Annotated in this window: 51 protein-coding genes, 1 tRNA gene and 1 pseudogene (1 of these 53 running past the window's edge); 36 read left to right on the top strand and 17 right to left on the bottom strand. The window is 55.0% G+C overall.

All coding sequences use genetic code 11. The features are described from left to right. Positions 1–516: the start of an ISNCY family transposase gene (locus AC812_RS02610; RefSeq protein ID WP_061914313.1), read on the bottom strand. Its footprint begins 813 nt before the window's first position; the window shows 516 of its 1,329 coding nt (coding positions 1–516); its start codon is at positions 514–516; its stop codon lies beyond the left edge, outside the window. 292 nt (positions 517–808) lie between these two features. Between AC812_RS02610 and AC812_RS02615 the strand changes: the two genes are divergently transcribed. The 17 genes from AC812_RS02615 (at position 809) to AC812_RS02685 (ending at position 16,409) form a co-directional block, all read left to right on the top strand. Continuing rightward, entirely contained in the window at positions 809–1,405 is a 597-nt protein-coding gene (locus tag AC812_RS02615) for a hypothetical protein (RefSeq protein ID WP_114676088.1), read from the top strand. After that, complete coding sequence (locus tag AC812_RS02620; RefSeq protein ID WP_061914317.1) at positions 1,402–2,760, top strand: hypothetical protein; 1,359 nt, start codon at positions 1,402–1,404, stop codon at positions 2,758–2,760. The genes AC812_RS02615 and AC812_RS02620 overlap by 4 nt, the downstream gene beginning before the upstream one ends. Further along, entirely contained in the window at positions 2,757–3,455 is a 699-nt protein-coding gene (locus AC812_RS02625) for a hypothetical protein (protein ID WP_061914319.1), read from the top strand. The genes AC812_RS02620 and AC812_RS02625 overlap by 4 nt, the downstream gene beginning before the upstream one ends. 244 nt (positions 3,456–3,699) lie before the next feature. Next, positions 3,700–3,924 (top strand): hypothetical protein, encoded by a 225-nt coding sequence (locus AC812_RS02630; protein ID WP_061914321.1) that lies wholly within the window; start codon positions 3,700–3,702, stop codon positions 3,922–3,924. Between the two features lie 130 nt (positions 3,925–4,054). Then, complete coding sequence (locus AC812_RS02635) at positions 4,055–7,507, top strand: serine-rich protein (RefSeq protein ID WP_061914323.1); 3,453 nt, start codon at positions 4,055–4,057, stop codon at positions 7,505–7,507. A 27-nt stretch (positions 7,508–7,534) separates the two neighbouring features. Next, entirely contained in the window at positions 7,535–8,440 is a 906-nt protein-coding gene (gene cpaB, locus AC812_RS02640; RefSeq protein WP_061914325.1) for a Flp pilus assembly protein CpaB, read from the top strand. After that, the gene (locus AC812_RS02645; protein WP_145962519.1) at positions 8,418–9,755 is read left to right on the top strand and encodes a CpaE/TadZ family protein; all 1,338 of its coding nucleotides are present in this window, start codon (positions 8,418–8,420) and stop codon (positions 9,753–9,755) included. Before cpaB ends, AC812_RS02645 begins: the two co-directional genes overlap by 23 nt. A gap of 20 nt (positions 9,756–9,775) precedes the next feature. After that, positions 9,776–11,116, top strand: a complete 1,341-nt coding sequence (locus AC812_RS02650) for an ATPase, T2SS/T4P/T4SS family (protein ID WP_061914329.1) — start codon at positions 9,776–9,778, stop codon at positions 11,114–11,116. A 14-nt stretch (positions 11,117–11,130) separates the two neighbouring features. Continuing rightward, the gene (locus AC812_RS02655) at positions 11,131–12,015 is read left to right on the top strand and encodes a type II secretion system F family protein (protein WP_061914331.1); all 885 of its coding nucleotides are present in this window, start codon (positions 11,131–11,133) and stop codon (positions 12,013–12,015) included. Between the two features lie 62 nt (positions 12,016–12,077). After that, a complete protein-coding gene (locus AC812_RS02660; protein WP_145962520.1) occupies positions 12,078–12,869 on the top strand; it encodes a hypothetical protein in 792 nt (263 codons plus the stop codon). A gap of 14 nt (positions 12,870–12,883) precedes the next feature. Continuing rightward, the gene (locus AC812_RS17425; protein WP_157235386.1) at positions 12,884–13,039 is read left to right on the top strand and encodes a hypothetical protein; all 156 of its coding nucleotides are present in this window, start codon (positions 12,884–12,886) and stop codon (positions 13,037–13,039) included. 4 nt (positions 13,040–13,043) lie between these two features. Continuing rightward, positions 13,044–13,604, top strand: a complete 561-nt coding sequence (locus tag AC812_RS02665; RefSeq protein WP_061914335.1) for a methyltransferase family protein — start codon at positions 13,044–13,046, stop codon at positions 13,602–13,604. After that, positions 13,604–14,809, top strand: coding sequence for a hypothetical protein (locus tag AC812_RS02670; protein ID WP_061914337.1), 1,206 nt, complete (start codon positions 13,604–13,606; stop codon positions 14,807–14,809). The genes AC812_RS02665 and AC812_RS02670 overlap by 1 nt, the downstream gene beginning before the upstream one ends. Next, a complete protein-coding gene (locus AC812_RS02675) occupies positions 14,782–15,318 on the top strand; it encodes a hypothetical protein (RefSeq protein ID WP_061914339.1) in 537 nt (178 codons plus the stop codon). Before AC812_RS02670 ends, AC812_RS02675 begins: the two co-directional genes overlap by 28 nt. A gap of 30 nt (positions 15,319–15,348) precedes the next feature. After that, on the top strand, positions 15,349–15,495 hold the full coding sequence (locus AC812_RS17430; protein ID WP_157235391.1) for a hypothetical protein: 147 nt from the start codon (positions 15,349–15,351) through the stop codon (positions 15,493–15,495). 72 nt (positions 15,496–15,567) lie between these two features. Next, complete coding sequence (locus AC812_RS02680; protein WP_061914341.1) at positions 15,568–15,966, top strand: TadE/TadG family type IV pilus assembly protein; 399 nt, start codon at positions 15,568–15,570, stop codon at positions 15,964–15,966. Further along, the gene (locus tag AC812_RS02685) at positions 15,966–16,409 is read left to right on the top strand and encodes a pilus assembly protein TadG-related protein (protein WP_061914343.1); all 444 of its coding nucleotides are present in this window, start codon (positions 15,966–15,968) and stop codon (positions 16,407–16,409) included. Before AC812_RS02680 ends, AC812_RS02685 begins: the two co-directional genes overlap by 1 nt. Before the next feature lie 147 nt (positions 16,410–16,556). Here AC812_RS02685 and AC812_RS02690 read toward each other — a convergent pair whose 3' ends face one another. The 3 genes from AC812_RS02690 to AC812_RS02700 all read right to left on the bottom strand — a co-directional run bounded on the left by AC812_RS02690 (position 16,557) and on the right by AC812_RS02700 (position 19,273). Beyond that, a complete protein-coding gene (locus AC812_RS02690; protein WP_061914345.1) occupies positions 16,557–17,276 on the bottom strand; it encodes a hypothetical protein in 720 nt (239 codons plus the stop codon). Between the two features lie 84 nt (positions 17,277–17,360). Further along, a complete protein-coding gene (locus tag AC812_RS02695) occupies positions 17,361–18,587 on the bottom strand; it encodes a sensor histidine kinase (RefSeq protein ID WP_082148969.1) in 1,227 nt (408 codons plus the stop codon). After that, on the bottom strand, positions 18,584–19,273 hold the full coding sequence (locus tag AC812_RS02700; RefSeq protein ID WP_061914349.1) for a response regulator transcription factor: 690 nt from the start codon (positions 19,271–19,273) through the stop codon (positions 18,584–18,586). Before AC812_RS02700 ends, AC812_RS02695 begins: the two co-directional genes overlap by 4 nt. Positions 19,274–19,508: 235 nt before the next feature. On the opposite strand from AC812_RS02700, the gene AC812_RS17435 reads away from it, so the two are divergent. The 11 genes and pseudogenes from AC812_RS17435 (at position 19,509) to AC812_RS02745 (ending at position 26,458) form a co-directional block, all read left to right on the top strand. After that, a complete protein-coding gene (locus tag AC812_RS17435; RefSeq protein WP_145962521.1) occupies positions 19,509–19,694 on the top strand; it encodes a hypothetical protein in 186 nt (61 codons plus the stop codon). 173 nt (positions 19,695–19,867) lie between these two features. Continuing rightward, positions 19,868–20,260 carry a hypothetical protein gene (locus AC812_RS02705; RefSeq protein ID WP_061914351.1) on the top strand — a complete coding sequence of 131 codons (393 nt, stop codon included), beginning with the start codon at positions 19,868–19,870 and terminating at the stop codon, positions 20,258–20,260. Positions 20,261–20,837: 577 nt separating this feature from the next. Next, positions 20,838–21,983 carry a Rad52/Rad22 family DNA repair protein gene (locus AC812_RS02710; RefSeq protein WP_061914353.1) on the top strand — a complete coding sequence of 382 codons (1,146 nt, stop codon included), beginning with the start codon at positions 20,838–20,840 and terminating at the stop codon, positions 21,981–21,983. Positions 21,984–22,013: 30 nt separating this feature from the next. Then, entirely contained in the window at positions 22,014–22,433 is a 420-nt protein-coding gene (locus tag AC812_RS02715; RefSeq protein WP_061914356.1) for a single-stranded DNA-binding protein, read from the top strand. 64 nt (positions 22,434–22,497) lie between these two features. Further along, on the top strand, positions 22,498–22,845 hold the full coding sequence (locus AC812_RS02720; RefSeq protein WP_061914358.1) for a DUF6166 domain-containing protein: 348 nt from the start codon (positions 22,498–22,500) through the stop codon (positions 22,843–22,845). After that, positions 22,842–23,135, top strand: a complete 294-nt coding sequence (locus AC812_RS02725) for a DnaJ-like cysteine-rich domain-containing protein (RefSeq protein WP_061914359.1) — start codon at positions 22,842–22,844, stop codon at positions 23,133–23,135. Before AC812_RS02720 ends, AC812_RS02725 begins: the two co-directional genes overlap by 4 nt. A gap of 52 nt (positions 23,136–23,187) precedes the next feature. Beyond that, a complete protein-coding gene (locus AC812_RS02730) occupies positions 23,188–23,613 on the top strand; it encodes a hypothetical protein (RefSeq protein ID WP_061914361.1) in 426 nt (141 codons plus the stop codon). 17 nt (positions 23,614–23,630) lie between these two features. Next, on the top strand, positions 23,631–24,095 hold the full coding sequence (locus tag AC812_RS02735; protein ID WP_157235393.1) for a hypothetical protein: 465 nt from the start codon (positions 23,631–23,633) through the stop codon (positions 24,093–24,095). A 76-nt stretch (positions 24,096–24,171) separates the two neighbouring features. Next, positions 24,172–24,888, top strand: a pseudogene (gene radC, locus AC812_RS18335) (RadC family protein); the annotation flags it as partial. Between the two features lie 72 nt (positions 24,889–24,960). Further along, positions 24,961–25,338 (top strand): DUF6573 family protein, encoded by a 378-nt coding sequence (locus AC812_RS18340; RefSeq protein WP_346265123.1) that lies wholly within the window; start codon positions 24,961–24,963, stop codon positions 25,336–25,338. A 10-nt stretch (positions 25,339–25,348) separates the two neighbouring features. After that, complete coding sequence (locus AC812_RS02745) at positions 25,349–26,458, top strand: hypothetical protein (RefSeq protein ID WP_061914365.1); 1,110 nt, start codon at positions 25,349–25,351, stop codon at positions 26,456–26,458. Between the two features lie 172 nt (positions 26,459–26,630). Here the strand turns inward: AC812_RS02745 and AC812_RS02755 are convergent, their stop codons facing one another. The 8 genes from AC812_RS02755 to AC812_RS02790 all read right to left on the bottom strand — a co-directional run bounded on the left by AC812_RS02755 (position 26,631) and on the right by AC812_RS02790 (position 32,452). Beyond that, positions 26,631–27,326 carry an ABC transporter ATP-binding protein gene (locus tag AC812_RS02755; protein WP_061914369.1) on the bottom strand — a complete coding sequence of 232 codons (696 nt, stop codon included), beginning with the start codon at positions 27,324–27,326 and terminating at the stop codon, positions 26,631–26,633. Between the two features lie 32 nt (positions 27,327–27,358). Next, on the bottom strand, positions 27,359–28,216 hold the full coding sequence (locus AC812_RS02760; protein WP_061914371.1) for a hypothetical protein: 858 nt from the start codon (positions 28,214–28,216) through the stop codon (positions 27,359–27,361). Continuing rightward, entirely contained in the window at positions 28,216–29,034 is an 819-nt protein-coding gene (locus AC812_RS02765) for a hypothetical protein (RefSeq protein WP_145962523.1), read from the bottom strand. The genes AC812_RS02760 and AC812_RS02765 overlap by 1 nt, the downstream gene beginning before the upstream one ends. A 38-nt stretch (positions 29,035–29,072) precedes the next feature. Further along, a complete protein-coding gene (locus AC812_RS02770) occupies positions 29,073–29,876 on the bottom strand; it encodes a hypothetical protein (protein WP_061914375.1) in 804 nt (267 codons plus the stop codon). 118 nt (positions 29,877–29,994) lie between these two features. Then, positions 29,995–30,411: a hypothetical protein gene (locus AC812_RS02775; protein WP_061914377.1), complete on the bottom strand. Its 417-nt coding sequence runs from the start codon at positions 30,409–30,411 to the stop codon at positions 29,995–29,997. A 141-nt stretch (positions 30,412–30,552) separates the two neighbouring features. Continuing rightward, complete coding sequence (locus AC812_RS17440) at positions 30,553–30,813, bottom strand: hypothetical protein (protein ID WP_145962524.1); 261 nt, start codon at positions 30,811–30,813, stop codon at positions 30,553–30,555. A gap of 493 nt (positions 30,814–31,306) precedes the next feature. Continuing rightward, entirely contained in the window at positions 31,307–31,693 is a 387-nt protein-coding gene (locus AC812_RS02785; protein ID WP_061914381.1) for a hypothetical protein, read from the bottom strand. 144 nt (positions 31,694–31,837) lie between these two features. Further along, positions 31,838–32,452, bottom strand: coding sequence for a response regulator transcription factor (locus AC812_RS02790; RefSeq protein ID WP_061914383.1), 615 nt, complete (start codon positions 32,450–32,452; stop codon positions 31,838–31,840). A gap of 523 nt (positions 32,453–32,975) precedes the next feature. On the opposite strand from AC812_RS02790, the gene AC812_RS02795 reads away from it, so the two are divergent. The 6 genes from AC812_RS02795 (at position 32,976) to AC812_RS02820 (ending at position 41,118) form a co-directional block, all read left to right on the top strand. Further along, entirely contained in the window at positions 32,976–34,919 is a 1,944-nt protein-coding gene (locus AC812_RS02795) for a DUF6094 domain-containing protein (protein WP_061914385.1), read from the top strand. Between the two features lie 623 nt (positions 34,920–35,542). After that, positions 35,543–36,055 carry a reverse transcriptase family protein gene (locus AC812_RS02800; RefSeq protein WP_061914387.1) on the top strand — a complete coding sequence of 171 codons (513 nt, stop codon included), beginning with the start codon at positions 35,543–35,545 and terminating at the stop codon, positions 36,053–36,055. After that, the gene (locus AC812_RS02805) at positions 36,043–37,317 is read left to right on the top strand and encodes a group II intron reverse transcriptase (RefSeq protein ID WP_236839287.1); all 1,275 of its coding nucleotides are present in this window, start codon (positions 36,043–36,045) and stop codon (positions 37,315–37,317) included. Before AC812_RS02800 ends, AC812_RS02805 begins: the two co-directional genes overlap by 13 nt. A gap of 355 nt (positions 37,318–37,672) precedes the next feature. After that, on the top strand, positions 37,673–39,001 hold the full coding sequence (locus AC812_RS02810) for a C-terminal helicase domain-containing protein (RefSeq protein ID WP_061914390.1): 1,329 nt from the start codon (positions 37,673–37,675) through the stop codon (positions 38,999–39,001). 128 nt (positions 39,002–39,129) lie between these two features. Continuing rightward, positions 39,130–39,348, top strand: a complete 219-nt coding sequence (locus AC812_RS02815) for a hypothetical protein (RefSeq protein ID WP_061914392.1) — start codon at positions 39,130–39,132, stop codon at positions 39,346–39,348. 108 nt (positions 39,349–39,456) lie between these two features. Further along, entirely contained in the window at positions 39,457–41,118 is a 1,662-nt protein-coding gene (locus AC812_RS02820) for a recombinase family protein (protein ID WP_062158775.1), read from the top strand. A gap of 164 nt (positions 41,119–41,282) precedes the next feature. Here AC812_RS02820 and AC812_RS02825 read toward each other — a convergent pair. The 4 genes from AC812_RS02825 to AC812_RS02840 form a co-directional block, all read right to left on the bottom strand. After that, positions 41,283–41,370: transfer RNA gene (locus AC812_RS02825), tRNA-Ser, on the bottom strand. 60 nt (positions 41,371–41,430) lie between these two features. Further along, positions 41,431–42,870, bottom strand: coding sequence for a DUF389 domain-containing protein (locus tag AC812_RS02830; RefSeq protein ID WP_061914396.1), 1,440 nt, complete (start codon positions 42,868–42,870; stop codon positions 41,431–41,433). A 6-nt stretch (positions 42,871–42,876) separates the two neighbouring features. Continuing rightward, a complete protein-coding gene (locus AC812_RS02835; RefSeq protein WP_061914398.1) occupies positions 42,877–44,271 on the bottom strand; it encodes an MBL fold metallo-hydrolase RNA specificity domain-containing protein in 1,395 nt (464 codons plus the stop codon). 3 nt (positions 44,272–44,274) lie between these two features. Further along, on the bottom strand, positions 44,275–45,411 hold the full coding sequence (locus AC812_RS02840; protein ID WP_061914401.1) for a ribonuclease D: 1,137 nt from the start codon (positions 45,409–45,411) through the stop codon (positions 44,275–44,277). Positions 45,412–45,574: 163 nt separating this feature from the next. On the opposite strand from AC812_RS02840, the gene AC812_RS02845 reads away from it, so the two are divergent. Both AC812_RS02845 and AC812_RS02850 read left to right on the top strand, forming a co-directional pair. Further along, positions 45,575–46,252, top strand: coding sequence for a response regulator transcription factor (locus tag AC812_RS02845; protein WP_061914403.1), 678 nt, complete (start codon positions 45,575–45,577; stop codon positions 46,250–46,252). Positions 46,253–46,255: 3 nt separating this feature from the next. Then, a complete protein-coding gene (locus AC812_RS02850; protein ID WP_061914405.1) occupies positions 46,256–47,617 on the top strand; it encodes a sensor histidine kinase in 1,362 nt (453 codons plus the stop codon). 68 nt (positions 47,618–47,685) lie between these two features. Here the strand turns inward: AC812_RS02850 and AC812_RS02855 are convergent, their stop codons facing one another. Further along, positions 47,686–48,462, bottom strand: a complete 777-nt coding sequence (locus AC812_RS02855; protein ID WP_061914407.1) for a hypothetical protein — start codon at positions 48,460–48,462, stop codon at positions 47,686–47,688. Positions 48,463–48,679: the final 217 nt, after the last annotated feature.

The raw sequence follows: 48,679 nt of genomic DNA on the forward strand, positions 1-48,679 counted from the left end.
GGCATCATCGATCATGGCCACCAGGGTTAACCACGGACCACGCCCTTCCAACCAATCGTGGCGACTGCCGTCAGTTTGCAGCATCATCCCCGCCTGCGGGTAGCGCTCTCGGCGACTGCGATACTCGGGAGCTCGCCGCTTCCGGGGGCTGCCTTGCCCAGCTGCCCGTCGGATGCGCCGCAACGTTGAGCGCGATACCACGATCGGCTCGGCCTGTTCAGCCAGCTCTTCGGTGAAGTGGCAGTCGTTGTAGTCCCGGTAGGTCTCCTTTGCCAACCGGAGGATCTCCTGCCTCATCACCTCTGAGATGCGGTTGGCAGGGCTTCTGCCACGGTTCCCGTGCTCCAGGGCAGCTATCCCTCGCTGACGATATGCTGCCACTAACCGGCGAAACTGCCGCTTTGAGATGCCAAGCACTTCGGCTGCCTGTTGGGCTCGTATTTTTCCGGCTTCATAGTCGATCACCATCTTCAATTTGTGCTGTTCTTTCATCGTCAATGTCACCTTGTTTTCCATGGGGTGACATTTTCCCTGAACAGTCAAGGAGTGTCAATATCGCTGAACAACAACACTTAACCAAAACAAGGGTTGACAAAATCGCGAAATCGTGTAAACTAATAATCACAACCAAATAGGCCAGTTTTCGAAACGTTTGCCCTTCTGCCCTCGTGCGGGATGGCAAAGCCAGAACGACTGAAGCAGTTCGTCTGGTCATCGTTGGTCGACCAATGCGCCACACGTGGCATTCGCTTGGGAGCGGATGCAGCGGTGGCGTTTTTTGTTTCCTGGTAAAACTGGAGGTGTCATCGTGAGCGAAATCGTCATTCCAAAGCGCTATATTATCCTCAGCCTGGTTTTGATCGGTCTGGTCGCAGCGGCGATCTGGTTCGCGCCGCAGCTCTACGGCGGCTCACTGGCGCAGGCTGGCGAGTCTGTCACAACTGTTTCTCCATCGGTTGATCCATCGGAAGCCGAGGATGCCGCTGCCAGAGATGCTGCCCTTGCCGGCACCAAAGCCTTTTACACCGTGGACTACACAACCGGTCAACAGCACTGGCTGGACCAACTCTGCTCGGTGAGCACCCAAACCGGTTGTATCGTCTACCAGAACGTCATCGTCCCCAACTTGTGGAGCCAGCTGGAAGAGGGAAAGACCGTCACCACCGTGGAAGTCTCCGCCCAGCAGAAAGTCCAGGAGCAGGTTGCCAGCACCCGCGATCATGCCCCCATGCAGGTCTGGCGCTTGAATATTCAACTCTCGTCCCCCTGGCCGATGCAGAAAGAACCGATCACGGATTTTCCCGCCCTGGTTCTGGTGATCAAAGAAAATGGATCCTGGAAGTTCGAGCGCTTCCTGACCGATGAAGAGCTCCAGGCATTTTCGACAGACGGAGGCCAGCCGTGAAGACCATCCGTTTTCTCCTCCTGATTTCTTTCCTTGCCGCTCTGGTTGTGCCTACTCAGGCTGCCCAGGCGGATGAAGGCGACTCACCCTGGGGTGATTTCCTCAACCCGGATGGCTCGATTGCCTGGGACCAATTGACCGACCTCGGGACGGTATCCGAGCCGGCGGATTGGATGGATATCACGCTGCCAGGCGGTCTGGTGATCGATCTGGACGCCACTTATCATCGCTACCAGACCCCCACTGGCAATATCGTCGTGCTGCCCTCGCCTGCCACGCTCTTCTTCATGGCTTTGCATCCGGTGGAGAGCGGCTTGACGGACGCCGAAAGCATGCTGGGTAATGGCGCTTCGATCCTGGCGATGCTGGTTGGGCCATCCATGACATCGGATCAGCTCGCCCAACTGGTCTCGCAGGGTTATACCGATCCGGCGGAATTCTTCCAGGCGGTGATCGACGGTCGGGAGGACATCTGGTCGATTATCAACCGCAATTTCTTTTTCGAAATCATGATCATGTCCTTCGATAGCGGTTTTCTCGTCAACGCCTTATTGCTCTACCTGAACGGCGTTGCCGATTGCGAAAGCATTCCCGGCGGCTGCGCCGGTTTGCTGGCAGATTGCTCGGATGGCAATTGCCTGCCCGAGACGCCCATCTGCCCCGCGCCAACCATCACCCAGGCGCCTGTCACCCTGACGATCCACAAGGTTGCTCCGGAAAACCCATTGGTGGTCGGCCAGGATCCAGAAAAACGCGGCGCAGACATCCAGGCTCAGGCGAGTATTCCTCCTGTCATCTTCACCTGGTACGAGCAAATCCATGATCCACCCACCTGTGAGTCCACCAGTTCCGGCAACGGCGGGGGTTGCCCCGGTCCTGGGAGCCGCTATGAGGACAACTGGGACCCGTCGATGGAGAACAATCCCGGTTATGAGGTTGTCGATGGCGAGATCCACTGCATCGAGCACGTGGAAATCTTGCCCGAGGCAATAACCGAGGTTCAGGCCAATGCCCAGCTCAGCCCAGAAAGCCGCTACTGGATTTTGAACGACCTGACCAGCAAGTATTACGAAGCCTACATCCACCAGCCGCGCTTCAACCTGGTTCCGGAGATGGCTCAGATGAGCAGCAGCTGCGGCGGGGATGGCGTCTGCACAGCCGAAACCCAGGTGCTCAATGTGCCCTTTGCCGATCCAGGCACTTTCAACCTGAGAATGTGGGTGTACACCGCTGGAACGTTCTTCAACTGGAACGGTGTGTCCATTCCCATCACACAGCCCAGGGTGCTCTTTACTGAGGACGCCATGCAGGTTTACGTCACCCTGGTCACGTTGCTTCCGGCAGGCGCTCCATGAACGAGCTGGACCGCATTAGTTTATTGCTGACCGATCTGCCGGTGTATTTGGCTAACGGCGTACTGGTCATCCTGTATTGGCTGGCTGCCCATATGCCTGCCCTGACCAGCCTGCTATGCGCCTTGCTGATGGCATGGCTGCCTGATGCTGAAATCCAGCAGCGCGCCGGTTTTCGCCCGCGTCGCAGCGAGCGCGGTTCCTCCGGTGACTCGGGTGGGAAGATGCCGCGCACTGCCCAGGTGATGACGGGCATGGTGCTGGCAGCCTGGATCATCGCCCAGTGGGATATGGGAGCGCCGGTGCCCTGGATTGGCGCAGCCATGTGGGTGGCAGGATTGGCAGCCATTTTAGCCTTATCCGCCCAGCGTTTCAACCTGTTGTGGTACGTCAAGGCTGGCATCGCCATGTATGCTCTGGCGGTCATCGGCAGCCGCATTTACCTGGGATACACCGCCGGCCTGACCCCGGAGCAGTGGGCGGCACTGATCGGTTCTTCCGAGAGCGCCGCGGTGGTGATTGCCAACACTCGCAGCAACGTGACCACCATTCTGCTTTGGGCATTATGGCTTATCGTGCCTCTCGGTTATTTTTCGATGTTGGTTCAACAGATCTTTATCAATCCAATGTCCATGGTCAACCCACTGGCCGGCGCGCAGGATATGCTGCGCGCCTTGCGAGTACGGGATTCGCGTTGACAGTAGGGGCGGGTCTGCTCATGGCAATCTCGTCACCACATCTACAGGTAGACCCGCCCTTACCTGCAGAGCGCCACATGCCAGGAACGGAGATCCTAATCCCTCATAAACCATTTCCGCTCCCAGGATGTGTTGCTCTGCGCGGCCTTCGGGCTGTCAAAGGCAACACCAACGTCGGCCAGGAAGTCGAACGTTGGAAACCAATCCCCACACGTTGGCTTTTTGTACTTACATGGAGGATTTTATGGACCCTTACACGATTGGAAGACTGGCTCTACCGGTGGTGATCGGCATCATGGCTGTGGCTGCTATTCTGGCACTGGCGATGGGCATTTTCACGGCTGTGAAGACCATGACCAGCGTTCAGCGTTTCTTCCAGCATATGGAAGAGACACGGCGGCCTGCGGTCACGATCAACTTCTTCGGCGGCAGACGAACTTCCAAACCTCCCATGCGGGCAAAGGAATGAGCAATAACTGGACACGATCAGGCGTGGCATGGGTACGCCTGAACTTCCTCCAGATTGGATTGTGGCTTGATATCTGTGGGTGTTCACCCCCAGATGTGAACCCATAATCCAAAGATTGCCAGCTAAGGACATGAACGATCGATCATTTCTCCACTCTATCAAGAAAGTCAGCGACTGGCTGCCAAACTGGTCCAGTTGGCTTCATCCGCCTCGCAACGGTACGCCAGCAATTCCCGCTGACCTGCAGGTGGAAAAATCCGGTGTGTGCTTTATCGATGGGCAAGACGAGTTGGACTATCTCTGGTACCGGCTGCGAGAGATCGAGGGTGGGCGAGAGTATGCCGGTTTTCGGGTTGTTCGCCTGTTGCAGTTGAGTTTCTTGCCCCTGGAAGCCCGCTCTGACCCTGGGCTGCTGCAGAAGATGCGCACCGTCTTGCGCGGATTGTACGGGTCACAGGTTAGTTTTCTTTATCTGGCAGCCGGCATCTTCAACCACCAACAGGCTCCGGTTGGGATTATCCAGTGCTACGGCGTCTCGGCTTTTGCCGAAACCCTGGATGAAGCTTGCGCCCGGTCAAAGCGCAGCCTGGCGGCGCTGAAAGCCGCTATGAGCGGTACTTATCGCCAGATCCGCCTCGACCCCTTGAATGTCCGCCTGGCTGAATGGATTTTCCTGAGTTTCAACGATATGAAACACGTGCTGGTCACCGTCGGCCACACAGATCCGCGTGAGAACGCTCGCGGTGGAGGAAGCGGGTTGCTGCATAACCCCCTTACCGATGCCGGTCCGACCGCCCAGCAATATACCCTGCAGCAAAACGAAATCCTGTTTCGCGGCATGAGCGATCTGAAAGAAGAATTCCTGTTCCTGGTGCTCACCTCGCCGGTGCAGCTGGCGGATATCACCGAGATGCTCACCGGCCTGGCAGAGAACACATCCACATGGGCTGCCTGGCAAAGCGGCGTGCGCGGCGTTTCATTTGGCGTCAGCCTGCCAGCGTTGCTCTCTGGATTGATGGCGCAGTCAGCCACCCAGGGATACAGCACCAGCCAGGGCGAAGCTCACAGTGAGGGCCAGGCGCACACCGACAGCCAGGCGCATACCGAAGGTCAGGCTCACACCCAGGGTTTTGCCGAGACGCAAGGCTGGTCGCATGTCGAAACAGACGCAGAGTCGCATTCATTTGGTATCGCCCATTCTCAGGGACAATCGCACACCGAAGGCCGGGCCGTCACCGAAGGGACGGCAGTTACGGAGAGCAGCGGTCACGTCAGCAGCCGCGGTTCCGGCAGCAGCCATGTGGACAGCTTCAACTGGGGGTTGCGCGGCGGCATCCAACCAGCCGGGGTAGGCATCGGCGGCAATGTCGGCTGGGGGTCGGCGGATGGCGTCTCCAGTATGGTTTCAGAGAGCGACATGCAAGGCCATTCTGAGACAGAGAGCCATGCTGAAACGGAAAGCCAGGCGGATACCGTCAGCCAGGGTACCGTGGTCAGTGAAGTCTTGACGATCACCCATGCAGAGTCGAACGGTGTCTTTGGCAGCCACACACGTTCCCAGTCGGACACGGTCAGCCAGGCGGATACCGCCGGGCAAGCCGATACCAAAAGCTCAGCCGACAGCCAGATGCAATCCCAAACTGCAGGTCAAGCGCTGGGCAGAGGGGTATCGGCTGGACTGACGGTGGGTATTGCCCCGTCTCTCTCTGCCTCGAACAGCTATCAATGGCAGTTCGATCCGGCTATCCTGGTGACCCAGATCTTGCGCCAGCAGCAAAATTTACTGAATCTGGCCAGCAAAGAAGGGGCGTACTACACCGATGTCTACGCCATGGCGCGCACCGAGCAGGGTAAGCAGGCTTTGATGGGCTTGATTCCTGAATCATTTCACGGGACGGAAGATGTGATTACCGGTGTGCAGACACGGGATTTAACCCTCGAAGAGAGCGATTACATCAGTCTGCATGCTCGTGCATTTACCCCATCGACCCGGGTTGAGACGATCCCGGAAGTGCTCAGTGGTTACATGGACTCCACCCTGCTGACCATGTTGCAATTGGCGGCCTACACCGCTCCCGGGATGTTCGAGCAGGGCACTGCGCTGACGGTCCAAGAATCCACGCCTGATTTTGCCTTCCGCCCGGGTATGGCTGGCGATGTGATCATCGGCTGGCAGTGGAGCAGCGAGACCGGGCAGTTGACCCACACGCCGCTGCGCCTGAGTTTTGACCGCCACTTCCATACCGCTTTCTGCGGGGATACCGGCTTTGGCAAGAGCGTCGCCGCTGAAAGGCTCGCCTATGAAACCACGCGTCAATGGCACTTCCGCAGCGTGGTGCTGGATTTTGGTCAGGGCTGGCGGCGGGCTTTGAACTGGTCCGGGCTGGATGGACGCGTAGATATCCGCCAGCTCTATCCTGGCGCGCCGCGTCCACTGCGCTGGAACATATTGAAAGTCCCGCGGCGCCTGTACCCAGGGCGCTACCGCACGCTGGTCAGCGAGCTTTTCGCCAACGCCGGGCGTATGGGACCCCGTCAGCTAGGCTTCCTGCGCCGCGCTCTCACCCAGGTCTACACCAATTTGGGCATCCTGACCACCGACCCAGAAGTGATCAACCACCAGACCTGGGGGCATTTACAGGACAGCGTGGAAGTGGCTGTCATCCAGGAGTGGCGTGACCACAACCGAATCTCAGGATCGGTTTCTGTCGGGCACTCCATCTCTGATTTGCACCCAGGGGAGTTGCAGAACCTGGCAGTCTGGCGCAGCCAGCGAGCCGACGTGCGCATGTGGGTGGAACGACTGAAGAACTTCTACGCTATGCTGCCCAAGGGTGACCAGGCCAGCCGAGCCAGTTTGGAAGGCGTCTTGCTGCGTGTGGAGCAGTTCGCCGAAGGGCAGATGGCCTGGCAGTACGGTGCCGGTGCAGAAAGCGTTCCGGTAGAAGATTTGGGATTGCTGGGACCGGCAGAGGATCCCTGGGGATTGTTGATCGTTGAGGGCGGCGCGGAGATGGATGAATACCCCAAGGCTGCGTTGTTGGCGTTGCTCTCCAGCGTACTGTATTTCGATAGTGTCGTCCGCCGGCGAGAAAGCCTGGCTGGAGCGAAATTTCCACCCATGCAGATCTTCTTCGAGGAAGCCAACAAAGTCCTGACCGGCGTGAGCGGTGCAGCCGCAGATCAGAACGTTTCCGCCGGCAGTGCTGAGCAAGTCAGCGAAGTATTCCAGACTTTCTGGAGAGATGGCCGTAAATACCAGATCTTCCTGCATTTAATCGCCCAGACGGTCAGCGCCTTGCCTGCAGGTATTTTATCTTCCTGCAACAATGGCTTTTTCTTCCAGACCAAATTTCCCCACGACCGAGACTTGATCATGGCGCACATCGGGCGCAGCGAGAAGGGCGTGGTCAACACTGAATACAAGCGCTACCTGGCGCGCATCCCAAAGCGCATGTCCATCGCAAAGCTGGGTTACAGCGAGGATGTGGCCGAGTTGGAGCCGATGCTGGTGAGTCCGTTGATGGTGCCTGGCAGCGAGCCATCCGACCAGGAAATCCTGGCGAGGCTCGGGCCTTATTAGACAAATATCCACAAGGAGGTTTCTCAAATGGAAAAACGACGTTCCCCCTGGATTGCAATCATTTTAGCCGTGGTCATCGGCTTGATGGTGATCGTGCTTCTCAACGGCGTGATCCGGCCGACTACTGTCGTGGTGGCCAGGGTAGCCATTGCCCCCGGAACCCGCCTGACGGCAGATCTGCTCGAGCTGCGCACCATCCCGGCGCAAGCCCGGCCGAGAGACGCCTTCGAGAGAATCGAAGACCTGCAGGATAAGGTGCTTGCAGTGGGTCGTGCACCAGGTGACTACATCGTCGCCTCCGCCCTGGGCGAAACCGCCCAGGCTGGCATCCCGGCTAACTTGCCAGCCGATCACCTGGCTGTGGCGGTAAAGGTGGATCTGGCTACCGGGATCGCCGGTCTGCTGCGGGAAGGTCAGACGGTTACCTTGATTGGAATGCTCTCCCCGGATGTACTGCAGAGCGTCGTATCTGCCCCGATACCGGTTAACTCATCTTTCCTGGCGCAGCCAACTTCAGAAGCAGTCGTTGCCGGGTTGCCCACCCCAACCCCCACGCCTACCCCGACTCCTGCCCCACCCATGGCTCCGTTGGCGCGCATTGCGATCAGCGGCTTGAAAGTGCTGATGGTGCCGCAATCGTTCCGCTATGAGGAGTTGCCTGGCGGTTCCACCCAGGAGCAGCTATTCGCCAGCGCCCGCACCGTATCAGCAGCCCAGGAAGGCAACGTGATCGTCCTGGATGTCCCCGCTACCCCAATCGAGATCGTACCCGGATTGCCGGTCAACCCCACCACGCTGATCGTCGCCTTGAGCAAGTACGGCAGCCTGTACCTGACCCTGGAGTCAGCCGAAGGTTTTCAGGCGCCCGACATCCTGACCCTCAACCTGGCAGATCTGTACGATGCCATGAATGAAGATCGTGGAGGCAAGTAAAGTCATGGACAAAATGCCGATTGCCGAGCAAAAGGTGACCGTGATGCTGGCTGGACCGGGACATGAGACGGTCTTTTACCAGATGCAGCCGCCATTTCTCTCGGACACACGTTTCGTGATCAGCACACACGCCACGCAGTGGAGCAACTTTGAGCAAAGCCTGAGCCAGATGCGCCCCGACCTGGTTGTGGTGCAGGTAGAAGTTGCACCGGGTCCCGATGCGCTGATCCAGGTGCTGGCGGAAATACAGGTGTGGCGCGGCGTTGCCATTCTGATCTTGCCGCCCGCAATCCGAGAGTTGCGAGCGCAGTTCGAGAATGCTGCCATTGTTCGTGGGGTCTACATTGCCCCTGTAAATTGGGGTGAGATCGCCCAAGCCGGTTACGCAGCTGTGATCACCGAGCGCGCCAAAGCCGCCGCCACCGCGCCGATGCAGCAGGCCTATCTGTCGCGCTCAGCTGGTGCAATCATTGGCACGCGTGTTGTCGCGTTTGTCTCAGCTACCGGCGGAACGGGTCGTTCAACCATCGCCGAAAGCCTGGCTTATGAATTGAGCGTGCGCATGAATGTACGTTCTTTGCTGATGTCTTTTGATTTACCCCCAACCGCTGCCCCGCACTTCAAAATGCGCTACGTCCCCAGCGCCATGGAGTATTTTGCCCGCCCAGGAGATGGCTTTGGGGCGTCGATCCAATCTCGCGAGGGGATGGACGTGCTCCTGGCTCCTGAGAACTCGGTCGATTATCAGAAGGCGGCTGAATACTCGATCTCTCACAAGTCAGAAGCCGACAGCATCTACTCCCTGGTGATGGCCTCCTGGACGCGTAATTATGCCGCGGTGCTGCTCGACCTTCCAGCAGGCGAACAACCCTGGAGCATGCAGGGGATAGCAGCTGCCAACACCGCCGTAATTGTCACCCGCTGCACTTTAGCGGATATGGTCGCTGCCCGCCACACACTGATCTTGCTTCTGGAGCGCCTGATTGGCGAGCACCGCATCCCACGCGAATCAATCTGCCTGGTGCTCAACCAGGTTACGGATAACTCGATGATCTCGGTACGAGGTTTTTATGATGAGTTGGTGAATGGTTACGGCTGGGCGCCTCCGGTGGTGGCTGTGATTCCCTACACCCCGGCGATCATCCACGCGCAGGACCAGCAAGTGCCGGCGGTCACACGCGTCGAGGAACTGGCTAAAGGCATCCATAACCTGGCAGATTTCCTTTTCCCCGGCGCAGTCACATCGATCCTGGATAACCGCAATGGGCGTGGTCATAAAAGCAAGCTGCGCATCCCTCGTTTCCGGTTCACATAATCCACTGAGGAGTAGCTGGCATGTTCAACGATGGTAACGGCAATGGAAAGGGATTGGCAGGTCTGTATGACCTCAGCCAGAGCGCCAGTCGCCCGGTCGATGAAGCCTTGAGAGAAGTGGTTGCTAACGAAGTGATTGACCAGATCAACCGGGAGTTCCCGGTGGAAACCTTGCGATCGCCCTCCGACGCTGACCGGCAGCGTATTCAAGAACGTATCAATGCCCTGGTAGGGGTGTCTTTCCGACGCAACAACACTTATTCCGGCTACCAGACCGACAGCGCCCTGGCGGCTGAATTAGGCCGGCGCCTGATGGGTCTGGGTTTTCTGGATCTGCTGTTACCGCCAGCCCGAACCGACCTGTCAGAAATCTGCATCTACTCCAGCGGGCTGGTGCAAGTGATGAAGAAGAACTCCGTCCGTTGGGAGACGCTGCCCGAGTTGAAACCTGATCCCGGCGAGATCAACCGGGTACTGGATCGCATCCTGGGTCCGCAAAACAAGAGCCTGAATGAAGCCAATCCCACGGTCAACGCCAAGCTTCCCGCCACACCGCACAATCCCGGCGGCGGGCGAGTCAAGGCGCTGCATCCGGTCATCGCCCCACCTGGGCGCAATCCGAGCATCAACATCCGTCTGTTCGAGCAGAAGCCGGTTTTACCGGGGTGGATTCTGGACCGCCAGATGATGAGCGCCGAAATGATGGATCTGCTGCGAAGGGCTATCGAACAGGGCTACCGCATCCTGATCACCGGTGGGACGCGCACTGGCAAGACCACCCTCCTCTCGGCGCTATGCAATTTTCTGCCCTCTGCCTGGCGCATCGTCAAGATCGAAGACCCGGAGGAGATCTGGATTGACCGTTCAACAGTGCAGACCATCGAAGCCCGCCCGGCTGCGCTCGGCACGGAAATCCAGCCCTATACGCTGGCGAATGGTGTGGATGACGCCCTGCGCATGTCACCGGACTACCTCATCCTGGGCGAAGTGCGGGATGGTCACGCCGGATTGAGCCTGTTTCGGGCGATGATGACCGGGCACTCGGGTGCCTGCACCTTCCATGCCGATAACCCGCGCGAAGCCGTGCGACGCCTGACAACGGTTTTGGGGGCTGATGCCGGTGTTAGCCCATCGGACGCCTTGCAGTTGATCGCCGAGGCGATTGACCTGCTGGTGCAGATAGGCATTCGAGATGAGGTGCGTCGGGTGACGGTGATCGCCAATGTCGCCAAGGAACTCGTAAATGGCGATATCAGATTCGAGCCAATCTATCGCCTGGACGACCCATCGCCAGAAAGCCAGCCGCATTGGACAAAAGTTGGCAATCTTCGCCCGCGTATCCTGGCGGAGACGAGCCTGTAGGAGGTGAGAACACGATGATAACCCTGGTAGGTATTCTGGCAGGACTTTTGGTTTATGTTCTCTTTGCGCCGCGTCGTGTCCGGCGTGGCGAAGCCAGCCAGCGCATTGCTGAGCTGTATTCACTCGAAACAGCGCGTTCCTTGAGTGAGTTGAAGCCGGGATCGTTGGATTATAAGCTGCTCGCTGCCGGCGTGCGCATGCAGCCAGTCACCTTCCGGCTACTCACTATCGCCGTGGCGGTGGCTGCAGGGGTCATCACTTGGCCCTTTCTGCCAGGTTTGCCCGCCTTGATCATCGGCGTCGTCGCAGGGTATTTACCATACGCCTGGCTGGATGACCGGGTCAAAAGCCGCGGCAGGGAAATCGATCGCTTGCTGCCAGTTGCCGTAGGTCGGATCACAGCCGGTTTGCTGGCGGGGAGTTCGGTGCCCGAGGTTCTGCAGAAGACCGGCGAGTCATTGGAAGTAGAAGGTCCCAACCCGTTGACTGCGGAGCTCATGCTGACCGCGGCAGAATTGCGCAGCAAAGAACGCCAGCAAGCCCTGCGCGGTCTGGCTGCTCGTTCGCCTTCTACCTCGCTCTCCAATCTGGCTTACCTGCTGGATGGTTACAGCGAAGCCGGCGGTAGTAAGTATGCTGAAGTCCTGCAGCAGATTTCTCAGCGCATCCAGCAAATCCTGGTGGCGCGCAACCGCGCCGTCGCTAAGGCTGGCGATGCATTGCTCTCCGCCCGCATCATTCCGGTTGTCCTGCTGATCGTCTTCCTGTTTCTCACCCGTGATCCGCTGATCCAGGAATCGCTCCTCTCCCTGCCCGTTCAGATAGTGATCTCGGCTGGAATCGGGATGATGGTGTTGGGTTATCTGCTGATTCGTTCCATTGTATCGGAGGCGGTATGACGATTATTTACCTGCTTGGACTTGCGACCGCAACCTTGCTGATCGTCTTATGGGTCGAGTTTGTGCCTAGCCTTCCCTCGGGTAGAGCGGCGCGCTATCTTCGCGAGAGCGACCAGCCAGCAAATCCCGAGCTGCCCGGTTGGCGGAAGTGGCTGGCCTGGCTGGATCGCCCCACAGCGCGCTGGGCTCCCGGTTCGATTCTCAGGCGGACGAAAGCAGACCTCTATTTTGCCCAGCTTGCCGGTAAGTGGCAGGGCTGGGACGAAGTTCAGTTTACCTCCCTCAGGGTTGCCCTGGCTTTAGGCGCGCTCGTGTTTGGGTTGCTGGTCTATGACGACCTGATTCCGAGTGTAATCGCTGCCTTGTTGGGTTGGCAGGTGCCTGTGGTGCTATTGGGCGGCGTCGCTCGCCGGGTGCGCCGGCGTTTCCAGGCGCAGCTCCCTGAATTCATCCAGCTCGTGGCGGCCCAGATGGCTGTTGGCGTCTCTTTGGAAGAAGCTCTACGGCGAACCGCCCAGATGGACAGCCTGGCTGCGCAGTGGATGCGCCACGTGCTGAAGATGTCTCAGGGCCGCGTCATCTTCACCCAGTTGCAGAAGGAAGCCCAGGCTTCGAATATGCCTGACTTGATCGGGCTGGCAGTGCAGTTGGAATTCGTGCGCTTGGGAACCGCCCAGCAAGAGCTGATGGCGCAGATGGCCAATCGCATCGCTGCAGAATATACCGGCGGAGCGGAACAGCGCGCCGAGCGTGTCGGCGCGGAGCTGGTCATTCCCATGGTGGTTTTCTATTTCTTGCCCTTCATTGCCGTCATCCTGGCTTTGATCGGCTGGCCGATATTGGCAACGTTGTAAAGGATTGTGAGGGTATGCCAATGACGATTACAGAATACTTCGCGGCGCGTGCCGTAGCGATTGCGGGTTCCACCTTTGCCTTGGGACTTACCCTGGGGTGGTTTCTCGCCATCCTGCACTTCGGCGGCTCATCCAGCTCATCAAACAAGCGAGATCGAGACGAGGATTGAGCGGATGAAAGACCGATTGGGGCTGGCTTTCTTCACCTTTGCGGCGGTTGTTTCGGCTTTGGCTGCCTGGGAACAGCCGACCATCCTGGCCTGGCTGGCAGCTATGCATAACGCCATCCTGGCAGCGCTCTACGCCCGGCGTAAACCGGCGAAGAGTTACGATCAGCGTGGCTTGTGGTTGGGGATACTGGCTGCTGTACTGCCGCTGGCAACCCTCTATCCGGCTCAGATGCCTGTGCCAATCTTAATCGTCGGTCTACTTGGGTACGGTTTGGTGCTCTGGTCTTTGCTTGCCTTGGGGGGCAGCTTTGGCATTGGGCCCGCTGACCGCGGTCTGGTCATTCAAGGACCTTATCGTTATATCCGCCACCCTATGTACCTGGGAGAGCTGATCTTACGGGCTGCCCTAGTAGTCTCTTCGCCTCAACTGCTGCTTGCTGCAACACTACTGTTTGCGCTGATGATTATTCAGGGTGCACGCGCCCTTCGGGAAGAGCGCATCATCAATGCCTATAACACTTATGCCAGCCAGGTGCGATACCGGCTGATCCCGGGAGTATGGTAATGGAGCTGCAACTGCTGCCCCTGATCAGCTACTTCATAGCCGCGGCGTACTTAGCCGCCTGGTTATTCCACCAGTCGTGGGCGCTTGTGGGGCAGCTACGCGCCTGGATATTCCACCATAAGGCGGCCGGCAGAGTCCTGTCGTTGAGCGCACTGCGGGAAACCAACGATCGGTTTGGAATATTGCTCAAGATCCTTGCTGCAGCCATCGGTATTTTCATCGCGAACCGGGCAGTGATCTGGATATCCAGAGAGTGGCTTATCCTGGTATTGGTGGCTGCTGCGGTTTTGAGTGAGGAATTTCGACCTTCGAGGATTGCAATAAATCTGCTGGCGGTTACAGTTTTGATGGACCGAATCCACGTTTATACCGAATCGGGTAATGATCTATTCGAGGTGCTATCAAGGGCTGTTCAGGATCTGCCAGAGGGAGAAGTACAACAGGCGCTGCGAGAAGCCTTACACAGGCGGCGCAGTGGTCTTGCTGCCCAGGAATGTCTGGCATTATTGAGCGGGATCGATCCTCATCTGGATGAGTTTGTGCTCACATTGAAACATATCAACTTGCAAACAGGACCTGTTCTGGTTCAGGTGGCTGATCGACTGCACCAGCGCGCGGGTCGAGGGTGGGATCGCGCCAGCCGGTTTATGCTGACGAAGGAGCATGTCTGGCCTTATCTGCGCATTCTCAGAGCAGCCATCGTAGCCGCTATCATCGTCTTAGACTATAACGGCGTCTCCTTGCATTTTAATGCCTGGCCAAGCCACATTACGGCTTTGTGGCTCGGATTGGGACTGATCGCTGCCGGCTTGTTACTCTATTTCATCCTCACCAGCAGTTGGCCAAGGCGGGTACTGGCAGTGTTCCTGCTGTTGCTTGTCTCATTCCCCGTTATGAACAGGATCGGTATCCAGAGCCCGTGGTGGCTCCAGCTAAAAACGGTTACCCATGTCTCGGAAAATCTCATGGCTTCAGAATCCATGGTTGGTGTATCGGTGTCGCAAGAGCAGGTGCAAACTGGGCATAAGGGTTTCCCAGAGCAGGAACTTTTGTCTCGAAGCAATTTAAGCTCTGTTCTTCTTCCTGTCCCCACACCATCAATGACCATCACGAACACCGATACAACAACTTATTCACTACCATCAAAGGTCTCAGAAGCAGATCTGGAGGAGTTGTGTTGCCATCGTATTTACCAGCCCAGATAATCGCCTGGGCGCTTCTGCTGGCCTGGCTGGCGATATGCGTGATTTTCGACCTGCGCTCTCGGCAGGTGCCAGCCTTCCTGACCGTCTTGCCGCTAATCCTGGCTGCTGTATGGCAATTAATCCAGGGCGGCTGGCAGCTTGTGGTTCTGGTGGCGCTCCTGGTCTTGATATCTGATCTGCCCCAGGCAAAATGGCGCATACCGGTCGCCTGTGCTTCCACAGTCCTGGGTCTATGCATTGCAGGGTCGCCGAGCATCGTGTATGCCATGCTGGTTGTTTTTGCTGTCTGGGCGCTGTGGGAGATCGGTGCATCCGGCGGCGCAGACGCCAAGATCATCATTGCTTTGGTGTTGTTCTTCGCCGACGGATTGCTGTTTATCCCGATTGTCCTGGTGGGCGGCGTCCAGGGACTGGTAGGGTTGGTTGCCAGGCGGAAAACCATTCCCTATACCGTCGCGATTGCTGTGGGGACGGTCGCCTGGCTGTGGATGATCAGCTATTCCGGTTAACCAAACTCAAAGAAAGGAGGTGAACAAGTCATGCGTTTCTTACGAGATCGTGCAGCCATTGAAACATCGGAAGTGGCAGTAATTATCGCCGTGGTCGTGCTGGTGGCTTACGGAGCTTACCAGCTCCTGGGCGCCCGCATCGCCCAGGTCGTCCAGGATGTCGCTGGACGGTTATGAACAACCTGCTGGCAAGGGTGGGGTATGGTTCTGCCCTTGCCAGCGCCTTACTTGATTATCAGGAGGTCGAAAATGCGATTTCTATTCTCTAAACGTGCGATTGAGACATTGGAAGCTGCCATCACTTTCCCGATCGCCATCCTGGTCATGCTTGCGACGGTTAACCTGGGGATGGTGGTGTATGGTCAGCAAGCGGTGCAAGCAGCCGCCCGGCATGGGGCCCGCATGGGTAGCGTGGCGCAGCAGTGCGGCGCTTGCTATGCCGCCAGCGCAGCCAGCAGCGCTATCGATAGCGACCCAATCGTCAAAGAACCCAGCGTGGCCATCCTTTCCCCAGGCGGAGTGGCCGGCAGTATCCTGAGCGTGCGGGTTTCGGGCACAATCCCCAGCTTCCTGGGCACCCTGGTTCCCGGATTGCCCGGCAATTTTCCAGTTTCGGCGGAAGCGACCTTCCGGCAGGAGGGATGGTAATGATGCTCAAGCTGCTGCAAGATAAACGCGCTTACTCGTTGACCTTCTGGACAGTCTTCTTTGGCTTTGTCCTGATCCCGATCATGGCTTTAGGGATCGAGCTGGGCCGTTACTACTACGCCAGGGCGGAGATAGCCAAGGCAGCCGATGCCGCCGCCCTGGCTGCCGCTGCGGAAATAAGCCAAAGGGTGTTTGAGGAAACGGGGGACTTGCAGCCTACCAGTAAAACCTGGGCTAACGCCCAGGCCTTTGCCAGTATGAATAACGGCTACCTGGCGCAGTATGGGGTAAATGCGGTCGTGACAGGGATAACGGTGGACGCAAAGGATGATACGGTATTGGTGCAGGTATCTGCGAATCTGGAAAGACTATTTCCAAGCGTGGTGCCGGGTGTGATTGTCACAGAGAGAGGCTTTGCCAAAATTCGCGCATTTACGCATTGAATTCCTTATTGCTCTCTGTTTATAATCTTCGGACAAGAGAACGACTGAATAGGGGCACAAAGCTTGGCTGTGGTTAGAAATAGGGAAGAGAACACCTGGGGTCGCTTCTGGCGAAACTTGCCGTTAGTGGTGGAGCAGCTACACAATTCAATCACCCGTTCGCCACGAGCTCACGTGATCGTTCAAAGCATAGAAACTGGAGCAATTCGGTCCACAGGAATATGTCGGTCCGGTGTAATTGGTGAAGTCGAAAACCTCGAGCACGTTGCACCCTGAGTACGAACTACCTGAAGCAAATTTGTTATCCAGATTGCTAGGGAGTGATGTCTTCCCGTAACTGATCGAGGTTGAACAACCAGAAGGACCGTAATACTCTACCAGGAGAGATCCATAGTTCGTGTTATCGTAGAATTTAGCAATCAGGTAGCTTGAGTCAAGCGAGATACCATTGATCGAATCAATCGGGCCGCTGGAGCAAACCGGTTCCGATTCCTTAGATTCTTGTTCGCCAGGTTGGATCGGCTCAAGGAAGAACACACAGCGGTACACTGATTCCTGGGACGGGCCAAAGACCACTTCGCTCTTTTCAGTTGGCTCGTATGGCATTATTTCCCAGCCTTCATCTCCTGGTTTGATGGGCTCGAGGAATTCAACCTGCGCTTCTGTGATGGGCTCACATCTCTGGTCACTGGTCGTCGAGCTCGAATCTCCTGTCTGGATCGGCTCGAGGTTGACAACCTGAGCATAGCCAGGGGGACATTCCAGCTCTGCTCCGATGTTCTCAGCAGAGGCCCTATGGATCGCATATGCCATCAGGCCGCCCGCCAGGACGAGAATCCCAATAGCTAACAGTATTTTTCGCAGCATATTTGCACCTCCTGAAATAGATTTGATTTAGCTGCTCCACCGATTTCAGGATAGCAAATTAGGTGTCAAGTCTTTGTTAAGTGTTTATGAATTGGGGAAATCGCCCTTATCTGCGGGCAGCCAGATCGTAAAGATGCTGCCCACACCCGGTGTACTTGTTACCTCAATATGACCGCGGTGTAACTGTATAATATGAGCTGCGATGGATAAGCCCAGTCCAGCTCCCCCCTTGTGCTGGTCACGTGATTTGTCCACCCGGTAGAATCGCTCGAAAATGTGAGGAAGTTCTTCTGAAGGAATTCCGATTCCCGTATCTGAAACTCTGATCAGGATCCATCCTTCCCGTCGTTGGACGGCGACCTTAACAGAACCACCAGAATGATTATAGCGGATTCCATTCTCTATCAGATTGCTTATTGCTCTAACCAGTAGAGGCCCGTTGGCCAGAAGCGTCTCTTCATGCACTGACTCTAGGTGTAAAGTCACCCCGCAGCTTTGCGCCAGAAGGCGGTTTTCTTCCAGGGTCTCCTCTATCAAGACACCCAGGTCGACGGGTTCCAGCCGCAACTCTTTTTCCCCACTGGTCAGCAAGAGGAGATCCTCCACCAATCTTTCCAATCTTGTTAAGGCTCGATCCTGGACGGCAGCGGCCTGTCGGTAGTCGGCCAGAGAAGCCTCAGAATCCTGTTGGAGCACTTCTAGGTTCATGCGCAGAGTTGCCAGTGGGGTGCGCAATTCGTGGGCTGCATCGGCCACAAATTGACTTTGTTGTTCGAAAGCCCGTTCCAGGCGCGCCAGCATGTCATCGAAAGCATCAGCCAGTTCTTTCACCTCATCTTGCGGCCCATCCAGGGAGAGCCGCCGATGAAGCGTGTCGGCTCGGATTTGTCGAACCAAGTCGCCAAGATTATGCACTGGGTGTAATGCTTGAAGGGTGATCCAATAAGCGCCCAAGGCTCCCAGCAGGGTGAAAATTCCTACCCCGATCAGTGAGATGATGCGCACTTCCCGGATGGCGATCTCCTGGACCTGTTCGGCAACCGGCGCTACCTCTGCAAATGGCACGAGCGTTTGAGTTTCTGAAGGAGCTGGCGAAGAGCGCGTGGGTACCAATTCAAAGGACTGCTCAGTCGGCGCCAGCAGCTCGACGCTAACCGCCCGAGGCAACCTGGCGGCCGTCAGGCTGTTGATAAGCACGATCAGCCCCAGGCCCATCGCAAACAACAAACCGGCCGTCCAGAGCGTCAATCTCCGGTGCAGCGTAAAGGACCTGGCAAGAGTATGCCGTGTATTTCCTAAAAACACCCTCATGACAGATCCTCTTCTGGTACAAGGAGGCGATAACCCTGTCCGGTTACTGTTTCGATGAAGCGCGGCTTTTTAGCTGTATCTCCAAGTTTACGGCGCAGCGAATGGATGTGAGTCCGTACACTGGCGGTGAACAGGTTTACGTCCTCACTCCATACGTGCTCGATCAATTCCTCCTGGCTGACGACCTTGCCGGGATTGCGCATCAAATATTCCAGAATAGCCAGTTCCTTGCGAGTGAGCTCTAAACGTCGCTTCCCTTGCCAGGCTGTTCGGCTGGCTGGGTCTAATTTCAATTCACCAGCGCGTAAAATTGGTTCCCGCACCCGCAGATCACGCCTCATCAATGCCCGGATGCGGGCTACCAATTCTTCAAAATGGAAAGGCTTGATTAAATAATCATCCGCGCCCAGGTCTAAACCGGCCACTTTATCTTCAAGCCGGCTGCGAGCTGTCAACATCAAAATAAGTAGCTGTGGCTGTTTGGTGCGCAGTTGGCGGCAGATATCGAGTCCATCCATGCCAGGCAAATTGAGATCCAGGATCAACAAGTCGTACTCATTGACCTCCGCCAGCTCCAGGCCCTGCTCGCCATCCGCGGCAAGATCCACCGCATAGCCAAGTTTTCGCAGGCCACGCGCCAGTGCATTTGCAAAGTCGACTTCATCTTCGATAATCAGGAGTTTCATTGCTCAAATGGATTATAGCAGCAATCAAACTACCGGTTGTGCATGCCTGCCACACCCCTTCACATGACCTTGCAATCATCATAACGGGCCAGGGGTTAAATTTCTGTTAAGCTTTGATGTGAAAGTGGAAAGGGTTTTGAGATGAGGAATCAACTCTTTCGAGAAATGGAACGGAAAAATTAGGCAGAACGGAGACCCGACGCCCATCTGGACCAACGCCCAGGCCTTTGCCAGCATGAATAATAGTTACATGGCGCAATACGGTGTGCATGCCGTAGTGACAGGTATTATGGTAGATGCTAGTGAGGATACGGTGCTGGTGCAGGTGTCCGCAAATTTAGAGAGGTTGTTTCCAAGCGTGGTGCTGGAGGTGGTTGTTACCGAAAACGGATTTGCTAAAATAAGAGCATTTACCAGATAGGTGATCAGGATAAAATATCATAATGAAACTTTAGTAAATACTATTGACAAACTATGTAAACTAATGCTATAATCTCAGCAATCGAATAATTCAGTCACATACACGTTGGCCGGGACACTCCTGCTGGAGATACGTTCCGGCCGTTTTTGTTTAACCACTTTTAGGAGGCTACCATGATCAACGAAGTCGTTCTCGAAGGGATTGTCGTCAAGACCTGGAAGTATGCCGAAGACCTGCTCTTCCGCATTGCCTGCTACCGCGATCCGGATCTGCCTTCCAAGTCGCTGAACGATGTACCGGATGCGGCTGATTTCGTCACCATCCGCGTACTCAAGGGCAACCTGGGCGCGCCAGTGGTAGTCGAGAAAGGTTACCACGTGCGGGTGCACGGTTTCTTGCAGAGCCGGGATTACGAAGAGAGCCTGGCGGACTTCCTGAAGGATGCCCGTGGGGCGGAGCTGCCGGTTCCGGAAAACCTGGATCCGAATGAGTTGCGCGCTCCGCGCGGTACGACCGAAGTCATTGCCCGGCGCATCATGAGCCAGCGCAACGGATCGAAAAGGTGACTCGTTTGACTGAATAGCCGTTTTCTACTGACGGCGATTCGCAATCATTCGCTTTATCCATCAGGGGGATATCGCAGAACAACCGAATAGTTCAGTTGATTATACGTAGGCCGGTGTGCTTCCCCCAGGAGGGTTGTACACCGGCCTTGCTGCTTTAAGAGCAGCCTGCACCTTGAAAAACAGCCTCTTTGTGTAAACGTTCTGCCCTGGCAGGCGGTGGCCGCTGCCCCTTACTCCGGGGGCGGGTGTCATTCCCAGAACATGGGAGTGCCGTGAGAAGCGCTGGAAGTCGTCCGCAAAGGCCAGGCTCATAAGATGCCAAATACTGAATGTATTGGCTGCCCGGTTGGCATACCACCGGCCGGGCAGCCTCTAATGGAACAGAGCAGCAAACTTTGTCCGCTGAGCCTCCGCTTGGCAGTCAAGGTTTGCTGCCCTGACGTGCCCTGAAGTTATGGAAGGGAAACAAGGGACAGTAAAGCGTTAGTTGGTGCGCCATCATATCTGGCGCAGTAACGTCGGAAACCAATCCCCAAACGTTTTTCTTCTGACACGAAAGGAGCGTAATGCATAAACGATGACTACCGCACCCCCCATCCTGGAAAACCAATTCCAACATGAGCGCATGGCCCGGGCACAGGCTGCTCTACAGAATGGCGACATGCAGGTGATGGTCTTGACCGACTTCGCCTGGATAGTTGCCAGCAAGCGCAGCCATTACACCGTCTCGCTAGATGGCGACGCCTGGACCTGCACCTGCCCGGATTTCACCGGACGCTGTCAGCGTTTTGGCTTGCGCTGCAAGCACATCGAAGCGGTCCGTCTCATTGAGACTGAGAAGATCGCCGAATCCGGGCAGGTAAGCCAGTACACGTATCCACAGTTCTCAACCACTCACACGGAGGAACAAATGACCCAATCTGTACCAACACACGATCCACCTACGCTCGACTCATCTAGCGAGCAGATCCTTTGGCGGCTGCGACAACCGCTGGATATGAACCGCGTCAAGCGCCGCCAGGCTCCCGGGCAAGGAACAGTCCCTTACCTGGAAGGTTACGATGTGATCGAAACCGCCAACGACCTGTTTCTGTTCCACTGGTCGTTCGACCTGCTCAGCGAGCCGCACATCATGCGCTGGGACAAGGTGATCACCTTCTACGATCAGCGTTCCAGGAAGAAGGTGCCGGTTCTGGGCGAAGATGGCAAACCAACCACGGAGATCGCCGGCATCGCTTACATCACCGGCCGGATCACGGTCGAACTGGACGGCAAAGCCTACAATCATGCCGATGCCGGGCGCTGCATCTTCACTGGCGATACGCCCGAAGCCCTGGATATGGCCATCGCCGGCGCGGTCACTGACTGCCTGAAACGCTGCTTCCGCCAGCTGGGCGAGCAGTTTGGCAATAGCCTGTATGACAAGGAGATCGCAAGGACTGCCGGGCTGGAGAACGGTTCTTCGAATGGTCACGGATCGAACGGCAACGGGCAATCCGAAAAATCGACCAGTCAATCGGCATCGCCTAACTCGCCAGTGGCATCCAATTCGCCCGCATCCCAGGCGGAGGCGCTGCAATACCGGGATGGCGTAGCGGTGGACACAAGCAACGCTGCGGAATTGGAGGCTTTCAATGCCTTCAAGTCCGCCCATCAGGAGCTGGCTCCCGCCTCGCGCGAAGTGTTGCGCGCCTGGGTCGCCAGCCGCAACGGTAAGAAGTAATCCCATATTTGAGAGACGGAGGAAAATCCCATGTCATTCCAAACGATCATCATCACCGGTCATCTCGGCCGCGACCCGGAGATGCGCTACACCCCTGCCGGGCAGGCTGTGACTAACTTCAACCTGGCTGCCAATAGGCAGTACACTGACTCGAGCGGCCAGGTGGTGAAGGAAACCACCTGGTTCCGGGTTTCTGCCTGGGGCAAGACTGCGGAAAACTGTAACCAGTACCTGCACAAAGGCAGCCTGGTGCTGGTGGAAGGCCGGCTGGTGTGCGACCCGGAGACGGGCGGACCACGGCTCTATACCCGCCAGGATGGCTCGCCCGCCTCATCCTTCGAAGTGAGCGCCAGTACGGTGCGCTTCCTGTCGGGGCGTGAAGGGGAAAGCGAACCCGAACCTGCCGGGAATGGCTCGGCTGCACCCCAGCACGATGCCATTCCGTTCTGATCCACACGAGATTGCCCTGGGTACGCCTGGGGCAATCTTCTGAATTCCCCACACGGAGGCAAACATGATCAAGAAGATTTACCGCGGCGAACCGGGCGGGTTAGTGAAAGTGATCCTGCCATCCGGCAAGTCGCGGCCCTTGCGACACGTGGTGCTGCATAGCCCAACCGGTTTCGGTTGGGGTTATGGCGGCTCTGGACCGGCAGACCTGGCACTGAGCATCTTGTGCGACGTACTGGGCGAGCGACCGTCTGAGAAGCAGGTCTACCACGGACGGTTCAAAGCCTACCCACACCACCAGGATTTTAAGCGTGAGTTTGTCGCCCGATGGGAGTATGGCAGCGGGTTCGAGATCGCCCCGGATACCATCGCCGGTTGGCTGCGCAAGCGAGGCGTGGAGGTGCAGCCATGACCGATGAGTACATCCTTGTACTGAGCGAAGCGAACGTATCTGATGACGGTCCCGGCTCCGACCTGTTCGATCCCTACGAGACCGGCTGGTGGAAATCTGTCTCCAGCGATGAATCTGCACCTGCAGATCAGCCATGCCCGAATTGCAATGGCGAAGGTTACGTTGTCGTCCGGGTCTATCCCTGGGACGGCTGTTCGTATGATGAAGAGCCATGCAAGTTCTGTAATCCGAGGAAGGATTACACAGAGCTGGATGACGAGTTCCTAGAGGATGTGGATATCCCCTTCTAATCGCTTCTCACCGTTGGCATTTCAATTCCCACACGTCCTGGAGGTACACAGCATGCAAGATATCCTGAACCAAAAGGCGGGGATCGATCTGGCAGACAGGCCCACCCGCATCCGTGTGATCGGGCACACCTACCTGGTCGATTTCGGTCCTTCGACCCAACCCCGTTTTCACACCGTCAACAAGCAGCGCAGCTGCTCATGTCAGTTGAAGGAAAACTGCCCGGCCATCGAGGCTGTGGCGGAGTACCTGCGCAACGGCGGGCAGCGCGCTCCCGACCCGATGCCGCCCTGCCCGATTTGCGGCGCGGAGATTGTCCGTGACCGCAAGTGGGATGGCAAGTACACCAAGGAGCTCGGCTGGCGCTGTACGGTAGGAGGTCTTCGACACTTCCTGGACGCCAAAGCCGAACGCATAAAAGAGGCGCTTCGCCGCAATCAAACAGCGGTCAGCGAACACGAAAGTGCAGCTGGCCGCTGATTTTTTAATTGGAGGAAATGATGCAAGTACACACGTTAACCCACATGGAATTAGAACCCACGCCAGTGCAGATCGGCGAGCCGTTCCGCTGCTGGGAATGTGGTTCGCCTGACCAGGGCGGTATGTTCCTGATCATCGACCACTCCCCGCTGGAAGCCTACACCGATCATGTCTACTACATGCGCCTGGCCTGCGGACACAACCCGCGCTGTGTGCGCCTGGGCGATGCCATTGCCCCGCTGCGCCCGCTGGACCGCTCGATTGATGAGAACCTGGCGAGTGTGCGTGAAGGATTGGCGCACCTGGCCAAAGCCGTACCGCCCGATCAGCAGAACCAGGAGCCGGTCTCCAAGATCGTCTACCTGCTGGTCGCCGGGCGCATCTCGCCCCAGACAGCGATCAACCAGCTGCGCGGCCTGGTACGTACGAACGAGCCGTTCCTGCCTGCCCGGCTGCCTGTCATCGAACAAACCTGGCGGTAATACCGCTACAACCAATTCACACGCCGCCCGCTCTGGAACCCTCCAGGGCGGGCGATTTCTTTACACGGAGGAAAACATGTGCCAGTTGCTTTTACTGCCGGATAAGCCCGGCAACACGAAATACACCCCTAAGCACAAGCTGCTCCCATTGCGGGAGCGCCCGGTCGAACGTGTCAGCGCTCGTGCGGATGCCTGCACGATCATAGAGCTGTTGGCTGCCTTGCTGGGCGGGCCGCAGCCAATTGAAACTGCCGATGCCCTGCTGGCGCACTTCAACGGCCGGCTATCTGACCTTCGCCGCGCGCCGGCGCACGAGATTGCTGATATCCCCGGCATTGGGCAGCAGAATGCCGCCCGTATCAAAGCGGCGGTAGAGCTGGGGCTGCGCCTGACTCTCAATACTGAGGAAGATCGCCCAACCATCCACAGCCCAGCCGATGCGGCTGCTATGTTGCAGCACGAGATGAGCGCCCTGGAACAGGAGCACCTGCGCGTGATCCTGCTGGACACGCGCAACCGGGTGATCGACATCGTGGAGATCTACCAAGGCAGCCTGAACTCCGCTCAGGTGCGGGTGGCCGAGCTGTTCAAGCCCGCCATCCAGCGCATGTCGGCGGCGATCATCCTGGTGCATAACCACCCCTCGGGTGACCCGACGCCCAGCCCGGACGATGTAGCTGTAACCCGCGCAGTTGTTCAAGCGGGCAAGCTCTTGGATATCGACACGCTGGATCACCTGGTCATTGGTCGTGGGCGTTTCGTTTCGCTCAAAGAGCGTGGCCTGGGTTTTGACGGTCGCGTTTCTGAGACAAGACCTGGTTATCACCTGCGATCAGCCAGATATTCCATCCATGAAGATGACGATATGATTTACGCTTACACTCGCTCCCAGGCGTTAGAAGATGGCGTTCTTGTCGATGTCTCTGAAATGGCATCGGAAGCCGGCTTTCGCTATCCAACCGCCATCACCGCCGACTTGCATGCCCGCATCACACCGAACGAGCGGGAGAAAGCGTTTGGTCAGAGCTATGAAGGCCGGCTGTGGGATGTGATATTTCTAGCGTCCTTCGCCGCTCGCCGATCAGATACACAAGATCGATGCAGCTTCGAGGTCGGTCTTTTCGAAGCTGACGAGGCTTTTCCACATCGCACCCACCGCTACACGCTCTCGTTATGGATGGTCGTCGGTCCTGGCGATCAGGGCGAGCCGGTTATCACGATCGGTTTTCCCGAGGATTTTTAGGGAGGCGGCCATGACTGGAAAAACTAACCCAGCCCTGCCTGCCCCCTTCGAGAACACCTACTTCCGGGAACGCGCCATCAAAGCTGCCAACCGGCAAAAGCAGGGACACATCCTGGTTTCTGGTTCCAAACCGGACAACGGTCAAGGCTTGCCCTTGCCGTACATCCACGATGTTCCCGGCCTGCGGCGCGGCAGCTATCCCTACGACTACGAATGCGAATGGGGACGCTTCAAGTACGAATATGAATTGAGCGCCTATCTCTTCACACCCCACAACAGCCAGGTTCCACCCGGCTGGGAGCATTACGACCTGCTAACACCCATCCAGTCGGTGACTGCCATGATCGACCGGGCGCGTCGCCTGGCGACCATCAAGACCCCGGACCACGAGATCGTCCTGCGGGATGTACCGGTGGGCGATAGCCCTTACAACCTGCTTCAGCAGGTCAACGCTGCCCTGGCGCAAAGCTGTCAGCCCTTCGTGGCCTGGCGGCTGGAGTGGGTCAGCGGCGAGGTTGACCAGCTGTGGCTGGAAGGCGTCCCGCAGGTCCGTAATGAACACTGCTCGGCCTATGTCACCGGCTACGCCCATGATGAAGCCGGCAACCTGGTCTACCTGGGCATGGTCGGGCACAAAACGGTGCTGGAGTCGATCCGGGCCACCGTCCAGGCCCGCCAGCGCAAGAGGCTGTTCCTGCAAGGCCGGCCGGTTTACCCACTGCCCACCCACTACTGCCAGACCTGGCAGCACTTGCCAGACTATGGTGTTTACCACGCGACTCTGATCGCCGATCCCGCCCTGCCGGGCAAGTGGCAGCCGGGGGAGGAGGTAATTTATTTACTCGTTTTCGAGGGTGAACTGCCGGATGGATCGTTGCCGGAAACTCAGGCTCGACGCGTTCTCGCTTCTCGCCTGTCAGAAACATTACCAATCCCGATTCTGGACGAATGGCATGAATCTCTCTGGGAGGCGAGGCAGCGGGAGAACCTGATCGTTGGGCTGGAAACCGGCGGCGATTGTCAGGAAGGATACCTGGTGCAGTTGACCGAGACGATATGGAAGGAGGTGATTACCAGATTATTGATGGAACGAAAGATTCGGATTTCCAGCGGTCAATGATAAAAGCCATAACAGGAAGGGATCAACTGGTTCCCCTCCTGTTATGGCCTACTCGATTAGCTCAGATTTGGGACTTTAGTAAAAGGTCTCATCGCTCTTATGATCATTTGATCATTTTCCGGAAACAATTCGCGGTTAGGAAAGTAATGCAGACATTTCCCAAGGGGCAAGTTTAGAAACGAGCTGGCGAAATATGGATAGAGCTCAAGCGTCCATTCCCCATCACAAATTCTGCATCACAAAGTTCATCGATCTCCTCTCGGCTATGGCTGGTCAACAGGATTGTAACCCCATCAGCTCTCAGTTCTTTCAACAGTCGATGCACATCCTTTATCCCTTCCCGGTCCAAACCGTTTGTGGGTTCGTCAAGAAGTAAGAGCCTGGGGTTCTCCATGATTGCCTGGGCAATTCCAAGACGCTGGCGCATTCCGGTCGAATAAGTGCGCACCGGCTTGGGTTCGTACGGATCCAGTCCAACCAGACGTATCGTGTTTACAATATCTTCGCGGGAAATCCTGTTTCGTATCATTGCCAATAACTGCAAATTTCGGAAACCGCTGTAGTGTGGCAAAAAACCCGGTGTCTCGATCAGGACACCTGTTTCGCCAGGAAATTCCACGTCTTTCCCTATTTCCCTCCCAAATATCCAGACCCGCCCCCGAGTTGGATGTACCAGCCCACAAATAACGCGTAATAACATGCTTTTCCCCGATCCATTTGGACCGCTAATGCCGTAAATCTTGCCAGGGGGGACGTTCAAGTTGATGCCATCCAGGATGAGGCGATCTCCAATTTGTTTGGACACCCCTTCTATGGCAATGGCTAACTCTGCCTCCCGTGTGGGTTTCTCGATATTTTCAGACTCCATTTTTATCATTACTCCATCTTTCCTTCCTAACATCAAGTCGCAGGGCCATAGATGTCCATTCGTCGCACGTACCAGGTGCCCACGCCGAACACAATTAGAAACAATGTGATGTTATAGATGAGCGACCATTCCATTGAAAATCCGGGCACATTCGGATCAAAGAACGTGTGTCGTAACAGCATTGATTGAGATCCAGGTAGCCAACGACTCAAATACGGGTTGTCGATTCCCAAAAGCCAGGAAATAATCGTCACAACCGAGATCGCGCTAAAGCCATAGAAAGAGCGTCTGCTGATAAGTGATAAGGTCAACTGCATAGAAGCCAGCGCGTATAGAGTGCTACTGAACAAGATGAAAATCCACCCCAGAAGTGCACCAATTTCCATACCCATTGGCATAACCCACATATCACCAGAAATCATCAGTTTGCTTGGTTGCCAGGACCAGGGCAATACGATTGATCCCCCGGCTAAGACTGCAAAAACAATCACCAATACATATCCGATCGCAAAGATCCATAAGGCAACTGCTTTTCCAAACCACCAGCGAAGTCGAGAACCAACCAATGGGACAACCGCATATCCCCTATACAGCAATTCGCCAATGGCAATGTCACCGAACAGATAGAAGAAAAGGATATGGGATATTAGCCAGGGCAATGCCTGTAGCAAAGAATAACCCCAAACGCCCGGCCCGGAAAATGAAACGAAGAAGGCATCCCAAAGATTAACTGTCATTGCACCCTGGGAGGAACTTAACCGCTCGACAACTTGTATTGCACTGCGCCAACCTATGAATCCAAAGAGAACAAATACTCCGGCGAGGGAATGCCATCGCAGCGAAGTTCGCAGGTTCCAGCATATCGTGGTGAATAATGGAGCACTGCTCATCATTGCTCTCTATGTATAAAATCTTGTTTGTGGGCAAACTTGAATCCAACGATCAGTAAAATGGAACACCATAAAACCCAGTAATATATTGAAGTCGGTAGTGATGGATACGGTGTTATTACGTCACCAAAAGAGTGGAGGTTAAATAACAGGTGTTGATGGATAGACAGGTAAGCATAAGGAAGGGGTAAGTTCGCCCTCAAAGCGACCAGCCCGCTAAAGTTAGCAATGACGCCGGCGGTAAACCCAACCAGATAGTGATTAGAAAGCAGGGTGAAGCACATGACCAACAGTCCCATGCTAAACCATCCAAGCGATAGTAGAAGAAGAAGCCATCGAATAGCAGATGTGGATGAAATGGTTAATGCTTCTGGATTAAGATTAAATTCCTGTGGATATTGTAGAACTGCTTGGCTCCAGGAATTATCCCAGGGAAGGACAAACGTGGCTGTCATTGCAACAATCCCAACGTTCAAACCAGTATAACAAAACACCGCTAATCCTAAAATCAGGACTTTACTCAACCACCAACGTCTTCGCGAGCCCACGCGTAACAAGGCGAGTTGACCAATCCCCGACTCGAGAAACATGTCGCTGACCAGGTAGAGATAAAGCGGATTAAGCACAAAAAATATCAGATTGCCATTGCCGAAAACGCTAAATAAGGCATCCCATGAATTGCTGCTCAACCCGTAATTTCTGGCACGAACCAGCACCCCCCCAATAACAATATACGAAATAAACAGAATTGTAGGGATCGGCAATAACCAGCGCATGCGCAGTAATTTTTGCTCGATTTGGAAGTACAGGTAGCGCACAGGGATTATCCTCTGTCGTTGCTTCTTTGTTAATTTTCTCAAATTCTACTTTTCACCTTGTGTGCCATAACGAAGTACAGCACGGTGCTGATGAGAAATACGCCTCCTAAATTGGTTAACACGTTCAGCCACGTAATATGATTCAACCAGTGGGGGACAAAAGCTGAAACAGGCGACCAGGCCGGTATCCCTAGAATCGCCAAACCGTAATGGACTATATTGTAAAGGACGAAAGGCGTTGCCAGGACGATGTAGCGATTGTCCGTGAGCGCAGAAAGCGATAATCCAAAAATCGCGTAAGTTGCCCCAAACAAAAAACTTAATGCGATCAGGGACAAGATATATAGATCAGGCGCTGATTTGTACAAAGCGCCAAACGGTCCGAGAGCCTCCGGCATAGATAGTACACGCTGCTCAAACGGATCTGGATTTAAACCTCTGGGTAGAACAAGATTCGTGAAGGCAAAGTATAACAGCATCGGTAAAGACACGGCCAGGCCGCCGGATAAGAAAGAGATCGCGTATTTCGCCGAGAGGTAGCAGCGATAGGTAGTCCTGCTCAGAACGAGACGTAAATAGCCCAACCCGCGATCGTGAGCGAATGAGTCTGCGAAAGGTAAAACCGCAATGAGAGGGACAATGAGTCCGATGAGCCCCTTTTGGGCCCAGATCACGGCATCATAGGCATTGTTGTAAAAAGGAGGCAGTCTGGCAAGATACTCAGGGTCTGAAGGGCCCGACATGTAATCTACATAACCATAGGCCAGGGCGAGAAGTCCTAAAACGACTGCAAAAAAGAAAGAACGGCTGAGAAAGGCTCGGTTTATCTCTTCACGTAGCATGGCATTTTGTCATTTATTCACAGTTTTGGCTCGACCATTAATTATACGGGCAACTGCGCGGACGGAGGGAATCGCACTGTCCGCGCAGTTGAGGTGCGTCTCGGGTTAGTGAAGTATTTTAGAATCCACAAGATCCAGGATTGTCTGGGCTCCACTTCCCAATTGCCTGCACATCAACAGGCGTGGTTATATAAGTGGCGATGCGAGCATGGTATTGCTGGTCCGCTGTAGAAGGATTCAAAGTGTATTCCCTACGTTGATTGTCACTAATCGATTGATAACCCGCAGCCACGTTATTGTTAAGGAGCTCGATCCTTGCTCGCAGTGTGTAATCACCCCCTACAGCCTGGCTACAAACGACTGCTTTATCGGTTGAGCTCACTTTCGTCTGGTTGTTTGTTGACGTTGAACCACCAAACTTGGGCACAGTGACATTGTAGTTATAAAACGAACCTGCCGCAAGGGCTTCTCCTACAACAAAAATGCTGAGGGGCGTTACGAGAAAGACCGAAAGGATCAGACGGGCTTTCTCCAAAACTTTTCTGCGAATCAAGCAAATGGATATGTTCGATTGTATATGACATTATGCTTTTTACCAGTTCATCTCCTTTCTACCCTTCACGGGCTTCAGGGTTTTTCCTTTTCTCATCAGACATACATTTGTTATTTTTTAGAATCATGGCAACCGTGCAATGGCAAGTAAGCCAGCTAAAAAAATTAACCCTGCGGAAGGAAGCAACAAAGGTCCCATACTGAACCGCGCTAGGTAAACACCGAGGGTGAGAATTCCACCGATCACCAGCCATGCGACACTGGTTAGGGCGAGGGTCCCGCTTTTTTTGATCGCTAACCAGATCGAAGTAAGACAGAGACACAGCAGAAGAGCTAAAATTGGTAAGGCGTTTCCACCGATACTGAAAGCTAAACTAATGCTCATTTCACCTCGTAGGACAGCTCCCAGATCCAACTGGTGAAATGTTACGCCGATGGCGAGGATTCCTCCCCATACCCCTCCTAGGAGCCCTAGAACTCGCCCGATTCGGCTGACCGCTATCTTATTTCCAGACACGGTAGCGCACCCTTCCGGCCGGCACAACGCTTCCTGAGTAAGTTCCATAACCCCCACATCCACCCTGGTAATCTACTGTCATATCGTTATAAAGGGTAATGTTGTAGGATGGCTGGCCTCCACAAAATGGCCCGCCCTGACAATAGAAACTGGCATCCCCTCTCGCCCAGGCAACTTGAGAACTCGTGTAACCTTTGGTTGCGTGAGGGCCACTGCTTCTGTACCACCAAGGATAATAAGTGGTTGCTGTGGTAGAACCTCCAGAGAGAGTAACCTTTACATTGTCCCAAGAGTAAGTTTGATCGGTCTGAATAGCGATCATGTCTAAATAAATGACATCCTCTTCAAAAGTTCTCAGCTGTCAGGTATCCACAGTCAGGATCGAATCCCCCACCCTCAAGTCGTTATTTTGGGTATTCGGTTGATCGGATGCAGGAACTTCTACCGCTTCGACTGTCTTTTCGTCTACCGGTTGCTGGGAAGGATTGGTTACCCAGGTCGGAACCGATGTCAGTCTGGTTTCACTGACTAGAACTGGGTTGCAGTTCTCGTCGAACTCGTAAGCAGCTTCTGCAAATACCACCCCATCCTTTCCCCCAACGTAAAGCGGCGGAAACTTCCAGGTGCCAGTGCAAACCTTTTGATCGTTTTTGCGAGGATCCAATCTCCCGCTCGCGATAGCTGGAGTTCCTTGAAACAAGTTCAAGCCGAACAGCAGAGCAGTCAGCAAAGCAAAAAATTGTTTCATGGCAGGCCTCCGTGGTACACCGTAAGCAAAAACGAAAAAGGGAACAAACTTTTGCTTTCAGTCTACGGATGGAGACCCATCTCGTCAATGACTCTAAGAGATTAATTATGGATTAATGTTGGATTATTCCCAATTAATCCATGGCTATGATCGGGGTAAATCGTTTGGACGTAAGCCTGCTTTTATTGCAAGTGCTGACGCTTCACCGCGAGAGGAACAATTAAGCTTCTTTAGAATCTGATGAACATGATGACGAACGGTATTTTGACTGACGACTAAAAACTTAGCGATATCCTTATTACTCTTTCCTTGCGTGATCAAAATTAATACCTGACGTTCCCGAGAAGTCAGTGTGGAAAGGATTTCTTCTTCTCCATTTAGCTGCTTAGTTAGTGGGGGATCAATATAAGTTGCTTCCTTTACTGGCCGATCCTTTTTATTGTAGATTATTCCCCAAAAAGCGGCTACAAGGAGCAGCAGAACTTGCGGAAGCAAAAAAAGGCCGATAGTGAAACGGCCCAGATAGACAAAATAAGCCTGTAAAAAGCCGATAACAGCCCAGATGAGAACAGAATTCGGAATCTTAAAGGGTTTCAGGGCAGAAATGACCACCAATAAATTGCCAATGGCCAGGAGGATAATGAAAGGCGAAGCGTTCCAATCCTGGTTGATAACGATGTTGAAAAGAACTGTCGTTGCGACGCCTAGTCCCAGTAATCCGCCCAGGAAAGCAATGATTCGCGGCAGATTATCAGACATTTTAAACCTCCATCATTATGTTAGTCTCCCTTTCAATCGTTAGTAGCCTTCTCGCTAATTAATATACGCGTGAAACTTATATCAGTTTATCATGTGCAACCTGTCCAACATCGTTATTGCTACAGATATAAACTCCTGTTGATAGGCACCTATATTTTCGTATTGTAAATCGAGAACTACCCCAACGAAGACGGAAATCAAGTTTAGATCGATATTGGGAAGGTATTCTGTGGTCTGCTGGGTTTGTTACTCCAAAGCATCTCCAATTCTTAATGGCAGGCCTCAATCCCAATTGATTCTCTGGAATTATTTCCATGCGAATCGGTTTTTACAAAAGCGTGGAATTCTAACGTCGGCGAATAAAAAGTAATAGGAATTTTAGTCAGGAGGTGTAACCCAACTAAGTCTTCGATCAGGACCATTGTTCACAAAAGCTAATGAATATTTTACCCCCCAAGGGGACCCATTGCCCCTCAGGGGCAACGCGTCTTCCAGGGGGTAATACACAATGGAGGATACACACATGAGACTTGCAGGCATTGAAAAGGGAGGGTTTTATCCCTACCCAAACCACATGGCGGAAGCTACGGCTTCCTGGTTCATCCCGCCACCAGCGGGAACACGCGGGCGACTGCTCGATCCCTGCGCCGGTGAGGGCGAAATCGCCAGCCTCCTGGGCAGGCTGCTCAACTGCGAAACCTGGGGCTGCGAGCTGTTCCCCTATCGCGCCGAGAAAGCCGCCGCCCGCATGGACAAGTGCCACAACGCCGCCTGGGAGAGCTGTTCCCTGACCGACGAGTCGGTCACACTCTTATGGCTCAACCCGCCTTATGATGACGACCGGCACGGTAACGAGAAGCGGCTCGAGCTGGCTTTCCTGAAATCCACCACGCCCAAGTTGGTGCACGGCGGTGTGCTGGCGTTCGTCATCCCACAGCGCATCTTGCGACTGGTGGAGATCGCCCGCTACCTGGCGAGCCAGTACGAATGTCTCACCATCTTGCGTTTTACGGACGGCGAGTATGAGCGCTTCAAGCAAATTTTGCTTCTAGCGACACGGCGAGATAAGTACAACATTCCCCACATCGAAGAGATCGAAGCCATCCAGCGCCTGGCGGAGAGTGATCTAGCGCCGTTAGGATTTGCCCCAGAGCCGATCTATCCGCTGTTGCCTGCCCCGCTGAAAGGCGCCGGCGGCAGGGCGATCACCTTTCGCCGGCTGGATTGGGCTCCTGACGACCTGGTGGAAGCCAGCCGCTGGGCGGGTGTGCGCAAGACCCGCGCCTGGCAGGATCTGGTTCATCCGGTCAACAGCGAGGTTGCTTTCACCCCCACCATGCCGCTCAAGAAAGGTCACCTGGCGATGTTGATGGCTTCCGGCTTGATGGGAACCTTGAACCTGACGGACGATGAGGGTCACCTCATGCTGGTCAAAGGCAGAGTGATCAAGGTGGTGGATAAAACCACTCACCGCGACGATCACGACCCCGACACCCTGGTCGAGCGTTTCCGTGACCGCTACGTGACCACGGTGGCTACGCTGAGAGCCGCCCACGGCCTGGAGATCATCGAGGACACGGAGCGCCTGACCGACTTCATGAAGGCGCACGGCGACAAGATCGCCGCCCACACCCTGGCAGCCTACCGTCCGCTTTATGACCTGAAGCCCAGCGAAGAAGAGTTAGCAATCCTTGATCGTCTGGGCAAGCAGCGCAAGCCATTGCCCGGTCAGTCCGCTCCTGGCCTGCTCCCTACCCAGAAGCACGCCGCCATCGCCGCCGCACGGGCAATCCAGATTCACCGGACGGCCAACATTCAGGGGGAGATGGGGTCCGGCAAGAGCTCAATTGGCCTGGCTGTCATTGAGCTGCTCGACGCCTATCCAGCCTTGATCTTGTGCCCGCCGCACCTGGTGCCCAAGTGGATCCGTGAAGCGGAAGAGGTCATCCCCAGCGTGAAAGCGCGTGAACTGCGCCGCATCGGCAAGGGAACGGACAGCGATATCAACGACGTGCGCGCTTTCCTGGATGACTTCGAGACCGGCAAGCTGGGGCGCAAGGCCATCGCCGTGGTTGCGTCCACCGCAGCCAAGATGGGCGCCGGCTGGAAGCCGGTCGTCCATGCAAAGACGATCAAGCTCAACGGCAAACCGCTGGTGGTGTACACCTGCCCGCAGTGCGGCCAGGTACAGACCGATCACCAGGGCATTCCGGTGACCGAGATCGAGTACTTCCAGAAGCGCCGTAGCTTTTGTTCGGCGCAGGTGAGTGGCTGGAAGCTGGATACCAAAGGCCGGCGAGTCTGGGATCAAGATGGCAATCCGGTCTGGGAGACGCGTCCCTGCGGCGCTCCGCTCTTCGAGTATTCCGAAGCCCGCCGTTGGTCAATCGCAGAGTACATAAAGGATAAGGCGCATAATCGTTTTAAGATTTTAATAGGCGACGAATGCCACGAGTGTGCGCTGTGAAAGCTACATAACCTGAGGCAGGCTGAGATGCCTGCTACCGGCTACCTCAACCGGTAAGAACAAGGTGACATGCGTCTGGCTAGAGCGAGCCAGGGGTATGAAGCTCACCTGGAATGTACCTGTGCGGGCAAATCACGTGCCCAAGAGGCAGGGCTAATCTCGATATCTTCCTATGGCAAGGAAAACGAATGCACGCAAGCATCGTGACATTCAACACCCCGCTAAACGTGATTGGGGGTGATAGGAACAGCGGAGGGGCTATTCGTTCCCCATCCGACGGCAGCGATCAGCTGCTGGTCTGGCTCTACAGAGGTACAAGAACCAGAATGACCTCGGTGTATAGTGCATGCCTAAGGGAAGGGTGCAAAGACAGGTTATGTGGAACACAGGAACTTCCTTGCTTCACCCCGAAACGTACGGGGTTGGACAGCTGCCGTTGATGTGAGAAGGGAAGGGCGGAGCCGCCGTAGTAGTCGCCGGGAGAATAGACAGGGTCAAAAGCCCTGCCCTACGACCCGGTCACGGAGAACGGGAAAGCCGTTCACAGGGCGAAGGGCGGCAGTCACGACTTGCACGGAATGGGTGTAGGCCTCTAATCCCACACGGAAAAGGAGGTGGTCGCCATGAACACGACACCGGAAGTAGAAAGGCTGGAAACGCCGAAAACTCAGCTGGAAAGCCTCTATCGATGGACAAAACGAACCCAAGAAGTGCTGGCACATCGAAGCCTGAAAGGGCTGACGTTCGACCGTTTGTACAACCTGATGCGCTCCAAACGCCTGACCACAGTTGCACTGGATCGGGTGTTGAAGAACGACGGGGCAAGAACGGCGGGCGTCGATGGCATTACGAAAGGAGACCTGAATACAGAAGAAAGCCGTGCTCAACTGGTGGATGAACTGAACCGGGAACTGTGCGCTAAAACGTACAGGCCCCGACCCGTTCGGAGAACGTATATCCCCAAAGCCAATGGCGAACAACGACCACTTGGTATTCCCACGATCAAAGATCGGGTGGTACAGGAAATGCTCCGGCTGATCCTGGAACCGATCTATGAGGCAGGTTCTATCCGCACAGCTACGGATTTAGACCCTTCCGGTCGACCCATCATGCTGCCCTGCGGATCAAAGACCTGATCGGGAAACGCCACTACAACATCGCCATCGAAGGGGACATCCGCAAATGCTTCGACCGCATCCATCACCTCAAGCTGCTCAAGATCCTGCGCAGAACTATCCGGGATGAGCGTATCATCCGGCTGGTCAAGGATCTGCTCAAAGCAGGGGTGATGGAAGATGGGGCCTGGCAGGTGACGGATGAAGGCACGCCACAAGGGGGGATCGTTTCCCCACTGCTGGCGAATATCTATCTGAACGAGTTGGATTGGTTTATCCACGCCAAATGGGGCGGGTTCAGTGAAGCAGAGAGGCAGCGCTTGCTCCGCCGGGGCGCATTCCGAAGTTTCATCGTTCGTTACGCCGACGATTTCGTCGTCATGGTGAAGGGAACGATGGAGCAGGCTATGCAGCTAAAAGCGGAGATCGCCGATTTTGTGGGAACTGAACTCCATTTAGAGTTGTCAGAGGCCAAAACGTTGATCACGCCAGTGGAACAGGGGATTGACTTCCTTGGCTTCCGCATCCGCAAGTATCAACGGGTGACCCTGATCACACCCTCCCCAAAGGCGATGAGCCGGTTTCGAGAGAAGGCGAAGCAAAGAGTATGGGAAGGTTTCAGCACGCAGAACGATGCAGGTGCAATCGAGCATCTCAACAAGTACCTGGTCGGATGGGCAATGTACTATCGTCGGGTGAGCAGCAGCCGGGCATTCCGGCAAGCAGATCACTATGTCTGGTGGCGGGTGTTTCGCACCTCCCACCGGCTGCGCAACCCCAAGTTGACACCCGGACAGCATTACAAAGCCCACTACATCCCCTATCGCTACGACATCCGTCGAGTGAACCGGAGGCATCGCTGCAAGAACTACGGCTGCTGGGCGGACAAAGCCCATACCACCGCCTACATCGTGGTCACCCTGAATTTCTTTCCCATACGCTACGTGAGCTTTCATCCCCAGCTCAACCCGTATGTACCGGAAGAACGGACTATCCTGGAAGAGCGAGTAGAAGAATTGAACCTACCGCCCAACCTTGAGTCGCCCGGACCGATGGCGCAGTCGGAATATGGGCCAGAATGGCGTACATTACGAAAGGCAGTATTGGAGCAATCCGGCTACCGCTGCTGGCAATGTGGCAAACCCATCCGGGGAAGGAAGGCGCACGTGCATCACTGTGCCCGGCTGAAAAGCTTCAAGAACCGTAGACAGGCTCATTTTCTAGAAAACCTTGTCGCCCTCTGTCCAGGCTGCCACCAGAAGGCAGAATGGCAGGGGCGATGAGAGTGCCTACAAATCTGTGCATATAGTCGTGTATGGAGAGCCGGATGCGCTGAAAGGTGCAAGTCCGGTTCGGAGAGGGGGGTGGGGAAACGTGCTCATCGAAAGGTGAGTAACGCGCTCTGCCCCTACTCTACACAAGTCGAAATCCAGCGATCGGGGTGTAGCCTTTCACCAGTTGGCCGAAGCGACGATGTACACACTAACCCTAACCGGCACCTACTTTGGCGGGCGGAGTACTTCAATCTTTTGGTTGCTGCACCGCCTGACGCCCAGCGTACGCTAGGATTTTGCCTTCCATGACGAGCTGCGCTGGGCTAACGCTTACGGACTGCTGGAAAGCGTTCGCAAGCGCAAGGTGGGTAGCGACCTAGCTGACGAGGATGGAACCTTCACTGGCAACCGGCGCTACCGCGAGCAGGCGCACGAGATCCCGGGCGTCAGCCCGGCGATCATCACCCGCCTGCTGCATAACTCGATCTTCCTCAATCTGAAAGACCTGGGGGTCGAGCTGCCACCCTACTCGGAGGAGGTGGTAGAACTGGAGATGGAAGATGCTCAAGGCCGCCAGTATCAGGGGATGGAAAGCATCCTGCGCCACATGGCGCGCCGCGATTCGCGTTACCTCTCCCTGTGGCTGCAGTGGGCGTTAGCCCGTCCGAACTCAGCTTTCCGAGATGAAGTGGTGATGCTCAATCACGCCGCTGTCCCGGCTTACCAGTTCACCGCCCTGGCGAAAGAACTGCTGGACTCCACTGGAGACAGCGAAATGCACCATCAAGCTGCCCAAGTTCTGCTGGAAGCAGCCCGTACAGCGCAATCTGCGGCTGGAAAACGTGAGAAGGAAGTGATCGTCCAGAGCCCGCTGATGCAGCTGCCGGCTGTGCTGCAGGGGCAGTTGATCGAGAGCAACCTGTTGCCCAAGGAACGCTGGCTGGCCAGTTTCTGCCTGTCCGAGAAAGCCCAACGCAGGCGCGTGCTGGTCTATATCCGCCAGACAGGAACCAGAGACATTCAGGAGCGCATCGAAACCGTGTTGGAAAACGCCGGACTGCGGGTGATCACCCTGTACAGCAGCGTGGATCCCCGCAAGCGCGAGGCCTGGATTGACAGGCACGCTGATGTGGATGTGCTGATCACCAATCCCCGCCTGGTGGCTACCGGCCTGGATTTGGTGAATTTCGCCTCGGTGGTGTTTGCCGAGGTCGAATACTCGCTCTACGTGTTGTGGCAGGCTCTGCGCAGAGTCTGGCGTCTAGGGCAGACCAAGCCGGTGAAGGCTGTCTTATCCGTCTACCGGGGCACGATGGAAGCTCAGGCGCTGGCCCTGATGGGGCGCAAGATGCGCGCTGCACAACTTCTGTATGGGGATAATGTTGGCGGCGCGATTGTACCCGTAGAAGATGGAGATTTTATCACCGAGCTTGCTCGCGAAGTTCTCCGAGGAGCTCAGCTAGAGGATCTGCAATCGCTGTTTGCGGATGAGATGCAAATGTCCAACTCGCCCATGGGCTGCCCGACCGAGACCAGCCCAATACTGGTTCCGGTCCAACCTAGGACCTGGGACGAATGGCTCAGATCGCGAGACCTTATGAATAGGATACTAGTTTCAAGGCGATCTGGTAGACGGTCAAGCCCAGAAGCGCCAGGTCAATTGTCTATTTGGAACACTATGAAGGAGAAATAGTATCGAAGACCACCTATCACAATTCCAACGCTCCGGTTTTGGCAGCCAGTCTGCCAGAACCGGAGTTTTCTTTTACCCCCTAAGGCGCACAAGAGACATTCAATCCATTTATAGCAAGAGGTGCAATTATGGCAGACCAGAGTGTAAGTCAAAACTTTGCTAAAAATCCTGACCCACAAGAAAAACCGTCTTCTGGAGATGATATAACCCCTTCCCAGGAGCAGCTATGCCCCCAGCTGGAGGCATCCTTACCAGACAAGCTCCCTCAAAGCCTGATCGAATGGCTGGCGCGCATCAACCGCCGTTACCTGGCGCTCAACCAGGAAAAGACGAACGACACCAGCTAATGATCAATCTGGCTGCTCCTGGAATGGAGGTGTGCTGTGAAACAACCCGAGTAGTTTTCTCACCTGGTCTTCAACTCATTACTACTTCGAACGAAAGGATATAACAAGATGAACCGATACAAGCAAAGAGAAGACTCTTCCCCAATCCCTGGAGCAGCTTATATCCGCTTCTCATCTGAGATGCAAAGCGACTCCTTCAGCCTGGACGCCCAGCTGCGCCAGATCAAGGAACAGGCTGAGCGCGATGGCGTCGAGATCGTCAAGGTGTTCGCCGACCCAGCCCAATCGGCTTACCGCAAGAAATACCGCCCAGGGATCAATGCCATGCGCGAAGCTGCCCGGCGTGGCGAATTCAAGGTGCTGTACGTCCACAAAGTGGATCGCCTGGCGCGCCGTTTGGAATGGTCGTTGGAGATCGTCCACGAGCTGCAGGAGCTGGATATCATTTTCAAGGCCGTCCAGCAGCCCTTTGACCTTGGTACGCCGGAGGGTAAGCTCCTGTTTCACCTGGTCAGCTCGCTGGGCGAGTTTTACAGCGATAATTTATCCAAAGAGACCAACAAGGGCAAGTTGGAGCGTTCGCTGCAAGGCTATCACAATGGCGCCGTCCCTTGGGGTTACATCAGTGTGTTGCAGGGCAACCGCAAGGTAGGCGTTCCCGACCCGGAGAAGGCTCCGGTTGTGGTCGCAATGTTTGAACGCTATGCTACTGGCCAATACTCTGACATGCAGATCGCTGCCTGGTTGAACGAACAAGGATATCTCACTGCAAAGAATCGTATGTTCAACAAGGACTCGGTGCGGGATATGCTCTGCAATCCCTACTATGTGGGCAAGATCCGTTACCGTGGCATGACCGTCCGTCCTAAAGGAGTCAGTTATCGCTCCACGCCGCCCAAGGTCTCTGATGGCCAGCACGAACCAATCATCACCCAGGAATTGTGGGATCGCTGCCAGGCGCTGCGTGCCAGTCGGCGTGTTGTACCCAAACCTGGACAGAAGGCGGCCAGGATTCACCTGCTGCAAAGCCTGGCGGTCTGTGCGCACTGTGGTCGACGGCTTCGTGTCCAGACACCGAAGAATTACCCCACCTACTACCGGGAGGATTCGCACCTGCGTGGTTACTACGACTGCCCGTACTCAGGTCAAAGCATTCACGCTGACAAGCTGGATGAACAGGTTGCGGATTTAATACAGTCGCTGAAGCTCACTCCAACCTGGGAAGAAGATGTGCGGAAACTACTCCATGATGAGCAGGACAGGTCCGATCCGGAGAGCGAGCGCAAGGAGATCCGCAGTATGTTGCGACTGATGCGCGACAACTACGAGCGGGGCCTGTACGAAGGTGAAGAATACCAGTATTGGCAGAAGGTCAACAGCTTGAAGGAAAAGCTCGACTTGCTCACGCGCATTCCTGAATTAGCGATTGAACGGGCTGCCCTCACCTTGTTAAACTTACATGATAGCTGGGAATGGGCTACCCGCGAAGAGCGCAAGATGCTGGTGCGGACTATGATCCAGGAAGTTGGTTGCGATGTGGGCACAAAGCGCATCATGTGGGTCAAAGTCAATCCAGACTACGAGATTCTCTTCCGGCTGATGGATAGACTGCGCCCCGACGCCGAGCGACGCTACTGGATCCGAGAACAAGGTGCAGAAGGGAATATTGTTGACATAGGGGAAGAGATGAGACAGAAGGTAACGGAAGTCAAAATCGCCTTCCCGGTGTCCCACAATACCTTGACAAGTGTCGAGGAGTACGTACAATGAAGGATGACCGCTTAATAGTTGAGATCGCCCAGCGGACACTGAGCGATCTCGGGCGTGAAGATCACGCCAAAGCGTAAAACCTCGTTCTTTCACATCCGTTTTTCAACAGATCGAGAGCCGGTAGGCGGCGAAATCTGCCGATTTCGCTCGGACTTTACGCTCAGCGGAGAGGGTGGGATTCGAACCCACGGTGGAGGAAGCCTCCACAACGGTTTTCGAGACCGCCCCAATCGGCCGCTCTGGCACCTCTCCGGGGTGCTGGTATTATAGCAGAATTACCAAAATTTTTGTAAGGTCTGTGAGGAAAGCCGTTCAGGGACTTGGACTGGGCGAGGGGGTGAGTGTGCGCAGATACACTTCGGGTATCCAGCCGATCCGGTTTTCACTATCCCGTACTTGAACCCACACCAGACCCTGATACAGTTGGGTTTGATAGAGACGATAAATGGGTTTGCCTGCCTCGATGTAACCGATCACTGGACCGCCGGGCTGCTGGTAGATGCGTAAGGGGGGAATTGTAACCGGCCCGACCAGCACACTCTGGGGCAGATTTGTAGCAGTGGGCGTCATTGTCGGGGTCGCGGTTGGTGTGATTGTCGGGGTCGCGGTTGGGGATGCAGTGGGTGTAAAAGTTGAGGTGGGAGTTGGGGACGGCCCAAGGGTTATCGTGGCTGTGGGTGTTCGGGTGGGGGTGGAGGTTGGCGGCAGGAGAGGGTCTAAACGTTCTGCAAAAACCTGATTAACTTTTAGCGAAACCGGCTGGTTTAATTCTTTCACCAGGGATTCTTGCAGAAATACTACCTGATCATAACGAAGCAAGCGGTTCGTCCGAATAGTCAAAACAACTTCTAAACCTTCCGGGTTGCGTTGAATACTCATGCTGTCCAATTCACTGCCGTTCAAACGGGTAACTTGATCCACAATCACTTCGCGAATCATGCGATTGTCATTGGCATCTTTGAAAAATTGAAAACTGTAATAAGTGAGTGGAATTAATAAAAGAGTCATCAGCCCGGCGGAAAGGAAAAGGCTTTGTGGCAGGCGTTTTTCTTTGCGAATACGCCGCGAACCGAAGCCGCGCAAAAAGAAAACCAACCCTGCTGCAAATGCGATGGTGACCGCATTGGTGATGAAAAGCAAAGTAGCCCCACCAGCCACATCCATGTCGTTGAAGGCCAGGCCAATTCCAATAGTACAAAGAGGCGGCATAAGAGCGGTAGCAATCGCCACCCCCGGTAAAGCAGCCGAAAGATTTTCCCGGGTAAGTGCATAAGCAGCGGCAAAACCACCTGCCAGGGCAATCATCAAGTCAATGGGTGAGGGATGTGTCCGGTTAATGACTTCTTGTGGTAATTGTTGAAGATATAAAATGGGCAGGTTAATATTGACAATAGTGAGGATAAAAGAAAGCAGGACGGATAGAAAGGCACCCCGCAACAGGGCACTGATTGCCGAACTGAGCATACGACTGTCCCCAATGACCGATGCCAGTCCGATGGTAAGGATGGGTGACATCAGCGGAGCAACCAGCATTGCACCGATGATCACTGCCGGCGAATTGGTCAGCAGGCCAAGCGTAGCAATGCTGGTTGAAAGTACGACCAGCAGGAAAAAGTCGAAACCGGGTGACGAAAGTGGGGTTAGTTCGGTAATGATTTCTTCCCGCTCTGCCGCGGTGAGGGGGCGGGCGCCTTTCCAAAACGCACGCAGTATTTTCTCTGTGAAAGAAGATCTTTTTTCCGATTGACTCATCTTTTGTTACAGATCAAAAAAACTGCCTTTGGCGGGGTAGCGGATATCGCGGAAACCGATTTCTTTTAATTTTTCGGTCAATGCGCCGGCAGCATTTGGCTCGCCATGAACGAGAAACAGCTTTTGAATGGAAGATTGGCTGGCCTGTGCATATCTTACCAGCATGTCCTGTCCGGCATGAGCAGAAAATCCGCCAATGGTGACCACCTCAGCGCGGCGGTCACATAATTCACCAAAAATCCGCACCACGGGCTCACGCTCCGCCAGCCGGCGGCCCAGTGTATTGGGAGCCTGCCAGGAAACAATCAGGATGGTGTTGCGCGGATTTTGCAAATTGTTCCGCAGGTGGTGCAGAATGCGCCCGCTTTCTGCCATGCCGGAAGCCGAAATGATGATCATCGGTTCATGGCGTTCGTTGAGGGCTTTGGATTCCTCCACGGATTGAATGTACTTCAGCTGCGGGAAGGTCAGGGCGGGGTGAGTACCGTTGCGGACAAATTCCTGGGTTTCGGCATCGAATAAATCGGCGTGTTCCTGAAACACGCGCGTGGCATTGACTGCCAGGGGACTATCCACGTAGACCGGCAGCGGTTCGATTTCACCCTGGCTGACCATGCGGTTCAGACAGTAAACCAATTCCTGAGTCCGACCGACTGCAAAAGCCGGGATGATGATTTTGCCCCGGCGTGCAACCGTGCGGCGAATGGTATCCCGCAATTCAACGTAGGCTTCTTCTGGGTCGCGGTGAGGTTTGTCCCCATAGGTGCATTCCATGATGAGCAGGTCGGCTTTTTCCGGCAAAACAGGATCGCGCATCAATGGCAGCCGTTCTCTACCAATATCTCCCGAAAACCACAACCGGATTTTGCGCCCTTTTTCTTCAATGTCCAGCACAACCGCTGCCGAACCGAGGATGTGGCCGGCATCCACAAACTGCGCCTGCACACCGCGAATTGGCTCAAAAGGCCGGCCGTAAGGAATACCGTCGAAGTGAGCAGCCACCTGTACGGCATCTTCCTGGGTATAGAGCGGTTCTATGGGCGGTTCGCCGCGTTTGGCGCGTTTGCGGTTGACGAATTGTGCATCTGCTTCCTGAATATGACCGGAATCCTGTAACATGATGTCGGCCAGATCGGCGGTGGCAGGGGTTGCGTAGATCCTGCCTTCATAACCCTGCTTGATCAGGTTGGGCAGGTTGCCGCTGTGGTCAATATGCGCATGGGAGAGGATGACCGCATCCAGCGAATCGGGTTCAAATGGAAAATGCAGGTTGGTTTGATAGGTGTCTTTTCGATGCCCCTGGAATAAACCGCATTCCAGTAGCAGACGGTCGCCGTTCACTTCCAAAAGAAACTGAGAGCCGGTGACCGTTTGAGCAGCGCCGTTGAAGTGAATGCGCATGGTTTACTCCCTTTTTTGAAGAATCTTCCAGATCTGGTGGCCGAATTTTTCCCGCCGCCACGGAAACTCTTTCAAGAGGGTATCCAGATCCGTGAGGCAAGCCGGTGGAGAAAACGCAATTTTTTCCAAAATGCTGCGAGGCAAGATGACATCCGACTCGACCCCCATCTGGCGGGCGGTTTTCTTGCGCCACTCTTTGAGAACTTCCAACCGTTCCATAACATCCTCGTCGGGGCGGTGATTGGAATTGCGCGGTGGAGGCGCTGTGTGTAATCCACTGCGAATGGCATGAACTACACCGGTTGCATGGCGTCTCCATTGAACGGGGGAGAGCAGGTGCAGATGATACAAATCTTCCGTGGTTTGCGGGGCAGTTTCGGCAAGGTGAATCAACACCTCATTGGGGAGCACTTTAAACGGCGGGAGATTGGCGAGCCGGGCCTGCTGATCGCGGTACTCAATCAACGCCTGTAAAATGGCGTGCTGCTGGGGAGTCAGGTCTTTGCCGCCGCTGACCTTCCAGGCATTCAATGGCTGTGGTTCGGGGTTGGGAGCCGTGTTTTGGGCAAGATATTCAAAATCTTCCTGTGCCAGTGGCATCAATCCCTTGCGTTTCAGCTCTTCGGCCAGCCGGTTGCGCAGCGGGATGAGATAATGGGTGTCCAATCGAGCATATGAAAGCATTGCCGGGGAAAGAGGTCTTTCTCCCCAATTGGCACGCTGGTAGCGTTTTTCCAGTTTAACCCCAAATTCCTCTTCCAGCACATCCCCCAAACCAATTTTCTTCCTGCCCAGGATGCGGGCTGCCTGCATCGTATCAAAGATGTGGTGGAATTCAAAGTGAAAATCTCGTTTGAGGCAAATCAAATCGTACTCGGCAGCATGGAAAATTTTTTCGATGCGATGACTGGCAAACAGCGGGGCCAGCGCAGAAAGATCTGTAAGGGCTAAGGGATCAACCAGATAATCGAGCGTGTTGGTCGAAAACTGGATCAGGCAAACCTGTTCGCGGTAGGCAAACAGACTGTTTGATTCGGTATCTACGGCAACCTGTTCGCAATTCAACAGGTCGTCTACCATTTTGGTGAGATTTTGGGGCGTGTCCACCCAGATGGGTGGCGCTATTGGGTTTTCAGTCATATTGTGGATTATAGCCGATTTTGGTTTTCTCAAAAAAGGTGGGCTTAATTTCGAGTAAAAATGGCGGCTTTAGATTAAAATTTCTTCAATGATGCCCCAGCAGAGGGGCGTTTGGAAGAACCTGTGGATGATTTATTTTCGATTTCAACCATGAGGAGGGGCTATGAAAGAGCGAATTTTGATCATTGAAGATGACGAAGCCATTGTGCGTGTGCTGCGACGGAGTTTGGCCTACGAAGGCTATACGGTAGACGCTGCTTTTGATGGCGAAACAGGCCTGGCTCTGGCACGGGATGCTCACCCCGACCTGGTAATTTTGGATTGGATGCTGCCCGGCATGGACGGTTTGGAGGTCTGTCAGCGGCTGCGAGCCGGCGGGAATGTGCCGATTCTGATGCTGACTGCCAAAGATACGGTCAGTGACCGAGTGCAAGGTTTGGATGCCGGCGCGGATGATTACATGGTCAAGCCCTTCCAATTGGAAGAATTACTGGCACGTGTGCGCGCCCTATTGCGCCGTACCCAGCCGGAGCGGGTACCCGTTTTGAATTTTGCTGATCTTGTGCTGGATACTTCTACCCGACAGGCGATGCGCAAGGGTCGAACCATTTCCCTGACCGCCAAGGAATATGATTTGCTTGAGCTGTTCATGCGTCATCCCCGGCAGGTGCTTACCCGCGAGATGATCTTTGATCGGGTCTGGGGCTATGATTTCGGCGGTGAAAGTAATGTGCTGGATGTTTACATTCGTTATCTGCGCCAAAAATTGGAGAGCGAGGGGGAAAGCCGCCTGATTCACACCGTGCGTGGTGTGGGCTATGTCCTGCGCGAAGACGAATAAGGAATGTCCCTGCGGCTGCGCCTTTCAATTACGTACAGTGCGCTGGTTGGCGTAGTCCTGTTGTTATTTGGTTTTCTGGTGTTTTCAATTGTCAGTCAGGTGCTGCTGGAGCAGATTGACAGCCGTCTGGGTCAGTCTGCAAACCAGATCATCGAACGGCTGCGAGTCAGCGCTAACAATCAGTTCGATATTCGCCAGTTGTCTGCTTACCAGCCTACTGAAAATCTGATCTTCCAGGTTTGGGATACCGACCGCCGCTTGCAGTTCAGCCGCCCGGTTGGTCTTACCGATCCGTTGGATGATGCTGGCGTACGATTAGGGCAGGTTTTTTACAGTTCACAAACCATTAATGGCGTGCGGGTCAGGGTGCTTTCGGTGCCGCTGCGTACCAATCGCGGCCCGGTGGGTTATTTACAGGTGGGATTAAGTCTTGCTTTGGTTGAAATTACTCAAAATACCCTGGCATCGGTGTTGATTGCCCTGACGATTACTCTGATGGCGGCAGTACTGGTGACAACCTGGGCCTTAACCGGAGAAGCCCTGGCGCAGTTGGAAACGGTCACACAGGTTGCCACTCAAATTACCCAGGCAGACGATCTTTCCAGACGGATACCGGTGGCGCCAACTGCCCAGGATGAGGTCAGCCGATTGATTCGAGCCTTCAACCAGACTCTCGAAAGGCTGGAAAAGTTGTTCGACACGCAGCGCAGATTTCTGGCGGATGTCAGCCATGAATTGCGCACGCCACTAACTGTCATCAAGGGTGAAGTAGGGTTGATGCGACTGACGAATGAATTGGACGAGGAATCGCTGCGCAATATTGAGAAGGAAGTTGACCGGCTCACTCGATTGGTGGGGGATTTATTGCTGCTGGCACAGGCTGAATCCGGTCAGTTGCCGCTCGATTTGAAGCCGGTGGAACTGGATACAATTTTACTGGAAGTGTTGCAGCAAATGCAGATTCTGGCCAGCGGAAAGGTCAACCTGCGTTTGGAAGAAATTGATCAGGTGATGGTCAGGGGGGATCGCGACCGGCTCAAACAGGTGATTCTCAATCTGGTGGCTAACGCCATCAATTACACACCGGCAGGCGGCGAAGTTCGTTTATCCCTGAGTAGGCAGGGTGGGCAGAGCTGTCTGATGGTGGAAGATACCGGTCCGGGCATTCCGCCGGAAGACCTTCCCCATATCTTTGATCGTTTTTACCGGGGTGATCCATCCCGGAAACGCACCGAGAACAGCGGATTTGGTCTGGGGTTGTCCATTGCCAAATGGATTGTTGATCATCATGGCGGCCAAATTGAAGTGGAATCGCAGGTGGGGAAGGGTACCCGATTTACCGTGTGGCTGCCGCTGGCTGATTAATCAAAAAAAGGGCAGGAGGACGGCGGAGGAGGAACGTCCGGGCCTGCCCCTTGGGGGGTAATTTCTGCTCACAACTTGAGCGTGGTGGGAGTTGAACCGGAATTCTGGGATGAACCCGGCGTCCGCAGGGATGAGCGGGCCTGCATGTTGTGATAGGTTGGTTCGGGGCGAGAAGCAAGCCCATCACTACCCAGACCGGGGCGAGGTACGACCGTGCGGCGCGGGCTGAGGTTGGCGCCGGTCAAACCCGCCGAAGAAGCGGTTGCAGTGGGTATCGTGGCAGGGCGGCTGGTGCGGGAAGCTGTCCCGCTGTACACCGGACGGTTTGAACCGGTGGAAAAGATGCGTTCGCCGGCAATCGAGAGCGAGCCGATAATCAAGATGCGAATCACCCAGACCATCAGGGCGACGAACACGGGGACGATGTTCATCAGCGTTTCCTGATCAATGACGGCGGTGCTGGAAACCGTGTGACTGGCGATTGCCATTGAGACTCCCCACCATGTGAGGACAGCATTCATGGTTGCGGCCAGCAGCCATGCGCCGAGCAGATACCAGACCTCCTTCGGTTCATCGCGGCCCTGTTCGGGGGTGAACAGGCGGGCAATGCCGGCAAAGTCAATCCCACAGAAGGCGATGGAGAGAATGGTTGCCCAGCGGATACCGGCAAAGCGCAGGTCTCCGAGCAAGTCACGCAGCGCGTAGTCGGTGGTGGAGTAGTTGAAAATCTCGAAGGCGATCAGTGCCGAAAAAATAATCAATCCGAAGAGCAGTCCGGGCCGTAACCGAACGCCGGAAAACAATTTCGACAGCGACCAATTGTTAGGGGAAGATGAGAGATTCATTTTTGCTTTTCTCCTTGAACTATTTTTGGGGAAATTACAGGTTTTTTAGATAATAGAACAATTTTTCTATTTTGTCAATAGGCAATCTAGGAGATTGTTGAAAAACAAACAACTGGGATTGACGAAAAGGGGAAAACCTTAATACAATCGAACCAAACCACTTTGGAGATCAGCGGGATGGAAAAGCAGCGTTTCGAAGAAACCGGCAAAGGATCAT

Source organism: Bellilinea caldifistulae, from assembly GCF_001306055.1.
Taxonomy (GTDB): domain Bacteria; phylum Chloroflexota; class Anaerolineae; order Anaerolineales; family Anaerolineaceae; genus Bellilinea; species Bellilinea caldifistulae.

Coding starts and splice junctions, on each gene's coding strand:
- AC812_RS02655 (WP_061914331.1), top strand. CDS start 11,131: ATGATAACCCTGGTAGGTATTCTGGCAGGACTTTTGGTTTATGTTCTC.
- AC812_RS02690 (WP_061914345.1), bottom strand. CDS start 17,276: ATGCTGCGAAAAATACTGTTAGCTATTGGGATTCTCGTCCTGGCGGGC.
- AC812_RS02770 (WP_061914375.1), bottom strand. CDS start 29,876: ATGCTACGTGAAGAGATAAACCGAGCCTTTCTCAGCCGTTCTTTCTTT.
- AC812_RS17435 (WP_145962521.1), top strand. CDS start 19,509: ATGAATAATAGTTACATGGCGCAATACGGTGTGCATGCCGTAGTGACA.
- AC812_RS02710 (WP_061914353.1), top strand. CDS start 20,838: ATGACTACCGCACCCCCCATCCTGGAAAACCAATTCCAACATGAGCGC.
- AC812_RS02645 (WP_145962519.1), top strand. CDS start 8,418: ATGAAGATCGTGGAGGCAAGTAAAGTCATGGACAAAATGCCGATTGCC.
- AC812_RS02845 (WP_061914403.1), top strand. CDS start 45,575: ATGAAAGAGCGAATTTTGATCATTGAAGATGACGAAGCCATTGTGCGT.
- AC812_RS02755 (WP_061914369.1), bottom strand. CDS start 27,326: ATGGAGTCTGAAAATATCGAGAAACCCACACGGGAGGCAGAGTTAGCC.
- AC812_RS02830 (WP_061914396.1), bottom strand. CDS start 42,870: ATGAGTCAATCGGAAAAAAGATCTTCTTTCACAGAGAAAATACTGCGT.
- AC812_RS02800 (WP_061914387.1), top strand. CDS start 35,543: ATGAACACGACACCGGAAGTAGAAAGGCTGGAAACGCCGAAAACTCAG.
- AC812_RS02790 (WP_061914383.1), bottom strand. CDS start 32,452: ATGTCTGATAATCTGCCGCGAATCATTGCTTTCCTGGGCGGATTACTG.
- AC812_RS02785 (WP_061914381.1), bottom strand. CDS start 31,693: ATGAAACAATTTTTTGCTTTGCTGACTGCTCTGCTGTTCGGCTTGAAC.
- AC812_RS02685 (WP_061914343.1), top strand. CDS start 15,966: ATGATGCTCAAGCTGCTGCAAGATAAACGCGCTTACTCGTTGACCTTC.
- AC812_RS02730 (WP_061914361.1), top strand. CDS start 23,188: ATGCAAGATATCCTGAACCAAAAGGCGGGGATCGATCTGGCAGACAGG.
- AC812_RS02840 (WP_061914401.1), bottom strand. CDS start 45,411: ATGACTGAAAACCCAATAGCGCCACCCATCTGGGTGGACACGCCCCAA.
- AC812_RS02665 (WP_061914335.1), top strand. CDS start 13,044: ATGAAAGACCGATTGGGGCTGGCTTTCTTCACCTTTGCGGCGGTTGTT.
- AC812_RS02680 (WP_061914341.1), top strand. CDS start 15,568: ATGCGATTTCTATTCTCTAAACGTGCGATTGAGACATTGGAAGCTGCC.
- AC812_RS17425 (WP_157235386.1), top strand. CDS start 12,884: ATGCCAATGACGATTACAGAATACTTCGCGGCGCGTGCCGTAGCGATT.
- AC812_RS02650 (WP_061914329.1), top strand. CDS start 9,776: ATGTTCAACGATGGTAACGGCAATGGAAAGGGATTGGCAGGTCTGTAT.
- AC812_RS02795 (WP_061914385.1), top strand. CDS start 32,976: ATGAGACTTGCAGGCATTGAAAAGGGAGGGTTTTATCCCTACCCAAAC.
- AC812_RS02855 (WP_061914407.1), bottom strand. CDS start 48,462: ATGAATCTCTCATCTTCCCCTAACAATTGGTCGCTGTCGAAATTGTTT.
- cpaB (WP_061914325.1), top strand. CDS start 7,535: ATGGAAAAACGACGTTCCCCCTGGATTGCAATCATTTTAGCCGTGGTC.
- AC812_RS02815 (WP_061914392.1), top strand. CDS start 39,130: ATGGCAGACCAGAGTGTAAGTCAAAACTTTGCTAAAAATCCTGACCCA.
- AC812_RS02820 (WP_062158775.1), top strand. CDS start 39,457: ATGAACCGATACAAGCAAAGAGAAGACTCTTCCCCAATCCCTGGAGCA.
- AC812_RS02635 (WP_061914323.1), top strand. CDS start 4,055: ATGAACGATCGATCATTTCTCCACTCTATCAAGAAAGTCAGCGACTGG.
- AC812_RS02700 (WP_061914349.1), bottom strand. CDS start 19,273: ATGAAACTCCTGATTATCGAAGATGAAGTCGACTTTGCAAATGCACTG.
- AC812_RS02695 (WP_082148969.1), bottom strand. CDS start 18,587: ATGAGGGTGTTTTTAGGAAATACACGGCATACTCTTGCCAGGTCCTTT.
- AC812_RS17440 (WP_145962524.1), bottom strand. CDS start 30,813: ATGAGCATTAGTTTAGCTTTCAGTATCGGTGGAAACGCCTTACCAATT.
- AC812_RS17430 (WP_157235391.1), top strand. CDS start 15,349: ATGCGTTTCTTACGAGATCGTGCAGCCATTGAAACATCGGAAGTGGCA.
- AC812_RS02735 (WP_157235393.1), top strand. CDS start 23,631: ATGATGCAAGTACACACGTTAACCCACATGGAATTAGAACCCACGCCA.
- AC812_RS02630 (WP_061914321.1), top strand. CDS start 3,700: ATGGACCCTTACACGATTGGAAGACTGGCTCTACCGGTGGTGATCGGC.
- AC812_RS02670 (WP_061914337.1), top strand. CDS start 13,604: ATGGAGCTGCAACTGCTGCCCCTGATCAGCTACTTCATAGCCGCGGCG.
- AC812_RS02625 (WP_061914319.1), top strand. CDS start 2,757: ATGAACGAGCTGGACCGCATTAGTTTATTGCTGACCGATCTGCCGGTG.
- AC812_RS02715 (WP_061914356.1), top strand. CDS start 22,014: ATGTCATTCCAAACGATCATCATCACCGGTCATCTCGGCCGCGACCCG.
- AC812_RS02745 (WP_061914365.1), top strand. CDS start 25,349: ATGACTGGAAAAACTAACCCAGCCCTGCCTGCCCCCTTCGAGAACACC.
- AC812_RS02850 (WP_061914405.1), top strand. CDS start 46,256: ATGTCCCTGCGGCTGCGCCTTTCAATTACGTACAGTGCGCTGGTTGGC.
- AC812_RS02760 (WP_061914371.1), bottom strand. CDS start 28,216: ATGAGCAGTGCTCCATTATTCACCACGATATGCTGGAACCTGCGAACT.
- AC812_RS18340 (WP_346265123.1), top strand. CDS start 24,961: ATGATTTACGCTTACACTCGCTCCCAGGCGTTAGAAGATGGCGTTCTT.
- AC812_RS02705 (WP_061914351.1), top strand. CDS start 19,868: ATGATCAACGAAGTCGTTCTCGAAGGGATTGTCGTCAAGACCTGGAAG.
- AC812_RS02725 (WP_061914359.1), top strand. CDS start 22,842: ATGACCGATGAGTACATCCTTGTACTGAGCGAAGCGAACGTATCTGAT.
- AC812_RS02835 (WP_061914398.1), bottom strand. CDS start 44,271: ATGCGCATTCACTTCAACGGCGCTGCTCAAACGGTCACCGGCTCTCAG.
- AC812_RS02720 (WP_061914358.1), top strand. CDS start 22,498: ATGATCAAGAAGATTTACCGCGGCGAACCGGGCGGGTTAGTGAAAGTG.